Here is a 57,671-nt window from a genome sequence, read left to right on the forward strand (position 1 = left end):
GGCCGCCCGCCAATGCCCCCGCCCCTCCCCCCCAGGGAGAAAACAAAGGCCGCGTTTCTCCGCCAGGCGGGGGGACTCCGCCGCCCGGGCCAGCGCCGGCCGGGGCGCCGCCAACCGCCAGTACCTCGCCCGCGTCGACGGCGGAGTGGTGCGGTCGACGGTGAGCCCCGAGGGCTCGGTGGCCGTCGTGATCGGCGGGGGCAGCGGTCACTACCCCGCGTTCGCCGGCCTCGTCGGGGTGGGGCTCGCCGCGGCATCCGCTTGTGGCAATATCTTCGCCTCGCCCGCGGCCGCGCAGGTCTACCGGGTCGCCAAGGCCGCCCAGCGCGGCGGCGGAGTGTTGATGAGCTACGGCAATTACGCCGGCGACATCCTGCACTTCGGCCAGGCGCAGGATCGCCTCAACGCCGAGGGCATCGAGACGCGAACCGTGGTCGTCACTGACGACATCGCCAGCGCGCCCAAGAACGAGATCCACAAGCGCCGCGGCATCGCGGGTGACCTCACTGTGTTCAAGATCGCCGGGGCCTCCGCCGAACGTGGCGACAGCCTCGACGACGTCGAACGCCTCGCGATCAAGGCCAACGACCGCACCCGCTCGCTCGGCGTCGCCTTCGACAGCCCGACCCTGCCCGGTGCAGACGACCCGCTGTTCACTGTGCCGGAGGGCCAGTTCTCGCTCGGCCTCGGCATCCACGGCGAACCCGGCATCAGCGAGCACGACCACCCGACCGCCGAAGAGCTCGCGGGCGTGCTGATCAGCCACCTGCTCGACGACCGCCCAGAGGGCGCGGGCGACCGCGTCGTGGTGCTGGTCAACGGGCTCGGCACGGTCAAGTACGAAGAACTGTTCGTGCTGTACGGCCACATCGACCGCCTGCTCGGCGCCGAGGGCCTGACCATCGTCGAACCCGAGGTCGGCGAGCTCGTGACGAGCCTCAACATGGCGGGCCTCTCGGTCACCCTGTTCTGGGTCGACGACGAGCTCGAAGAGCTGTGGGCCGCCCCGGCAGACACCCCGGCGTTCCGCAAGGGCAACGCACCCCAACGCGAGCACATCAGCGAAGACGCGCTGCAGGACGCGGTGACCGTCGAGGTCGTCGAGTCGAGCGACGACGAGAAGGCGGCAGCGACGGTCGCGGCCGGCCTGCTCGACGTCATCCGCGCGACCGTCGAGGAGCACGAAGCGGAATTCGGCCGCATCGACGCCATCGCGGGCGACGGCGACCACGGAATCGGCATGCGACGCGGCATCGAAGCGGCGACGGATGCCGCGGCGAACGCCGTCAGCGAGGGCTACGGCTTCGAGCAGCTCATGGTCGTCTCCGCCGATGCCTGGTCGGAGAAGGCGGGCGGCACCTCGGGCGCACTGTGGGCGACCGCGCTCACCGCGTTCGCGACCACGCTGCCCGTCGACACGACGCCGGACACCGCGGCGGTCGCCAAGGCCAGCCGCGCGGCGCTCGACGCCATCCAGACCCTCGGCAAGGCGGAGGTCGGCGACAAGACGATGATCGACGCACTGGCACCCTTCGTGGAATCCCTCGAGGCGCAGGCCGCGGAGAACGTCGCCCTGCCGACCGCGCTGGCCGAGGCCGCGAGTGTGTCGCGCGCGGCGGCGGACGCGACATCCACCCTCAGGCCCAAGGTCGGGCGCGCCCGACCCCTGGCCGAGAAGAGCATCGGGCACCCGGACGCCGGGGCCATCTCGCTCTCACTGATCCTGACCGCACTATCTGAGGCCGTCCTCTCTGAGGCCGGACCGTCTGAGGAGAAGAACGCATGACCGAGAACACCCCCTGGCGCATCGTCATCGGAAACGACAGCGCAGGCGTCGAATACAAGGAGGCGCTGAAGGCCATGCTCGAGGCCGACCCGCGCGTCGCGAGCGTCGTCGACGTCGGCATCGGAACCGGCGACAGCACCGACTACCCGCACGTCGCCGTCGACGCCGCCCGCAAGGTCGCCGCGGGAGACGCCGACCGTGCGCTGCTCATCTGCGGCACCGGCCTCGGCGTCGCGATCAGCGCGAACAAGGTCAACGGCATTCGCGCCGTCACCGCCCACGACCCCTACTCGGTCGAGCGCTCCGTGCTGAGCAACAACGCGCAGGTGCTGTGCTTCGGCCAGCGCGTGATCGGCCTCGAGCTCGCCAAGAAGCTCGCCGCCGACTGGCTCGACTACCGCTTCGACGAGAGCTCCGCGTCGGCCCCCAAGGTCGCCGCCATCTCGGCGTACGAAGACTGACCAACAGGAAGAGGAATCATGACTGAGAGAAACATCGCCGTCGTCGGCTCCGGCTACATGGGCGGCGGCATCGCCCAGGTACTCGCCATCTCCGGCGCCACCGTGAAGCTCGCCGACATCTCCGAGGAGATCGCTAAGGGCAACCTGGAGCGCCTCATCGCCGAGGCTCGCCAGTTCGTCGCCGACGGGCTGTTTCCGTCGAACGCGGTCGAGCTCATCGAGAAGAACGTCTCGGCCGCGGCATCCATCGAGGAGGCCGTTGCCGACGCCGACTTCATCGAGGAGGCCGTGCCGGAGAAGATCGAGATCAAGCACGCGACTCTCGCCCGCATCAGCGCGGCGGCCCGCCCCGACGCGATCATCGGCAGCAACACGTCGACCATCCTGATCGGCAAGCTCGCCGAGGCCGTCACCAACCCGGAGCGCTTCCTCGGGGTGCACTTCAGCAACCCGGCCCCATTCATCCCGGGCGTCGAGTTGATCCCGCACGGGGGAACCAACCCCGACCTGATCGCGACCGTCGAGGAGATCGTCGCCGCGACCGGCAAGCAGACCGCCCGCATCAAGGACGCGACCGGGTTCGTGCTCAACCGCCTGCAGTACGCGCTGTTCCACGAGGCCACCCAGCTGGTCGAGGAGGGCGTCGCATCCGCCGACGACATCGACACCATCGTGCGCACCACGTTCGGCTTCCGCCTGCCGTTCTTCGGGCCGTTCGCGATCGCCGACATGGCCGGCCTCGACGTGTACGCGTTCTGCTACGCGTCACTGCAGACCGAGTTCCCCGAGCGCTTCGCCACCCCCAAGGTGCTGCAGGACCTGGTGGATGCGGGCAAGCTCGGCACCAAGACCGGCGCGGGCTTCCTCGACGTACCGGCCGACCGCACGGCCGAGCTCGTGGCGTACCGCAACAAGGCGTACGTGGCGATGGCGAAGCTGATCGACGAGCTGGGACCGGCACCGATCCACTGATCGTCAGCCCCGCTGCCGGCACCGCTGCAACGAGTAACGCCCCGAGCCACTGGCTCGGGGCGTTACTCGTCGTGCGGTGCGGAATGCGCGACCTACAGGAAGGCGTAGACCGCCCAGGCGATCGCGAAGGCCAGGAAGCCCACCGCGGTCGCGATGACGCTCCAGGTCTGCAGCGCCGTCTTCGTGTTCATGCCGAGGAACCGGCTGACCAGCCAGAAGCCGGAGTCGTTGACATGCGAGAGGCTGATCCCACCGGCACCGAGGGCGACGACGATCAGTGCCAGCTGCAGCGGGCTCTGGTTGCCGTCGGCCATCACGGCCGGGGCGATCAGGCTGGCCGCAGTGGTGGTGGCCACCGTCGCGGAACCCTGCGCCACCCGGATGACGGCGGCGAGCACGAATGCCGCGAGGATCAGCGGCATGCCCAGGTCGTTCAGGCTCTCGGCGAGTGCACCACCGATTCCCGTCGCGGTGAGTACGCCACCGAACATTCCACCGGCACCGGTGATGAGGATGATCGAGCAGATGGGTGCGAGCGCGTCATCCACGACTTCTTCCATCTTTCCCCCCACGTTGCCGCGGTTCGGGATGACGACGAGCAGGATGATCGCGAGCAGCGAGGTGATCAGCAGCGCGATCGGGGTGGCGCCCACCGTGGTGAGCACGCCGTAGAGGGCAGTGTCGTTCGCGATGGTGCCATTCGTGGCGAGGGCCGCGGCGCCGGTATTGAGGAAGATCAGCACGAGCGGCAGCAGCAGCAGCATGATGATGGTCCAGAAGTTGGGGAGCTTCTCGCCGCTGCGGTCGACCGGCTCGCCGAGGAGGTTGGGCACCTCGAAGTGCGGCTGGCGTCTGGCCAGCACGAGCGCGAGGCGGTATCCGGCGAGGTACCAGACCGGGATGGCGATGGCGACGGCAACCAGGATGACGAGGCCGACGTCGACACCGACGATGCCGCTGGCGGCCGTGGGGCCAGGGTGCGGCGGTACGAGACCGTGCATGGTGAGGAACGCACCGGTCGCGGGAAGGGCGTAGAGCAGCAGGCTGCCCTTCAGGCGGCGAGCCACCTGGTAGATGATCGGCAGCATCACGATGAAGCCGGCGTCGAGGAAGATCGGGAACGCGAACAGGAACGACGCGAGCGACAGCGCGAACGGCGCGCGCTTGTCGCCGAACCGCCGGATGAGGCTCTCGGCCAGCACCTGTGCGCCACCGGAGATCTCGATCACCCGGCCGAGCACGGCACCGAAACCGATCAGCAACGCGACGTTGCCGAGGGTAGTGCCGAACGGGCCCTGCAGCGTGGCGAGCAGGTCGTTGATACTGACACCCGCGACGAGCGCGGTCAGAATACTGATGATGACCAGCGCGTAGAACGGGTGCAGGCGCACCTTCATGATGAGGACGAGCAGCACCGCTATGGCGCCGGCGGCGATCGAGAGGAGTACCGGCGCGGATCGCGTCGTCTCCGCGACTTCGAGGGCAAGGATCATTGTTCACACAGTTTCGTTGAGATGGCTTCGTTGGCAACTTCTTCGTAGATCATATGTGATCCGTGGGACGGGCCCTGGAGTGCGGGAGAATGGTCACCCCACCACCGGAGGTTCCATGAGCGACGCGCACCCCCAGCACGAACAGCACCGACGCCCCCTCTACATCGGCGTCAGCACCAAGATGTACCTCGGCTACCAGGCCAGCCTGGACTGGATGACGCGCATCGCGGGTACCGTCGTCGATCGTCGTGACGACCTGGCGGCGCTCGACGTGGTGCCGTTCGTGATCCCGTCGTTCCCCGTTCTCGAGAGTGCCCGCCACATCCTGGCCCCCGCCGGGGTGCGCATCGGGGCGCAGGCCGTCAGCTGGGGCGAGGGCGCGCTGACCGGTGAGGTGAGCGCCGGCATCCTCGCCGAAATGGGGGTCGAACTCGCCGAGATCGGCCACGCCGAACGCCGTCGACACTTCGGGGAGACCGAGGAGGTCATCCGCGCGAAGACCGGGGTGAGCGTGGCTGCGGGGCTTCGCCCCCTGCTGTGCGTCGGCGAAGAGACACGGGGAGGGCCTGGCGCGGCCGTCGAGACCGTGGTCGGCCAGGTGGTGAACGCCGTCGGAGGGGATGCCCCGGCGCTCGCGGCATCCATCGTCGCCTACGAACCGGTCTGGGCGATCGGCGCCCCCGAGCCCGCGGACCCCGCCCATGTCAATGCCGTCATCGCCGGCGTGCGGCAGCGGCTGCTGGACCACGTCACGGGTAGCGCCGCAGCGTCGATCATCTACGGAGGTAGCGCGGGCCCCGGCCTCCTCGCGCACCTGCCAGAGGCCGACGGGCTGTTCCTCGGCCGGTTCGCACACGATCCGTCGAACTTCGGCGTCGTGCTGGACGAGGCCCTCGAACGCAGGCGCGGCACTCGGTAGCGTTGGCGCGTGCGCGCGTGGGTGTATGAGCGATACGGGTCGGTGGCGGGGCTGGAGCTCCGCGACGTGCCGATGCCATCGCCGGCCACCGGTGAGGTGCTTGTCGAGGTCGCCTGCACCTCGGTGAACCTCTCCGACTGGGAGGGGCTGAGGGGCACACCCGCATACGCGCGGCTCAGCGGCGGGCTGCGACGGCCCCGCCGCACCACGCTCGGCTCAGACATCGCGGGGGTCGTAGCGGCGGTCGGCGACGGGGTCACCGCATTCCGCGCCGGGGACGCCGTGTTCGGTGACAACCTGCCGCGGAACGGCGGGTTCGCCGAGTTCGTGGCGATGCCGCAGACCGCGCTGGCGCCGATGCCGCCCGCGCTGACGTTCGCCGTGGCATCCGCCATTCCGCAGGCGGGCGCCATCGCGACCCAGTCCGTCGCCCTCGCGACACCGGGAGACCGCGTGCTGATTATCGGTGCCGGGGGTGGGTCGGGCAGCCTGGCGGTGCAGCTGGCCGTCGCGACGGGCGTGCGGGTGACGGCGGTCGACAACGCGGGCAAGCTCGACCACCTGCGCAGCCTCGGCGCGCACGACGTGATCGACTACCGGCTGGTCGACCCGACCCGCACCGGCCCGTACGAGCTCATCATCGACATGGTGGCGTACCGGTCCGTTCTCGCCTACCGGCGGGCCCTCGCGCGGGGCGGGAGGTATGCGATGGTCGGTGGAACGGCGCGCGCCCTGGTGCGCATGCTCACGGTCGGTACCGTCGTCGGTGCGGCCTCCGGCGTGCGGCTCGGGCTGCTGGTGGTGCACGAGGGGCCCGCGCATTTCGTGCCCCTGGCGAACCGGGTCGCGGCGGGGGAGGTCGCGGTGCACATCGGGCGCGAGTTCGCGTTCGACGATGTGCCCGCGGCGCTGGCGTTCCACGGGGAGGGGCGGGCGAACGGCAAGGTGGTCGTGCGGGTTCGCGAGGCGTGACCGTGTAGACGCCGACCCTTTCGCCCGGCTGATCCCTGCGCCCGGCCGACCCTTACGACCCTTTCGCCCGCGCTGACCCCTGCGCCAGGCCGACCTTCACGAGCGGCTGACCGGCGACGTGATGAGGTCGGTGGCCGAGCCAAGCCCCGATGGGTCGGGCACCAGGGTCGAATGGCGGTCTGAGCGGGTGGGGGCGGCGCGGCCCGCGAGGGTGGTCAGCAGCTTCAGCTGCTCCTCGATCGGTGGGCGCCGGTCGGCGGGGGCGATCGAGAGCAGGTCGTCCAGCGCCGACCGCAGCCGCCGCACCACCTGCGGGCTGCCCGCGCCGGCGATGCGGATCTCGTCGAAGGCGAGCCGCACGTAGCCGTCCCACAGCATCGTGGGTGCGGTGAGGCGCAGCGTGCCGTCGGCGTCGTGGTGCTGACCGTCGTGCAGGGGGCGGTAGACGAGGTGGCGCAGGATGTCGTGCAGCCGGTCGATCGCCTGCACTGTGGTGGTGGGGTCGTCGAACGGGCCGCCGGCGAGCGACCGCTCGGCGATGTCGACGAGCATGCGCAGGCCGTAGGCGACGTCCTGGTTGAGGGTGCGCTCTGGACCGAGCGCGATGAGGCTGGTCACGGCCGCCGGGCGCAGCGACGCCGGGGCGTCGATGGCGCGAACGAGCGCCGCGCCGGTCGGCACGAAGTCGCCCACCGCCCACAGCAACTCGAAGCGGCAGTCGTGCGTGCGGGCGAGCGCGACGAGCCGGTCGTAGTCGACGGTGAAGATGACGCCGCTGTGTGGGGTGCGCAGCTCGCCGGCATCCAGGGCCTGCTCATTGCCCTTGTCCGGATAGATGCGGTCGACCGTCTTCATGGTGTCGTTCGCCACCCAGCCGGTGAGCGCGGCGACGCGCAGCGACTGCGCGATGTGGTTCAGGTACCAGATCAGCGTGCACACGCACGAGATCACGAGCACGATCGCGATGACGACCGCGAGGCCGGGCACGACGCCCGGGCTGCCGTCGACGCTCGTCTCGACCTTGCGGATGGCCAGCAACGCGAACGCGAACGTGGCGCCGAACAGGCCGATGGCCGCCTGGCTTGGCCGGTCCTGCAGGATCTGCCGCACGATGCGGGGCGAGAACGTGCCCATCGCGAGCTGCACCGCCACGACGAGCAGCGACAGCAGCAACCCGGTGAGGGTCAGCATCGAGAACGCGATGAGGTACAGGATCTGCATCGCGGCCGTCGCGTCACCGGTGATGGACTCCGGAATCATGCTGCCATCGTCGATGGTGGTCGCGACGAGCGACAGCACGACGCCCGCCGCGACGCACATGAGGGGCAGGAACCACAGGCTGGTCTTGAGGTAATGACCGATGCGGAAGCGTTTCATGGGTCAACCTTGCCTCACCCGGGCAGGGTACATCGGCGGTGCCGGCGAATGGATGCCGCGGCGACACGCCACGAGCGGGGCGGTGCGCCGCGGCATCCACCCGTCTACTGCGGCGGTCTACAGTGCGTCGACCGCGGCCAGCACCTCGGGTACCTCGGTGCGCGAGGTGTAGTCCACGTGCACGTCGATCCAGCGGATGACGCCGCCGGCATCGACCACGAGAACGGTCGGGTAGGGGATCGCAGGGGTGGCGTCGGCATTGCTGTCGGCGACCGCGAACCCGAGCTCGGTGTGCGCGGCACGCGCGTCGTCGCTCGGTGCCGTGACGATGCCGAGCTCGTTCGCCAGCGCGTTGCCCGGGTCGGACAGCACGGTGAAGCCGAGGTCGTCCTTGAGGGTCGCGGCTTCGGTGCCCTCCGGGGTCTGCGGGCTGATCGCGACGAGCGTCACTCCGCGGTCGGCGAGCGCCGGTGCGAGGTTCTCGTTGTAGTGCTTGAGGGTGAGGTTGCAGTAGGGGCACCACGCGCCCCGGTAGAACACGATTACCGCGGGGGTCGCGGCGAGCACGTCGGCGAGGGGCAGCTGCGATCCGTCGGCGGCGAGGAGGGTCGCGGCGGGAAGCGACTGGCCGGCGGTGGCGACGGCGGATGGCACGCCGACAGCCGCGAGGGCTGCTTGCTCCCTCTCGAACACCGCGGCCAGGGTGGGGCCGACGGCGTCGTTGAATCCGACGGTGAATTCGGTGACGCTCTCGCGGATGGTGCTGGGGCTCGTCGACATGGCCGGGTCCTCTCGTGGTGGCGGGGTCTGCCCGACAGTACGGGGCGCCGCTTGGAACGGGAGCCCAGCCCGTCACGGTTCGTCACACGGGCGATGTCGTCGCGGTCAGGTCACGCGCCGGGCGTCGCCAGGTCGCCGGAATGCATGTCGCCGGAATGGTCGAGCTCGATGACGGTGTCCACGTGGAGCCGGTCCAGGAACGCGTCATCGTGACTCACGACGATGATGGCGCCACGGTACGAATCGAGTGCTTCGGCGAGCTGTTCGACGCTCTGGATGTCGAGGTTGTTGGTCGGTTCGTCGAGCACGAGGAGCTGCGCGGGGGGATCGGCGAACAGCAGTCGAGCCAGGGCGACCCGAAAACGTTCCCCGCCCGAGAGGGTGCCGATGGGCCGGTCGACGCTGTCGCCGCGCAGCAGCAGGCGGGCGAGTCGGTTGCGGATCTCCCCGCGGGTGACGCCGGGTGCAACCTGGGCGACGCTGTCCAGGGCGCTCGCCGTGTCGTCGAGGCCGTCGAGTCGTTGCGGCAGGTATCCCACCCGGTCGGTGAGCAGCTCTCCCCACGTCCGGCCAGGGGTCGCCCGTGCGCCGGTGACGAGCTGTTCGATGAGCGTGGACTTGCCCGCCCCGTTCGGGCCGACGATGGCCACTCGTTCCGGTCCCTGCACGACGATCGAGCGTGCGGAGCCGTGGATTACGGCGATCCGCCGCCCGCGCGGCACGTCGGGGTTCGGCAGCTCGAGGTGGATGTGCTCGTCGTCGCGCACGCGCGCATCTGCGGCGTCGACCGCCGCCTGGGCAGCGCCCACCCGGTCGTCATGGGTCGAGCGCATCGACCCCGCCCGCACCTGCGCCTTGTTCGCGCGGGTGCCCGCCAGGATCTTCGGAATACCGCCCTCGCGCTGGGTCTTCTTGCCCGCTCTCTCGCGCCGCGCCGACTTCGTCTCCGCCTCGGCGCGCAATCTCTTCTCTGCGTTCAGCGCCTGCTGGGCCGTGCGCGCGCCCTGCGCGGCCGCTGCCTGCTCCCGTTGCTGGTACTCAGCCCACGCGGTGTAGTTGCCGCCGAACACCTCGATGCCCCCGGAGTGCAGTTCGGCCGTGGCATCCATGTGGTCCAACAGGTCGAGGTCGTGGCTCACCACGACGAGGGTGCCCGGCCACGCGTCGATGAGGCGCGCCAGTCGTGCCCTGGTCGGTCGGTCGAGGTTGTTGGTGGGCTCGTCGAGCAGGGTGATGGGGGTGCGGTGGATGCTGAGGCCGATGATCGCGATGAGCATCGCCTCCCCGCCCGAGACCTCCTTCACCCGCCGGTCGAGGTCGATGCCGGCGAACCCCATGTCGTGCAGCGTCTCGGTCGCCCTCGCCTCGATGTCCCAGTCGTCGCCGACGGTGTCGAAGTGGCGTTCGTCGACGTCTCCCGCCTCGATCGCGCGGAGGGCGCGCAGCGTCTCGTCGATGCCGAGCAATTCGGCGACGGTGGTCGTCGGGTCGAGGGCGAGGGTCTGCGGCAGGTACCCGACCTCGCCGGTGGTGACGACCTGCCCGGAGGTCGGCTCGAGCCTCCCCGCGATGATGCGGAGCAGGGTCGACTTGCCCGCGCCGTTGCGACCGACGAGGCCGGTGCGCCCGGTGGTGATGGTGCCGTCGATGCGCTCGAGGGCGCGCAAGCCGTCCGGCCATTCGAACGACAGGGCACGAAGCGTGATGGCGGATGGGGCCCTCGACATGGGTGGTGCTCCTCTCGCCTCGCCACGCTAGCAGCGGCCACATGCCCGGTCAGCGCTTGTTCGAGCCCGACCGCTTCTTTCGAGCACGGCCGCTGCGCGCTTCGCGCGTCGTCCTGGCCGGCATCACCCGGGCCGCCCGGGTGCCAGACCCGCGCCACCCGAACCACAGGGCGACCGCGGCGCCCGCGAGCGACGCGAGCGTCGGCACCCCGGTCATCGCGACCGCCGGGTGGTCGGCGTCGATGTCGACGGTGATCCAAACGAACAGGATGACGCCCGCCAGTGCCGCGCCAGGCGCCAGCCAGCGCAGCAGGTCGCGCAGCGGCCCGTGCCGCAGGATGACGGTGCGTGCCCGCCGCGCGGCGAGCACCGCGACGATCCCGAGCCCCGCCGACACGGTGCTGAACACGACGATGGCGACGGGCGGCCAGCCCGCCTGCAGCTGGGTCGAGCGCAGCGCGCCTTCGTCGGGGCCACTGAAGGTGCCGGCGGCGAAGTCAAGCATGACACCCACGTCATCCCGGGTGACCGACGACGGATAGGAACCGAATTCGGTCTGACCGATGTCGAGGGTGTGGGTGGTGACGCCTCCGACGGTTTCTTCGCCCTCGGTCATCGCCTCGGCGTCGTAGTCGTCGGCGATAGCACCGAACGGCACGACGGCATCCGGCCAGTCGCGCGCCTCTTCGGGCGTGGTGTCCTGTGTCAGCCACCCCGCCACGGTGGCCTCGGCGGCGAGCTCGTCCGACACCGTCAGTTCGACGCGCATCGGCTCGAGCAGGCCATCGTCGTTGCGGTAGTCCCACTCCCAGCCTTCGAGCAGAGCCGACCAGCGCACCCGGTCGACCACCTCCCCACCGGGCGCCCCAGCGCTGGCGACGGCGGCCGAGCCGATCGTGTATTCGATCAGCACCTCGTGCTCGCCGAGCACCGGCTGCGTCATGGTGGTGCGCATGACGAGCGTGTCACCCTGCTTCTCGGTCACGTAGTCGATGGGTTCGCCGTCGAGCAGGACCCGGTGGATGCCGACACCCAGGTCCTGCCCGTCGGCGGTCGCAGGCCACTGCCGAACGAGCTGCGGCGGCAGTGACCCGCCGTCGGCCATCACCACGTCGAGGTTCTCGGTCGCCGTGATCACCGCGCGCCCGTCGTCGCCTCGGCTGAGCTCCGCGCTCGCGGTGAACCCCACCACGGAGGTGTCGAGCGACCCGGCGACGTCGCTGCTGTACGCGACGTAGTCCACGTTCTCGTCGAGCGGGTTGTCGACGAGGCTGGTCACGGCGATCGCCCCGGCGACGAGCAGCAGGGCGAGCGCCCGTATCGCGAGCCTGGGCGCCGTGAGGTAGTCGGCGGTGTGCCAGCTGCGCCGGGGGATGCGACTGCCGAGCTCCACCTCGACGCGCCCGGCGATCGCCGCACCCGCCCGTCGCGCTGGCGCGAGAAGCACCGCGTACGGCAGGGCCGCCTCACCGAGGGTGCCGCGCTCCAGCATGGACGTGCGCTCCGCGTACGCCTCGATCCCGCGCAGGTGCTGCTTCACCAGAGCACCCTCCGGGGTGAGCGGGCGCGCGGTCAGCGCGAGGGCGAGCACGGCCACCGCGATGACGGTCGAGACGATCACGAACGCGGCCGGCCACCACACGATGGCGAGTGGCGCCTGGTACGACAGCTGCCGCACGAGCCCCCACTGCACGAGCGTCAGGGCGAGCGGCGCGGCGATGAACGCGTCGCGCACGAAGCCCTCGGGAACGCGCCGCAACCCGTCGCGAAACTGCTGCGCGCTCTCCGGCCCGGTCACGTAGAGGCGCCACGCGCGCGGCAGGTTGCCGAACCGACCGGTGCGCCGCGCCGCCTGCCCCACCCGCAGCAGCAGCAACGGCGCGATGGACCCGCCGTCGCGCCTCGCGGCGTCGGGAACGGCATCCAGCTCGCGGGCGAGTTCCAGCGCACGCGGCGATCGCAGGATGTGCGCGGCGAGACTCGGGCTGACCCCCCTCGGCGGTTCGTACTGCGCCACGAACCACGGCCGACCGCGGGCGTCGCTCCACGCCACGGCCCGAGCGGCCATCGCGAGTAGCAGGGTCGCGAGCAGAAAGGCGAGGGGCGCGAGCGGTCCGAAGCTCTGTACCAGAAACACCGGCGACGGCGGCGGCATCACGATGGTGCCCGGTTCGAGCGCCACCGTGAACACGGCGCTGGCGTTCGGTGGAATGTTCTGGTCGTTCTCGAATGCATACACCGCGCGCCCGGCCGGACTGTCGTCCTCCACGTTCAGCCACACGCCGCCGCCGATGAGCGTCCAGGCCAGCGACCCGCGCGGCTGCCGCACGAGCTGCTCGTTCAGCGCGTCCGGCAGGTCGACCGTGATGTCGAGGCCCGCGACGCCGTGCGGCCACTCCACCCCGAACACGTCCCACTCGAGCACCTGCACCGGGGCACCGGTCGCCCTGTCCTCGGTGTCGTACGCGAGGTGGTCGAGCGTATAGCGGATCACGAAGTCGTGGTCGCCGCGCAACCGCTCGCCGGTGTCGAGATCGAGGGTGATGCGCGTCGCCGCAGCATCCACCGCCACCTCGATGGGGTCGCCGTTCAGCGTCGCCGAAATGGCCGACGGGTCGAGGTCGTGGCCCTGGTACTCGGTGGCGATGACGCGTTGGATGCCACTTTCGTCGACGTCATCGCCGAAGAACGCGGTGATGCGCTCTTCGACTGCGGTGCTGAGCGTCCCGTCGTCGGCCACGCCGACCGTGTAGTCCGCCGCGAACTCGCGGGCGATCCAAGTGTCGGTCGCGGTGGAGGCCGACGAGGTGATGTCGTCGAGGGTGAGCGGAGGGTTGATGACCGGGCCGACGAGCAGCACGACGCCGATGATCGCGACGGCGCCCCAGAACCCGCGAATGCCGCCCCGGAGGCCGTTGCCGCCGTGCGACCGAAGCCACCCCTCGAGCCCGAGCACCCAGCCGGAGAGCAGCACCCAGAGAAAGGTATGCCGGGGAGGGTCGTCGTCGATGCGGTCGGCGGGCTCGATTCGATCTGCGGGGTCTCGGTTCGGGTCGCCCGTACCGCGGTGTTCGCGTGCGCCGCCTCCGATCGCCGAACCGGCACGATCGTCGCGCGGTTCGTCGGGGCTCACCCTGCCGAGTCTAGGAGCGCACTCTCGTACCGACGGGGGGCACCGCACCCCCGGTTCGCGGGGGTGCGACACCGGTGTCTGGAACGGTGTCGATTGCGGCATTCCCCGATCGTCATACCGGTGACAGGATCGAGAGACGATCCGAAAGGATGACGACAATGCGCTATTCACTGCTCCTCTTCTACCCCGAGCTGACCGCTGAGCAGCTCGGTCCCGAGGGCATCGCCGAGGGAATCCGGGCGTTCGAGGATTACGCCAGGGCCCTCGACGAGGCCGGGGTTCTGCAGTCCGCCGAGGTCATGCAGCACTCCGACGCCACCACGACCGTGCACCTCGTGAGCGGCGAACTCGTCGTGCAGGATGGCCCGTTCGCCGACACCAGGGAACAGCTCGGCGGAACCTTCATCATCGACGTTGCCGACCTCGACGAAGCCATCGCCTGGGCTGCCAAATCCCCGTCGGCGACCTGGGGTCCCGTCGAGGTTCGCCCCACGGCGACCCGATATGCGGATGGCGCATGGCAGGGCACCCCGCCGGTCACGGTCTGACGCCGCACGACCCGGCCCCCGACCACGCGTTCGTCGCCGCCGAGCACACGGCGCGTGCGTCGTACGGGCGGCTGCTCGCCCTGCTGGCAGCATCGACCCGCGACCTGGCGCTCGCTGAAGACGCGCTCGGCGACGCCTTCGAGCGGGCCCTGCGCACCTGGCCGGTCGACGGCGTGCCCGGCAACCCGGAGGGATGGCTCATGACGGTCGCCCGCAATCGCATCCGCGACCTGCTCGGATCAGCGGCCGCCCGCACGTCGACGCCCCTCGACGTCGACGTGCGGGCGGCACTGGTCGAACACGACGCCGAGGCCATCCCCGACAAGCGGCTCGAACTGCTCTTCGCCTGCGCCCACCCGGCGATCGACCCCGCAGTGCGCACCCCGCTGATGCTGCAGGTCGTGCTCGGCTTCGACGCGACCCGCGTGGCCGCGGCCTTCGCGATCGACCCGCGCACCATGTCGCAGCGACTGGTGCGCGCGAAACGGCGCATCCGCGTCACCGGTATTCCGTTCGCCATCCCTACCAGGGCCGACATGGCAGCGCGCCTTCCCGGCGTGCTCGAAGCCATCTACGGCGCCTACTCGCTCGACTGGCTGGACCAGAACGAGAGGGTATGGGAGTCCATCGCCGACGAGGCCCGCTGGCTCGCGGTGCTGACCGCGACCCTGCTCGAGACCGAGCCGGAGGCGTGGGGGCTCGCCGCGTTGCTGACCTTCGCGCAGTCGCGCGCACCCGCCCGGGTGGGCTCGCCGTGGCCGCCGCTCGACCAACAGGACACCGCCCAGTGGGACCGCGCCCTGATCGCCGAGGGCGAGGCGCTGCTTCGGAGGGCGCACTCGTTCGGCGACCCGCTCGGTCGCTTCCAGCTCGAGGCCGCGATCCAGGCGGTGCACTGCGACCGGGCGCGAGGGGGAACGCTGGACCGCGACGTCCTGATCCGCCTCTACCGCGGGCTCGTCGCCATCGCGCCGACGGTCGGTGCGCGCAAGGCACTGGACGCCCTGACCGCACCGGGGGAGCCCTGACCCTCCTGGCCGGAGGTGACGGTATCGCGGGATCACGGGCTGCACGGGCCGGCGCTCGCAGCACCAGGGCGGCCCAGGTGTCGGCATATGCCCGTAGCACTGGGCACCACGGCGCCCGTACCGTGTGCGCATCGATGGGCCGACCCCCTCGGTCCGCCAGCCGCCGGTCGTGCCGCGCACGCCCGAACGCTCCCCACTCTTCCCGAAGGGACGCACCATGCAGAGCAATCCCGATTCAACGCCCGACACCATCGTTCTCGTCCACGGACTCTGGATGACCCCGCGCAGCTGGCGCGGGTGGAAGGAACGCTTCGAAGCCCGCGGGTACACGGTCCTCACCCCCGGTTACCCCGGATTCGAGATCGAAGTCGAGGGGCTCCGCGAGAACCCCACCCTGATCGCTAATCTCACCGTGCCGCAGACCGTCGGGCACCTGGCCGGAATCATCTCGGCCCTTCCGGCACCGCCCATCATCATCGGGCACTCCTTCGGTGGCACCCTCACCCAGCTGTTGCTCGCCCGCGGGCTCGGGGCCGCCGGCGTGGTCATCGACTCGGCGCCGACCGAGGGCGTGCGGGTCACTCCGCTGTCTCAGGTGCGGTCGCTCTTTCCCGCGCTCAAGAACCCCGCCAACCGGCACAGGGCTGTCGGCTTCACCCCCGAGGAGTTCCACTACGCCTTCGCGAACACGCTTTCCCGCGATGAGTCCGACGCGGTCTGGCAGGAGTTCGCCATTCCCGCGCCGGGCAACTGGGTGTGGGCATACGGACTGATCGCGAACTTCACGCCGGGCAAGCAGGAGACCTGGGTCGACTACGCGAAGGACCGCGCCCCGCTGCTCTTCATCGGCGGTGAAGAGGACCACATCATGCCGCCATCGGTCAACAAGTCGAACGCCCGGCACTACGACAAGTCGCCCGCCCTGACCGGGTACCACGAGTTTCGCGGTCGGTCGCACTGGATCTGCGCAGAACCCGGCTGGGAGGAGGTCGCCGACTACGCCCTCGACTGGGCGATGGAGCACGCCGAGCCGACGTGGGTCTCCGCCGACTGAGGCAGTACCGGTCGGGCCGCATCACCCGGTCCGGCCGCCAGAACGACACGGCTACTCCGGCTACTGCGGCTAGCCCGGCTAGTCCGGCCGCCGAGGCGGCGCGTAGTGATCCTCACCACGTGCCGCCTTATCCACGACGTCGCGAATGCGTGCTGCCCGCACCGCCGGGGTCTTGATACCGTTCAGTCGAAAGTAGACGCGAAACCGGTCGACCTTCGTCATCGCGTCGTGGAACGCCGCCGCCGCGGGATTCGCGTCGAGGGCCGCCCGCAGGTCGGCCGGCGCCTCCGCCCCCTTCTGTCGGTACGCGGCATCCCATCGTCCATCGGCTTTCGCGCGCTCGACCTCGGCCAGGCCCGACTCGCGCATCATTCCCGCAGCGGTCAGCCTGGCGACGTGCTCCCGGTTGACCTGCGACCACGGGCTGTTCTTTCGCCGCGGCGAGAATGCCTGCAACGTGTAGTCATCATCGAGCCGCGCCGACTGGCCGTCGATCCACCCGAAGCACAGGGCGACGTCCAGGGCCTCCGACCAGGTGATCCCGGGCGCCGACGACGATTTCTTGCGCAATTTCAGACGGATGCCGGCATCCGGCGGGTCGTTCTCGAGAAACCGTGTCCACTCCTCGATCGACAACTCCAGAATCGGCTTGTCTTCAAAGCTGGCCATGCGCTCTCCTCACTCACCTTCGTGCAATCTGCGCCATCCCCTTATATCCGTACCGCACCCGGCGTACATTGCCCCAATGTCGAGTGCAAAATCCGGTGATCAGGTCGCCAAGCCGAACAGCGAACTCAAGCGGTCCATCACGGGTCGCCTCCTGTTCTTCTACGTGCTGGGTGACGTGCTCGGCTCCGGCATCTACGTGCTCATCGGCGCGGTGGCGGGGGAGGTCGGGGGAGCTTTCTGGCTCGCCTTCGCGATCGGCGTCTCGGTCGCCACGATCACCGGACTCGCCTACGCCGAGCTGGTAACCAAGTACCCGCAGGCCGCGGGTGCAGCCCTGTACGTGAACAAGGCGTTCAAGCGGCCGATGCTCACGTTCCTTATCACTATCTGCATGCTGTCGGCGAGCTTCGCCGCGACAGCATCGCTCGCGAACGGCTTCGCCCGCTACTTCGGGTCGGTGTTCACCGCATCGCCGGTGCTGATCGTCACGTTGGTCTTCGTGGTCGCGCTCAGCGTGATCAACTTCATCGGCATCACCGAATCCGTCGTACTCAACATGGTCATGACCTTCATCGAGGTGTCCGGCCTCATCATCGTGGTAGTCATCGGAATCATCCACGTCACGCAGGGCAATGCCGACCCCGGCGTTCTCGTGCAGTTCGACACCGGCGAGACGATCCCGATCTTCGCGGTCGTGGCGGGTGTCGCGCTCGCCTTCTTCGCCATGACCGGTTTCGAGAATGCGGCCAACGTGGCAGAAGAGACCATCGACCCGGCTCGCACCTTCCCGCGCGCCCTGATCGGGGGAATGATCGCGGCCGGTGTCATCTATGTGCTGGTCGCCATGTCCGCCGCGCTGGTCGTTCCCGTCGACACGCTCGCCGGGTCGGACGCCGCCCTGCTCGAGGTCATCCGCGCTGGCGTGCTCCCCATCTCTGTCGCGGTGATGGTCGTCATCTTCGCGGTCATCGCCATGGTCGCCATCACCAACACCACGCTCGTCGCCGTGGTCACCCAGTCTCGAATCCTCTACGGCATGGCCCGCGAAGACGTCGTGCCGAGCATGTTCGGACGTATCCACCACACGCGCCGCAGCCCGTGGGTCGCCCTGCTATTCGCGGCAGTCGTCGTCACGGCACTCCTCATTGTCGGCTCCATCCTCAACGACGCCATCGGCATCGACGTGGTGACGACGCTCGCCAGCGTGACCGTCGTATTCCTGCTCTTCATCTACGCCCTCGTGATCGTCTCGGCACTCAAGCTGCGCGGCCACGACGAGCACGACGACAGCTACCGGGCCAACACCCCATTGCTGTACGTCGGGCTGCTCGGCAACGCGGTGCTGCTGGTCTACGTGATCGTCGACGACCCCAGCTCGCTGATCTGGGTGGCCGGCCTGCTCGCCCTCGGCTTTCTGCTCTACCTGTCCAAGCGACTGTTCAGCTCGAAGAAGGGCACCCCCACCGGGGCTACCGACGCCGCCGTGCCGACGAAACAGGAGAACTGACTATGCGCGTCATCCTCGCCACCGACGGATCCCGACAATCCCTCGCGGCTGCCCGCCAGTTGATGGCCTTCGCCGACGCGACCAAGGTAACCGAGGTCGTTGTGGTAGCCGTGATCAGCCCCCGAGCCTCGGTGCCATTCGCGAACGAGCTGGCCCCCACGAAGGCGAAAGGCGCGGCGGCCATCGACCTGAGCTTTCGCGAGGAAGCGCAGGCCGCGGTCAACGCAGTCGCGGCCGAATTCGACGGCTGGGGGCCAAAGGTCGTCAAGAAGGTGCGCAGCGGCTCGCCCGCCGCTGAGATCGTCAAGGCGGCAGAGCAGATGGAGGCCGACCTGGTGGTCGTGGCGAGCGGCAACCGCGGTCTCAGCAACACCATCCTGCTCGGCGGAACCGCCCAGCGTATCCAGCACTCCGCCCCCTGCCCGGTGCTCGTCACCCGCCCCACCCCGCGTTCCGTCGCGGCGGATCGCAGGCGTCGGTAAAGGCATCGACAGCCAGTGGGGGAGTGAGCCACGAGTACACCGGTGAACGTGCCGACCCCCCGCAAACGCTCAGCCCAGAGGCATACCCTGAGGTAACAGCCAGTAACGAAAGCAGGCGCTGATCGTGTCCCGAAACTCCCTCAAGTGGCTCCCCGCCATCGTCGTTCCCGCCGTCGTCATCACCGGAATCGTTGCCCTTCCTCTGCAGGCCGGTGCGGCCGTCGACCTTCCAGACAAGTCAGCCAAGGACGTGCTGCTGATGGTGGCCGACAGTGATGTCACCGCCTTCTCCGGCGAGGTCGAGAAGACGGCAAACCTCGGACTCCCCAGCATGGACGTCAGCGCGGGCCTCTCGCCCGGCATGGTCGACCAGATGTCGGAGCAGGTACCGGAGGGCATGGAGGACTTCGTGCCCGGCGCCGCAGCGACCGGCGCCATGGCCGCCGCCCTCGAACTGTTCAGCGGATCGCACACCGCCCGCGTCTACGTCGACGGCCCCGACAAGGTGCGCGTGCAGGTGCAGGATTCCCTCGCCGAGCGCAACATCGTGAGCAACGGCACCGACGCCTGGCTCTACGACTCCGAGTCCAACACCGCGACCCACGCCGAGATCCCTGCCGAGCTCACAGCCGACATCGAAGAGAAGATCGCCGCGGCGCAGGTGCTCGCACCCGCCGACCTGTCGACCCCGTCGCAGATCGCCGACCGCTTCCTCAGCGAGATCGACCCCAGCACCACGGTCAGCGTCGGCACCGACGGTGTCGTCGCGGGACGCAGCGCCTACGAACTCATCCTCACGCCGAAGACCACCGAGACACTGGTCGAGTCCGTGTCCATCGCGGTCGACTCTGAGACCGGTCTTCCGCTCGGCGTCACCGTGCGGGCCGTCGGGCAGGAAGACCCCGCGTTCCGGGCTGCATTCACCGAGATCGACCTCTCGGCACCGGCATCCACCCTGTTCGACTTCACGCCGCCCGCCGGCGCGACCGTCGACGAGCTCGCCGTGCCCGAGATGACCGACGGACAGAAGCCCGAGCTCACCCCCGAGCAGCAGGCCGAGGTCGACGCCCTGCGCGCCGCCCCGCCCGTCGTGACCGGTGAGGCGTGGAGCACCGTCGTCGAACTGCCTGCCGACACCATCCCCGCCGAGCTGCGCGAGAACGAACTGCTCGCCGAGCTCACCACCGAGGTCGACGGCGGCCGCGTGCTGTCCACGTCGCTCGTGAACGTGCTCCTCGCCACCGACGGCCGGGTCTTCGCCGGATCCGTGCCCGTGGCGCAGTTGCAAGCCGCAGCGTCCGCTCAGTGAGCCCCGACGCCCCGGCCCTCGACCTCGCGATCGAGAGCCGGGGCCTCACCAAGCGCTTCGGCACCCAGGTCGCCGTCGCCGGTATCGACCTCGCCGTACCGCGGGGGTCGGTGTTCGGTTTTCTCGGACCCAACGGGTCGGGAAAGACCACCAGCATCCGGATGCTGCTGGGTCTGACCCAGCCCAGCGGTGGCGAGGTCTCCGTGCTCGGAGATCGCATGCCCGAGCGACTCCGCGAGGTGCTGCCCCGCGTCGGGGCCCTCGTCGAAGGGCCCGCGTTCTACCCGTTCCTCTCGGGCACCGCCAACCTGAACCGGCTCGACACCGCTGACCCGCATTCGTCGCGGCGCACCCGCACCGACCGCGTGGCATCAGCCCTCGACCGGGTCGGACTCAGCCACGCCGCGGGCAAGAAGGTGGGCGCGTACTCGCTCGGCATGAAGCAACGCCTCGGGCTCGCTAACGCGCTGTTGCAGCCGCGCGAGCTGCTGGTGCTCGACGAACCCACCAACGGGCTCGACCCGCAGGGCACCCGCGAGGTGCGCAGCCTGATCCGATCGTTCGCGTCGGAAGGCACCACCATCTTCGTCTCCAGCCACCTGCTCGCCGAGATCGAGCAGATGTGCACCCACGCGGCCGTCATGAGCGCCGGCAGCATCGTGGCCCAGGGAACCCTCGACCAGTTGCGCCAGGTCGGCGAGACCCGGGTGCGGGTGCAGACCCCCGACGCCGACGCGGCCCGCCATGTTCTGACCGGCCTCGGAATGATGCCGACCGTGGAGACTCATGCCGACGCCGACCCGTGGGTGACCGCTCCGGTCGGCGCGACCCCGCTCAAGGCGGAGGACATCGTGCTGTCGCTCGTCGGCGCTAACGTGCGCGTGCGCGGCTACGCCATCGAACAGCCCAGCCTCGAAGAACGCTTCGTCGCCCTGACAGGAGAGGGATTCGATGTCGTCCAATGAAGCGACCTTCGGTTCGAACACTGCACCCACCACGGAGACCGGAGAGGGATCCGATGTCGTCCAGTGACGTGACCCCCAGCACCACTACGGCCACGGCCGACGCGCCCCGTTCGCGCGTGCCGCTGGGCCTTGACCTGGTGGGCTCGGAGCTGTCGGTGCTCTTCCGCCGCCGCCGCACCTGGGCGATGCTCGTGGCGGTCGCCCTCATCCCCATCCTGCTCGCCATCGCCGTGCGACTGTCGTCGGACACCCTTGCTCCGGGGGAGGGCCCGCCCTTCCTCGACCGGGTGACCCAGAACGGGCTCTTCGTCGGATTCACGGCCATGATCGTCGGCATCCCGCTGTTCCTGCCGCTCACCATCGGCGTCGTCGCCGGTGACACCATCGCTGGAGAAGCCGGGCAGGGCACGCTGCGCTACCTGCTCACCGCTCCCGCCGGCCGGGTGCGGCTGCTGCTCGTCAAGTACATTGGCGCCGCCGCGTTCTGCGTCGCGGCGGCGTTCACCCTGATGATCGTCGGCATCCTGATCGGAGCGCTGCTGTTCCCGGTCGGCCCGGTCACGCTGCTCTCGGGCGACGTGATCAGCGTGCCGGAGTCGCTGCTGCGGTCGCTGCTGGTCGCCAGCTACGTCACCGTGTCGCTCCTCGGCCTATCGGCCATCGGCCTGTTCATCTCGACGCTCACCGACGTGCCGGTCGGCGCGATGGCCGCGACCATCGTGGTGTCGGTGGTCGCGCAGATCCTCGACGTGCTCCCGCAACTGTCGTGGCTGCACCCGTGGCTGTTCAGCCACTACTGGCTCGGCTTCGCCGACCTGCTGCGGCAGCCGCTCGACCTGGGCTCGTTCGCCGACAACATCCTCGTGCAGCTCTGCTACATCGCGGTGTTCGGGGCCCTCGCATATAGCCGGTTCTCGACGAAGGACATCCTCTCGTAGCACCAGCCGGCACCGGCCGGGGGCCGCGTCACCAGCGTGTTCCTGGCAGTGTCACATCGCGTCGCCGATGTAGGAGTACTTGACGAAGACCTCCGATGCGATGCCCGACTCCTCGAGCACGCCCTGCACGGCGGTGAGCATGTAGCGGGAATCCCACCCCATGTACAGGAAGTGCTCGTCGTCGAGGGTGTCCCAGTGGCCGTTCCACGCCTGCGCCCCGAAGATGGGCCCGCCGCGACGCGCGCTGAGGGCGACCACGTGCTCGCGGGAATCCGCCCACAGCCGCTTGAAGATGCGGTTGAAGAGGTACTTGACGTCGTAGACCTCCCAGTGCTCGCCCCGGTACTCGACGTACTCGAACTCACGCTGCCAGCCGCGCGGCCACCCGCGACGGCGCTGCGCGTCGAGGATCGGGGTGAGCCCGTCGTCGTCGATGCCGGCCGCGGTCGGGCGCGACCAGATGCGCACGAAGTCCGCGGTGAGCCGGGCGGTACGCTCGGCGATGGCCGCGGTGCCCCAGGCCGGGGTGCCGGCGATCTCGCGGGTCGACGCGACGTCGCTCGCGGGGTAGATGCGGTCGCGCTTCTCGGGGTAGCCGGCGTCGATGGCACGTTCGCCCAGGGTGTCTTCGAGCAGGGCGAGGTTGCCGAGGGATGCCGCGAGCGCACGGTGGCTGTTCTGCTCGTCTTCGCTGTACTCGGCCCATTCGCGCACGCCGTCACCGCTCCACGAATCGGCCGGAGCGAGCGGGAACACGTGGTCGACGGCGTAGTCGCTCGTGCTCCCGACGCCGGCGATGCGGCCGAGGACGTAGGCGGCATGCGGGAGTGCGCTGTACTTCAATTCGACGCGCACGCGGGCGTCGGAGGGCGTGATGCGTGCGATCGCGGCATCCAAGGCTCCTGCGCTCTCGGAGCGCGCGCGGCACAGCCGGGCGACCAGGCGGTCATTACCCAGCCCCACGACGGTACGGCGCAGCAGCAGCGACTGCACGCCCTCGAGGGTGCGGATGAGGGCAGCGCGGTCGATGTCGCCGGTGAGATAGTCGCGGTACTCCCGCATGACGAGCGGATACATGCCACGTCCGACGGTGTTGACGTAGCCGAGCTGGCGGCCGACCTCGGCGTCGTCGGCGTGCTGTGGCTCGAGCAGGGTGCGGTACACCGCGGAGTAGGCGGTCCACTCGGCGGCGAGCTCGCGCAGCGTGCCGATGTCGAGGCGCGGGAATTGCTGGCGGAACGCGTCGTACACGCCGCGTCCGTCGCCCGCGTCGATCTCGCGCCCGGTGGTCATCACCAGGTAGTGCCGCCAGAATGCCGCGATCGAGTCACCGGTGTTCTGCTCGATGGGCAGCCAGTACGTCGATTCGATCTCGGTCTGCTCTGCGTGGGTGAGGCCCATCAGCACGTAGTTGTGGATGAGCTCGTGGTCGCGCAGCGGCTCGCCCGTCGAGTTGAGGCTCTCGAAGATCTGCTGCGCGTTCGCTCCGGCACGCAGCGTGATGGCGACGTGCTCGAGGCGCTGCAGGCCCGACCACATGCGGGGCACCTCCTCTGGGGGAACCTGGCTGCGGAAGAACGCGTAATTGGCATCGAACCGGGAGTCGCGATCCTCGTCGCCCGACCCGCGGCGACCGAGCACGACGCTCTCGAAGACGTCGGCCCACGCGCGGTGCGGGCGCAGCTTGGTTCCGCCGCTGCCGTTCACCAGAACGGCTTCGAGTTCGGCGGCGAGGGCGGTGTCGCGGGTCTCGGCCGGTTGCTGGAGCACGGTGTGGTGCAGCGCGGCGATGAGCAGCATGAGGGTGGTGATGCGCTGCTGGCCGTCGATGAGCACCAGCTCGGTGGCGTCGACGGAGGCGCCAGCCTGCCCGTCGTGTGCCGGGTGCCGGTTGGTGCTCGACAGGATCGAGCCGATGAAGTGCGTGTGGGTGTCGCGTGCGTCGGAGACCGCGCGGATGTCGGCGAGCAGCTGTTCGCACCCGCCGATGTCCCAGCGGTACTGCCGCTGGTAGACGGGAACCACGATGGTGGTGCGCGGGGCCGAGAGCCAGCCGATGGTGTTGACCGCGGTCGCGTCGATGTTCGTGGCTGTGGCCATGGCCTGGTTCGCCCTTCGGGAGAGTGTCGACGGCACTCGTGGTGCCCGGGCCGGTGGCCCTCGAGTCGAAGTGGCGACAGTGGATGCCCCGAGCGCTGCGCCGCGGCATCCACTGTATCCGCACTGGCGACAGGCCCCGGCTGTTCACCCGCCGCGGCGCGCCTCCAAGATAGGGTTACCTAAGTTGGGCCTGTTAAAACGTGCTGGCCCCTGAACAAAAGGACATGGTTCACATCATGGGATACATCAAATCTGCCGCCCTCGAAGAGACCGGCTACGTCGTACTCGACCGCTACAACCAGGAGCTCGACCCCCAGGAATGGATGGATATCGAGTACGTCGACTGGAAGTCGTCGGGCGAGACCCGCTTCGCGCCGCTCGCGAGCGCCTTCGGCGAGATCGAGGTGAACGGTTTCTGGAACCACAAGCCGCCGCGCACCGACAAGGACGGCGTCTGGATCGACTCCCAGGTGGAGAAGGCCCCGAACCTCACCCGCCGCGCCCAGGAGCCCGGCGCCAACGTCGGCCGCTGCCGCGTGATCGAGCTGCTGCCGAACTCGTATGCTGACTGCCTGTACAACCTGCACCAGGACGACAACAACCGCCTCAACCCCGACGGCACCGGCTGGGTCGTTCGCGGCTTCTTCAACCTCACCAACGACGAGACCAGCTTCTTCGTGCTGCGCGAGAACCGCACCGACCCGAGCGTCGAATACCGCATCGCCCTGCCGGCCGGCGCACAGCTGATCATCGACACCCAGCGCCTCTGGCACGCGGCCACGCACCTCGGAACCGACCCGCGCTACTGCCTCATCACCTCGTGGGAGTCCGGCCCCGAGCTCGACGCCTACATCGCCGAGCACAACGGGGTCAACCGCGTGCCGAACGTCGAGGTCGACCAGGAGGTCCTCGACGCCGGCCAGGTGGAGCAGAGCCGCCGCATCGCCGCCCGCGCCGCGTACTACGCGGCCAAGGGACAGGCCGAGAAGACCGCGATGAGCGAGGCGTAGGCACCCGCCTCACTGCTCCGCCCGCTGCGCCCGCAGTACCCGCGTTACCGCGACCGCCCTTCCCGCTTCGGGGAGGGCGGTTCGCGTTGCGGGCCCGCTTGTAGGCTGGGCGCGCCGGCACGAGACGAGGAACATGCCATGAGGAACAACCCGGGGTTCGCGCTCGATGACGTCGAGGCGATCAGGCAACTCGTGCGCGAGAATCCCTGGGTCACGTTCGTGAGCTTCGTCGAGGGGCGCGGGCTCGTGGCATCCCACTATCCGGTGATCCTCGACGAGACTGCGCGTCCTGCAGATGCGGGGGCCGGCGATGCGGGGGCCGGCGAGATCGTGCTGCTCACCCACTTCGGGCGTCCCGACGAGGTGCTGCACGGCCTCGGCAGCGGCGAGATCATGGCCATCGTGCAGGGCCCGCATGGGTACATCTCGCCCGGATGGTACGAGAGCACGCCCGCGGTACCGACCTGGAACTTCGTGGTCGCGCACCTGCACGGGGTTCCCGAGATCCTCGACCACGCCGAGAACCTCACCGTGCTGGAGACACTCGTCGAGCGTTTCGAGCGCGATCTGCCCGAGCCCTTTCTCATGCGCAAGACGCTGGAGAACGGCGAATGGGCGGACCGCATCGCGCATGGCACCGTCGGATTTCGGCTGCGGGTCACGCGGTTCGAGGCGAAGAACAAGATGAGCCAGAACAAGCCGGCCGAGGTCGTCGACCGCGTCGTCGACGCGCTCACCAGGCCCGGCCCGTACCGCAACGACGCGCTCGCCCGCCGCATGGTCGACGTGCGAGACGCCGCGCGCGAGACACGACGTTAACGGCCAGGAGAACCCGCGCGGCTAGGGTGGCCGCATGGAGTACACCTCATGATCGAAGTCCGCGGGCTGAGCAAGCACTACGGATCCACCACCGCCGTCGACGATGTGACGTTCACCGTCAAGCCGGGCATGGTCACCGGCTTCCTCGGGCCGAACGGCGCAGGCAAGTCGACCACGATGCGCATGATCGTCGGCCTCGACCGGCCGTCCGCCGGAAGCGCGACGGTGAACGGCCGCCCGTACGCCGAGCACCGCGCCCCACTACGCGAGGTGGGCGTACTGCTCGACGCGAAGGCCGTGCACACCGGTCGCAGCGCCCGGAACCACCTGCGCGCCCTCGCCGCGACGCACGGCATCGCGAAGGCCAGGGTCGACGAGGTCATCGCCCTGACCGGGCTCGAGTCCGTCGCCCGCAAGCGTGTCGGCGGCTTCTCGCTCGGTATGGGGCAGCGCCTCGGAATCGCGGCGGCGCTGCTCGGCGACCCCGCCACCCTCATCCTCGACGAACCCGTGAACGGACTCGACCCCGAGGGCGTCATCTGGGTTCGTACCCTCGCCCGCCACCTCGCCTCGGAGGGACGCACGGTCTTCCTGTCATCGCACCTGATGTCGGAGATGGCGCAAACCGCCGACCACATCATCGTGCTCGGCCGCGGAAAGGTCGTCGCCGACGCCCCGGTGCACCAGATCCTCGAAATGGCGAAGGGCACGGCCGTGCGCGTGCGCGCACCCCGCTCCGAAGCGCTGGCGGAGCTGCTGCGCGGCGACGGCGTCGACGTGACGGCAGACGATGGCGGGAGGTTGCGGGTCACGGGAATCACCGCACCGCGCATCGGCGAGCTCGCGGCATCCACCGGCCTCGTCCTGCACGAACTCACCCCGCTGGAGGGATCACTCGAAGACGCGTACCTCGCGCTGACCCAGGGCGAGGTCGAGTACCACGCGGGCGCGCTTCCCCCATCGCCCGACGGATCCTTCCCGACCGCACCGTCCGCCACGATGACCGCGCCGACCTCGGCCACGGGAGGCACCCGATGACAACCACCACCACCGCACCCACCGGCCCCGCTACCGCCGAACGCTCCGGCCTGTCCTTCGGGGGAGTGCTGCGCTCCGAGGCGATCAAGCTCACCACCCTGCGCTCCACCGTCTGGTGCTTTGCCATCATCGTGCTCGTCACGGTCGGGCTGGCATTCTTGCTCGCCGCTACCTTCTTCACTCCGGCGCCCCTCCCCGACGACGGGGTGCAGGCGGTGTGGGTGCAGGTGGGAACGCTCGGCATCACGTTCAGCCAGCTCGTCGTCGCCGTTCTCGGTGCCCTCGTCATCACGGGTGAATATAGCACTGGCATGATCCGCTCGACGCTCACCGCGGTACCGCGTCGCATTCCCGCCCTCGCCGCGAAGGCCATCGTCATCGGCGTGGCGACCTTCGTCGTCGGGCTGGTCTCGGTGCTCGCCGCCGCGTTCCTCCCCGCCGGCATTCTGGCCGGCAACGGGGCGGAGCCCGATTTCGCGGACCCCGCTGCATACGCGGCATTCGCGGGCGGCGCGCTGTACCTCGCGCTGATCGCCGTGCTGTCGCTCTCGATCGGCACCATCGTGCGCAACAGCGCGGGGGGAATTGCCGCATCGCTCGGCCTGCTGCTGGTCGTGCCGGGTGTGCTCTCGCTCATCGCCGCGATCACGAGCACCGAGTGGCTGCAGAACCTCAGCCAGTTCCTCCCGAGCGCCCTCGGCAACGTGCTGTACGCCTACCCGCAGGACACCGGCCCCGTGCCCGACGGTATCGTCGCGCTCGAGCCGTGGCAGGCAGCGCTCTGGCTGTTCGCCTGGGTGGCCGTCGCTTTCGCCACGGCCGCGGTGCTCATCAAGCGTCGCGACGCGTAACGTCCGCTTCTGCCGTAACGCACAGACCCCGGCTGCACTGGAGGAATCCAGTGCAGCCGGGGTCTGTGGTGTTAGGACGTCAGCGCGTCAGGGCGTCGACAACGATCTGGTCAGGCGAAGGTCGACGCGTCGATCACGAAGCGGTAGCGCACGTCAGACGACAGCACGCGCTCGTAGGCGTCGTTGATGCCGTCGGCGTTCACCAGCTCGATCTCGGGCGCGATTCCGTGCTCGGCGCAGAAGTCGAGCATCTCCTGCGTCTCGCCGATGCTGCCGATACCCGAGCCCGCGAACGAGCGACGTCCGCCGATGAGCGAGAACGCCTGCACGGGCAGCGGCTCGGAGGGTGCGCCGACGTTGACCAACGTGCCGTTCAGGGCGAGCAGCGACAGGTGCGCGTTCATGTCGATCTCGGCGCTCACGGTGTTGATGATGAGGTCGAACTCGTTGGCGAGGGTCTCGAAGGTGGCCTCGTCGCCGGTCGCGTAGTAGTGGTCGGCGCCGAGGCGCAGTCCGTCCTCCTTCTTGCTCAGCGTGCGCGAGAGCACGGTGACCTCGGCACCCATGGCGTGGGCGATCTTGACGGCCATGTGGCCGAGGCCGCCCATACCGACGACGGCGACCTTGGAACCGGGGCCGGCCTTCCAGTGGTGGAGCGGCGAGTAGGTGGTGATGCCGGCGCACAGCAGGGGAGCAGCGGCCTCGTACGGGATGCTCTCCGGAACCTTGAGCACGAAGTCCTCGACGACGACGACGTGGGTGGAGTATCCGCCCTGGGTGATGGTGCCGTCGCGGTCGACCGACGCGTAGGTGCCGGTGTTGCCCTTGAGGCAGTAGTTCTCGTCGCCGGAGAGGCAGTTGACGCACTCACGGCAGGAGTTGACCATGCAGCCGACGCCGACGCGGTCGCCGACGTTGTGCAAGGTGACGTCGGATCCGACCTCGGTGACGACACCGACGATCTCGTGGCCGACGGTGAGCGGGTAGGCGACCGGTCCCCAGTCGCCGCGCACGGTGTGGATGTCGGAGTGGCAGATGCCGGCGTAGGCGATCTCGATGAGCACGTCCTTCGCGCCGACATCGCGGCGCTCGATGGTCGTGGGAACGAGGGGTTCGGTGGCGGACGGTGCCGCGTATGCGTTGACGGTAAGCATGGTTCTCCTATTGCTCCGCTGAGCGGGGGTAATGGGTTGTGGCCGCAACTGACCACCCGCAGAACGGGGGTGATCGGGGGAGTGGGCCAAGCGCCACGGTATCAGGCGAAAAAAGGCGGCAGGTTTGTGCCGGGGGCCTTGCCCCATCGTCGTGACGGGAGTAGCAAGGACGCAAAACCAGACAAGGGAGCCATTATGACTGTCGTGAGCACCGTGAAAGACCCGAACGCACTGACCCTCACCTTCGTCACCGAATTCGACGCCGCAGTCGACCAGGTGTGGCAGTTGTGGAAGGACCCGCGCCAGCTCGAGCGGTGGTGGGGCCCGCCGACCTATCCCGCCACCTTCGACTCGCACGACTTCACGGTCGGTGGAAGGTCCCTGTACTACATGACGTCGCCCGAGGGCGAGAAGATGTGGGGCTGGTGGGAGACCACGGCGATCGAGGAGCTATTGCGGTACGAGTTCGACGACGGTTTCGCCAACGACGACGGCAGTAAGAACACCGACATCGATTCCACCCACGGAGTCGTGACCCTCGAGGCAGTCGGTGACAAGACCAGGATGACCATCGTCTCCTTCTTCACGAGCCAGAAGCAGCTCGACGAGATGGTCGAGATGGGCATGGAAGAGGGAATGCGCGAAGCCCTCGGCCAGATCGACTCAATCCTGACGAGCGTGTCTGCCTGACAATCCGCGCGCGGTCCGGCGATCAGTCGGCCGGGCCGTGCGCGACTCGCTTGGGGGGTACGACCGTGCTGTCGGCCGGGGGACAGATGACGTACGGTCGGAACAACGACCTGGGGGGCTCGCCATCACTACGACACTGCGCTCGCGCACGTCCGGCCGCGCGAAACCGCCGCCGTCCGGGGCGCCCGCGGCCTCGCAGCGCATCCGCGAGCAGGCCGTCGAACGCTTCGGAACGGTTCACGACCCGTCGCCCATCGTCAAGCAGGCGCCGACGACCCTGCTGTTCGGTGCCGCCATCGCCCTGTGCCTCGTGTTCGCCGACGTCGAAGTGCGTCACCCGTCGTGGTTCATGATCGGATGCGTCGCCCTCGTCGCCGCGACGGTCGCCGCCGTCATCCTCAGCACGCGATCCTCGTGGTGGCACTTCGGCTGGGTAGTGGGCATCGTCGACTTCGTCTCGCTGGGCTTCCTGCGGCTGGGAACCGATTCCACGAACTCCCCGCTGGTCTACCTCGCCGTACTGCCCGTGCTCTTCTTTGCGGGGGAACGGGGCCGCCACAACGTGCTGATCGCGGGCGTCGGCACGCTGGTCGCCCTGGTCGGCCCGATCCTCGTCGACCCGCACGGCGACAGCGACGTGCAGTTGTGGGCCGGGCTGTTCGCCACCCTGGTGCTGATCTGTGTCGCCGCCATCTTCAACGAGGTGACCAACGCTTTCCGCGTGCAGACCGTCGAGACGCGGGAGCTCGCGGAGTTTCGCGACGAGTTGCTGCAGGAGAGCATGGTGCAGATCACCATGCTCGAAGAGAGCAACGCGCAGCGCCACGCCGCCGAGGAGCGGCTGCGTGGCCTGTGGTCGGCCGTCACCGAGCAGGCAGCCATTGGAACCACCCTCGACGGGCTCATCGACAGCTGGAATCCCGGCGCGGAGAAGATGCTCGGCGTCACCGCCGCGCAGGCCGAGGGCATCCGGCACATCACGTCGCTGCACGTGACCCGCGAGCTCGACGAACGGGTGAACGAGCTCGGCCCCGACTCCCGGTCTAACGGAATGCCGCCGCGGTTCCGGGCACTCGTGCACGCCGCGAAGGACGGCGTCGCCGACGTGCGCGACTGGACCTGGGTGCGCGGCGACGACGAGGAATTCCCCGTGCAGGTCAGCGTCACCCCGCGGCTGAGCGATGACGGCGACATCGTCGGCTACCTCTTCGTGGCCAACGACATGACCGAGGCACGGGAGGTCGCCAAGCTCAAGGACAACTTCGTCGGCCTGATCTCGCACGAGCTGCGCACCCCGCTCAGCTCGATCGTCGGTTACCTCGAACTCATTCGCGACGAGGAGGTCTCCGACCTCACCGAGGACCAGCTGCAGTACCTCGGCATCGCGGAACGCAACGCCCACCGGCTGCTGCGGCTCGTCGGTGACCTGCTGTTCACCGCACAGGTCGAGTCGGGGGCGTTCACCCTCGAGGTGGCGCCCCTGGACGTGGCATCCATCGTCGCTGCCTCGGTCGAGTCCGCGCAGCCCGCCGTCGCCAGGGCGGGTATCACCCTGGTCGCCGAGGGCATTAGCGTCGGCGTGACCGTCGACGGGGATCCGGTGCGACTCGGGCAGGCCGTCGACAACCTGGTGTCGAACGCCATCAAGTTCACGCCAGCGGGTGGGTCGGTGACGGTCTCGCTCGCCCGGGAGGGCCGGCGCGCGGTGATCTCGGTGAGCGACACCGGGTTCGGTATCGCGGCCGAGGAGCTCGACAAGCTGTTCTCCCGGTTCTTCCGCGCCAGCACGGCGACCCGCAACGCGGTGCCGGGGGTCGGACTCGGGCTGACCATCACCAAGGCCATCGTGGTCGCGCACCGCGGCGACCTGACCGTCTCGAGCGTCGAGGGATCCGGCACGACCTTCGGCATCTCGCTTCCCCTCGCCCGCCGCGGCCGCAAGGCCGGCCCGGTCGGCTGACCGGTCACCGCGGCACGGCAGGATGGGGGCATGCACCCCGTCGCCGCCCTCAACGAGATCGCTTTCTGGCTCGAGCGCGAGCTCGCCCCGACCTTCAAGGTCAAGGCGTTCCGCTCGGCGGCCGAGATCGTCGGTTCACTGTCGACCGACGAGATCGCCGCCCGGGCCGCCGACGGGCGGCTCACGAAGACCAAGGGGATCGGTGCTCGCACCTTCGAGGTGATCAGCCAGGCAGTGGATGGCGCGGTACCCGACTACCTCGAGAACCTGCGCACCACGGGCGCGAAACCCCTCGCCGACGGGGGTACCGACCTGCTGGCGCAGCTGCGGGGCGACCTGCACAGCCACAGCGAGTGGTCGGACGGCGGGTCGACGATCGAGCAGATGGTCGCCGCGGCCCGCTCACTCGGCCGTGAATACCTCGCCCTCACCGACCACTCGCCGTCGCTGAAGGTCGCGAGCGGGCTCACCGCAGAACGACTCGCGGAGCAGCTCGACGTGATCGACGGCCTGGCCACCGGGGGTGCGGGCTCCAGCGACGGCGACGGCGACACCGGCGAAGGCGACGCCAGCGACGGCGACGCTGGCGCGGCAGGCGACTTCCGGCTCCTCACCGGAATCGAGGTCGACATCCTCGAGGACGGAACCCTCGACCAGACGCGCGAGATGCTCGACCGCCTCGACATCGTGGTGGCGAGCGTGCACTCCAAGCTGCGGGCCGATTCGGCCACCATGACCGAGCGCATGCTGGGCGGTATCCGCGATCCGCACACCACGGTGCTCGGGCACTGCACGGGGCGGCTGCTCTCCGGGTCGCGCGGCACCCGCCCGCCCTCCGACTTCGACGCCGAAGCCGTGTTCGCCGCCTGCGCCGAGCACGACGTCGCCGTCGAGATCAACAGCCGTCCGGAGCGCCAGGACCCGCCGGACGACCTCATCACGCTCGCCCTCGACGCCGGGTGCCTGTTCAGTATCGACACCGACGCGCACGCGCCTGGACAGCTCGACTTCCTCGCCTACGGCGCCGAGCGTGCCGACCGGGCCGGGGTGCCCGTCGACCGCATCATCACGTCCTGGCCGGTGGAGCGCCTGCTCGAATGGGCCGGCCGCCGCCGGTGACGCCTGCCGCGAGGCAGTGATTCCCGGGGTGCGGTCCTGACACCTCCCGCGCGGTCGTGGTGCCCGCCGCAATGCACGGCGCCGCTCAATCGAGTCGCAGCTCGAAGTACTCGCTGTGCGGGTCGTCGGTGTAGTCGGCAAACGGCGGGCACCGCACGAAACCGGCCCGCGCATACAACCGCCGCGCCCGGGCGAAGTACTCCTCCGCCCCGGTCTCCAGGCTGAGCAGCTGGATGCCGCGGCGCCGCGCATCGGCGATGAGCGCGTCGAGCAGCGCGGTGGCCACGCCCCGGCCCCGCGCGGCCGGCGTCGTGCGCATCGACTTGAGCTCGGCCCACCGCGGGTCGATCTCGCGCAGCGCACCGCAGGCCAGCAGGTCGCCGTTCTCGCGCACCGACCAGAACGCGATGTCGGCGCCGAGCAGCGCGGCGTGGTCAAGGGCGTGCACGCTCTCGGCGGGCGACGTGGCGAACATGTCGGCCAGGTGCTCGTCGAGCAGCTGGTGGATGTCGGCCCGCCGGGGGTCGTCCCTCGCGATGACGAGCGCGGCAGCATCCATCACCACAGTGTGCCCGACCGGAAGTGCCGCGTACCCGACCGGTGCATGACCGGACGCTGCCTGCCGGACCGCTGCTTCGGGCGTCACCGCGCGGGCACTTCGGCCGCCTCTAGTGAACGCTGCTCGGCCGCGAGCTGCTCGGTCTGCCTTTCGGATGCGGTGATCTCGCGCTCCGAGCGGCGGTGCACGACGCCGACGATGGCGTAGGTGCCGAAGCCGATGACCCCCGAGACCAGCGTCGCCCAGCCGTCGAACCCGGCGCCGACGATCGAGTTCTCGATGTAGAGGATGTCGTTCGGCACCCCGTAGAGGGTCGGGGTCAGGGCGAGCAGCGTCATGCGCACGACGAAGCCGACGCCGGCGGCCGCAAGGGCCGCCGAGACGCCCGGGCGCCGCCAGAACACACCGAGGATGAACGGGGCGGCGAGGCACGCCAGCATCAGGTCGAACGCGAGGGTCAGCAGGATGCCGGTCTGGCTCACCCGCATGGCGAGGAACACGGCGGTGATGACGATCGGCACCATGGCGATGCGGGTCCAGCGCAGCAGCGGGTCGGCGCCGGTGGTGACCGAGCGACGCACGTTGAAGATGTTGCGCACTGCGATGGCCGAGGTGGCGAGGATCGCACCGGACGCGGTGGAGAACGACGCGGCGACGATCCCCGACAGCACCAGGATGGCGAGTAGCGGTGGGGCGTACTCGTCGAGCAGGGTGAACAGGATGGGGCCGTCGTCGACGGTGATGCCGAGGACGGCGGAGGCGGTCAGCGCGACGAGGGCGAAGATCGTGCCGATGCCGGCGGTCGCTGCGGCGCCGATGAAGCACGCCTGCTGGGCCACCTTGGGCGACTTGGCTCCGAAGATGCGCTGCATGAAGTCGATTGCGACGATGTCTCCGATGCCGAGCGCGATGAGTGTCGCCCAGTTGATCGGGGCGCCCTGCGCGGAGTCGGTGAGCTGTCCGAGGTCGAACGGCCCCATGCCCTCGGGGATGACGATGCCGTAGGAGAGCGCCACCCACGCCAGCAGCGCGATCGAGGCGACGACCGTGATCGCGGTCTGGATGGCGGCGGTGTAGGCGTCGGAGAAGAGTCCACCGCCGATCGTGTACGCGAGCACCAGCGCGACGGCGAGAACGACGCCCCAGGTGTATGGAATGTTCGCGAACCGCTCGAGCAAAAAGCCGCAGGCGACCAGGTTGCCGGCGAGGAGGGTGATGAAGGCCAGGATCATGATCACCGACGCGACGACCTCGGTGGGCCGGTTGTAGCGGATGCGAAAGAAGTCCGCGAGGGTGAGCAGCTTCATGGCGTTCATCGGCTTGGCGAGAAAGAGGCCGGTCAGCAGCAGGCAGAGGGCGAGGCCCAGCGCGAGCGATGCCCCCGACCAGAACCCGAACTGCGAGGTGAGGTCGGTGTTGCCGACGGTGGCGTTGGAATCGACGGCGGCGGCGGTGAGCGACACGGCGACCAGGGGCACCCCGAGTTGTCGGCCGGCGACGAGAAAGTTGGCGCTGTCGCCGTCGACCTTGCGGGCGACGACGATGCCCACGATGAGGACCGCGAGGACGGTGATACCCACTCCGATGATGATCATGACTGCTCCCAGATAGGCCGTGACGGGGGGAAAGCGAGCGCGACCGGGTTTCTGTCGATCGATAAGTACCTTTATGCGCCTCGCACGTTGTCGGCCGCTTTCGGGCATGAGTCGATCGTGTTAAATGGCGCGCCGAACCGCCCGGGCAGGCGGGGTAACCCGGCAGCGGGCGCGCCGAACGGCCCGGCACCCGGCAGCTGAACGGGTTACCGGTACGGAGCGCGCGGGATCAGCGGCGGGACTCCGACCACGCCAGCGAGTTCTTCGCCTGCTCGGCGGTGAGGGGGGTGACGCCGCCGCAGTTCGTGCAGCGGTTGTGGTACTTCGTCGATAGCGGAATGAGGGGGATGAAGAACAGGCTGATGCGGTTCGAGCGCTTCATCACGTTCTGCGGCACGTTCTGGCCGCAGAAGTGGCAGATGAACGCGACGACGTTGATGAGGGATTCGCTGATCGAGTTGCCGAAGATCAAAAACATGGGGAGGCCTCTCGGGCTGCGAAATAGTGCGGAAGGGGAAGGAGTGCGGAAGTTAGAGCTGGAGTGCGGCACCAGGAGGGTGCCGCTGGTCACTTCTCGGCCAGCGAGCCGGCGTGGTCGGGGACGTGCTTGTGCAGTTCCTTGGCCGGTCGTTCGTAGTCGCTAGATTTCGGCCGCGCGGGGATCTGGATCTCGTCGGGATCGCGGTGCTCGTACGGCACCTGCGACAGCAGGTGATTGATCGCGTTGAGCCGCGACGAGCGCTTGTCGTCGCTCTCGATGGTCCACCACGGGGCGTCGACGGTGTCGGTCGCCTCGAACATGGCGTCCTTGGCCCGCGAGTAGTCCTCCCAACGGCTGATCGACAGCACGTCGGTGTCGGAGAGCTTCCATCGACGCATCGGGTCGCCGAGCCGTGAATGGAAGCGCTGCTCCTGCACGTCGTCGGATACCGAGAACCAGTACTTGATGAGGATGATGCCGTCGTCGACGAGCATCTTCTCGAACAGCGGCGCCTGCTGCAGGAACAGCTGGTACTGCTCGGCGGTGCAGTACTCCATGACGCGTTCCACGCCCGCGCGGTTGTACCAGGAGCGGTCCATGAGCACGATCTCGCCCTTTGTGGGGAGGTGCTCGACGTAGCGCTGGAAGTACCACTGCCCCTTCTCCCGCTCGCTCGGCGTCGGCAGAGCGACGACCCGCGCCGATCGGGGGTTCAGGTACTGCATGATGCGTTTGATCGCGCCGCCCTTGCCCGCGGCGTCCCTGCCCTCGAAGATGACGACCAGCCGCGCGCCAGTGTCGACCACCCAGCGCTGCATGGTCACCAGTTCGACCTGCAGTCGCTCGAGCTCTGACTCGTAGGGCTTCTTCGGTACGCGCTTGGGGGGTGCCTGCAATTTCGGGTCCTGCTCCGCTGGGCCCTGCGTGCCGCTCTTCTTTCCCTTGGTCTTCGACATTGCCAAACCTTACGCCCGCCCTAGCACATCCAGCCATTCGGCGTGCGATGGGCAGCACCCCGTAGCGGCTTGCCTCCGGGCGCCTTCACACTGGATTCCTGCTGGCCGCAGCTGTGCCCGGCATTTCGACTCACGATTCCACCATCCACTCACCGAGGACACCCCATGCCCGACCAGCCTATGAAGATCGCCGCCGTCATCTACAACCCGATCAAGGTCGACCTCGATGCCCTGCGCGAGGCCATCACGACCGAGGCGGATGCCGCGGGCTGGGGCGAGACGCGCTGGTACCCCACCTCGGTCGAGGACGAGGGACAGGGCGCGACCGGCGAGGCACTGGCCGACAAGGTCGACCTCGTGATCGCCGCGGGCGGGGACGGCACCGTGCGTGCCGTCGCCGAGGCCGTGCGCGGCTCCGGCGTTCCCGTCGCGCTGCTGCCATCGGGAACCGGCAACCTGCTCGCCCGCAACCTCAAGCTCACCCTCGACAACATGCCGACCTCCGTGAAGGTCGCCTTCACCGGTGTCGACCGCGACATCGACCTCGGCGTGATCGACATCGAGCGCGAAGACAAGAGCCGCGACCGCCACGTCTATGTCGTCATGGCGGGCATGGGCCTCGACGCGAAGATGATCGAGAACACCGACGACGACCTCAAGGCGAAGGCGGGCTGGGTCGCCTACGTCAAGGCGATCGCCGCGTCGCTGCGCGACAGAAACGAACTGCACCTGCGCTTCCAGCTCGATGGGGGCCCCCGCCGCCGCGCGACGGCGCACACGGTCATCCTCGGTAATTGTGGATCATTGCCCGCCAACGTGCTGCTGATGCCCGACGCCGTGATCGACGACGGACTGTTCGACCTGATGCTGATGCGCCCGGGCGGCGTGCTCGGCTGGATCCGGGTGTGGACCAAGATCGCCTGGACCAATGGCGTGCTGCGCCGCACCAAGACCGGTGCCGCCATCGCCGGGGAACGCCGCAACGACGGCGACCTGCACTACGAGACCGGCAAGAAGTTCGTCGCCCGCCTGTCGCGCCCCGAGGTCATCGAACTCGACGGCGACACCTTCGGCACGGCGACCGCGTTCAACTCCTTCATCGACCCCGGCGCCCTGACCGTGCGCATCCCCGCCGACGCGTAACCCGTCACCTGCGGCATTCACCCGGAACGGGGCGTGGGCTACCGTGCCGCGAGCAGTGCCGTCGAGTGCAGGCGGGCGGCCGCGATGGCGGTGGATGCCACGTCGATCACTTTCAGCGCCGCATCCGCGATCGACGGCGCGGTGAGCTCGTCGATCGTCTCCGGTTCGCGGCGACGTTGCAGGATGACGCTCTCGACGAGTCCGAGCACGAGGATGCTCGCAGCCCTGCCCTCGGTCGCAGGCACCCCGCAGGCCACCACGAGGGTCTCGTAGGCCGCCTCGAGCTCGGCCCGCAGCGCATGGAACGGCGCGAACCGCTCGTCGGCGAGCTCGGGGATCAGGTACAGCGATCCGATGTTCGTTTCGCCGCCGGAGAGCAGCCGGGCATCGGCGACGCACAGCGCCCACAGCCGCGATTCGGCCGGTTCCGGGCCGTCGAGCAGGCGACGGGCGACGTCGAGCGACGGCCGCACGGTGCCGAGCAGCAGCTCGAGGAGGATCTCGTGCTTCCCGCTGAAGTAGTGGTAGACGCTGGCCTGCCGAATGCCCGCGGTGGCCGCGAGGGAGTGGGTGCTCGTGCTGCCGTAGCCCACGGTGCAGAACAGGTGGGCGGCCGCGTGCAGGATGTCGTTTCGCGTGCCCAGTCCGGTGGGGGAGGGTCCGGCCGCACGGGGTCGTCCGCTGGTGCGCGCCATGATGCAGCCACGGTATCACCCGGCCTTCCCGTCGGTAACACGGCCGAAACGTGGGGTACACCTGCCCGTCACGGCCATCGGTTTCACTGGTTTCTATCGAAGAACAGAAATGTGGTGCGACGATGACCGGCGACAGTACGAACGACAGCACAGACCAGATCATGGATGCCTCGGCCCCCGAACCCGCGGCATCCGCGACGTCGACGACCGCCGGTGCGCGGGAGCATGCCCGGGCGCAGGGAAGCACTCGCGTCGCCGCGCAGCCCACCCTGCCGGCGTCTTCGGCTGCCGCACCCGACGGTGTGGACCCCTCACGCATGGTGTGGGCGGAACGGGTCGCCGGTGGCAACTACACCCACAAGGTGCTCGCGCGCGGCACCGTGCTGCGCCTCACCGACGTCACCGGCGACGCGTGCGCGTCGATCCTGCTGTACAACGCCGACCAGGCCTTCGAGCGGCTCAACGTCGCCGACACCGTGAAGGTGCAGTGGCAGGTGTACAGCGGGCCGGGGCAGCTGCTGCTCTCCGACCAGGCCCGCGTGCTCGCGAGCATCGAGGACGACACCTCGGGGCACCACGACAGCATCTTCGGCACCTCCGCGCTGCTGCGCAACGTCGAGCGCTACGGCGACGGGTCCCCGCAGGGGCCGTCTCCCGCGGGCCGCGAGCTGCTGAAGCTCGCCGGCGCGAAGCACGGACTGCTGCCGCGCGACATCGCGCCGAGCGTCTCGTTCTTTCAGGGCGTGCGAATTCGCGATGACGGCAGCCCCGAGTACCTCGGCTCTGCCGGTGCCGGGGCATCGGTGACCATTCGCACCGAGCTGCCCGTGATCGTGCTGATCGCGAATGCGGCGCATCCACTCGACCCCCGCGAGGAGTACCACTGCGGCGAGCTCGACGTCGTCGCCTGGAGAGACGCGCCGACCACGCCCGACGACCCACTGTGGAGCTCGACCCCCGAGGGCGAGCGCGCGTTCCTGAATACTGCCGACTACCTCACCGCGAGGGGCCTGTCATGAGCTCGAACACCGCCACACCCACCGACTTCGGCCCCGAGCTGCGCCGCGAGATGGTCGCCGACCGGGCTCCGTGGTCGACTACCCTGCTCGCCGGGCAGGTGCTCACCATCGTCGACGTCGACGGCAATCAGGCCGTCGACTTCCTCGCCTACGACGCCGCCGATACCGGGATCGCCTACAGCGCGCAGGCCACCCTGCAGGGGCAGGATTCCGTCTACCTCACCACCGGGTCGGTGCTGCGCAGCTCGGAGTACGAGCCTCTGCTCACCATCGTCGCGACCGACGTCGACCGGCACGACACCCTGGGCGGCGCATGCTCGAAGGAGTCGAACACGCTGCGCTACGGGTTCCACACCTGGTCGCAGCACGGCTGCGCCGACAATTTCCTCAATGAGCTCTCGCGCTACGGCATGGGCAAGCGCGACCAGGTGTCGAACGTCAACTGGTTCATGAACGTGCCGGTCGACCCCGACGGCGCGCTCGGCATCGTCGACGGCATCTCGTCGCCCGGCCTGAGCGTCAGCATCCGCGCCGAACGCGACACCCTCGTCGTCGTATCGAACTGCCCGCAGGTGAACAACCCGTGCAACGGCTTCAACCCGACGCGCGCCGAGATGATCATCCACGCCGGCACGGGTAGCGCCTCGTGACCGCAGACGGCACCATTGCCGGCACCGGCACCCCGGTCGGCGCGACCCCGTTCGACACCCTGCTCATCGCGAACCGCGGCGAGATCGCGGTGCGCATCATCCGCACCGCCCGCGCCATGGGCATCCGCACGATCGCCGTGTTCTCCGAGGCCGACCGTGGCGCCGCCCACGTCGAACTCGCCGACCAGGCCGTGTTCATCGGCCCGGCACCCGCGAGCGAGAGCTACCTGCGCGGCGACGCGATCATCGCCGCCGCCCTCGAGACCGGCGCAGGCGCCATCCACCCCGGATACGGATTCCTCTCCGAAAACGCCGACTTCGCGCGCGCCTGCGAGAGCGCCGGCATCGTCTTCGTCGGCCCGACACCCGAGCACCTCGACGTGTTCGGATCGAAGCACACCGCCCGGCAGGCCGCCGAGGCCGCCGGGGTGCCGCTCCTGGCGGGCACCGGGCTCCTCGACACCCTCGACGACGCGCTCGCCGCCGCCGACATCATCGAATACCCCGTCATGCTCAAGGCCACCGCGGGCGGAGGTGGCATCGGCATGCAGGCCTGCCACGACCCCACCGAGCTGACCGCCGCGTGGGACAACGTGCGCCGCGTCGCCGGCGCGAGCTTCTCCTCTTCCGGCGTGTTCCTCGAGCGCCTCGTCGTGAACGCCCGCCACGTCGAGGTGCAGGTGTTCGGCAACGGCCGGGGTGTCGTCGCCACCATCGGCGACCGCGACTGCTCCCTCCAGCGCCGCAACCAGAAGGTCATCGAAGAGACCCCGTCGCCCGACCTGCCCGACGCCGTGCGCCAGCAGATCACCGACGCCGCCCGCGCCCTGTGCGAATCGGTCGACTACCGCTCCGCCGGCACCGTCGAGTACATCTACGACCCGATCCGCCAGGAGGCCGCCTTCCTCGAGGTGAATACACGCCTGCAGGTCGAGCACCCGGTGACCGAGGCCATCTTCGGCATCGACCTCGTCGAATGGATGCTGCGCCTCGCGCAGGGCGATACCGATGTCACCGCATCTCCCCTCCATGCCGCTGGCGCCGCGGTCGAAGCGCGCCTCTACGCCGAGAACACCGACCTCGGTAACCTGCCGAGCTCCGGCACCATCACCAACCTCGTGTTCGACGACGCGGCCAGGGTCGACACCTGGCTGGAGGTCGGCACCGAGGTCAGCACGAACTACGACCCGTTGCTCGGCAAGATCATCGTGCACGCCGCCGACCGCGACGCCGCCTGGGCCGCCCTCCGCTCCGCCCTCGACGGCACCCGCGTCGACGGCATCGCCACCAACCTCGGCATGCTGCGCTGCATCGCGGCAGAGCCGGAGGTGCTCGAGGCACGGCACTCGACCAGCACGCTCGAGCGCGTCGTCGACACCACCCCGCGCATCGAGGTGGTCAAGCCCGGCATGCTCACCACCGTGCAGGACTGGCCGGGCCGGGTCGGCTACTGGCCGGTCGGCATTCCGCCGTCGGGCCCGATGGACTCGCTGTCGCTGCGCCTCGGCAACCGCGCGCTCGGCAACGCGGAGGGCGCCCCCGGGCTCGAAACCACCATGACCGGGCCGACGCTGCGGTTCCACACGGCTACCACGGTCATGGTCACGGGCGCGCCGGTCGCGGTGACGCTCGACGACCAGCCAGTGGAGCAGTGGCATCCACTCGCCGTTCCGGCCGGGGGAGTGCTCGCCATCGGCACCGCGACCACCGGCATGCGCTCGTACCTGCTAGTCGCCGGCGGACTCGACGTGCCCGACGTGCTCGGGTCGGCCAGCACCTTCGACCTCGGGGAGATCGGCGGAGCCGCCGGACGGGCGATCCGCACCGGGGACATCCTCGCGGTGCATGCCGCACCCGAGAGTGCGGCTGGGGCCCGTGCCGTGTCTGGAGCCGAGCGCCCGGTGTTCGAGTCCGCCTGGCGCCTCGCGGCCCTCGAGGGCCCGCACGCTGCACCGGACTTCTTCACGCCCGCCGACATGGAGACCTTCTACGCGACCGAGTGGGAGGTGCACTTCAACTCCGCACGCACGGGCGTGCGCCTGGTGGGGCCGCGCCCGCAGTGGGCCCGCACCGACGGGGGCGAGGCGGGGCTGCATCCATCGAACATCCACGACACGCCATACGCGGTCGGCGCCGTCGACTACACCGGCGACCTGCCCATCCTGCTCGGTCCCGACGGCCCCAGCCTCGGCGGGTTCACCTGCCCGGCGACCGTCGCGACCGGGCACCTGTGGAAGCTCGGGCAGCTGCGGCCAGGCGACACCGTGCGCTTCGTGCCTGTCGGCGCGGAGCAGGCGGTGACACTGCTCGGCGACCCGCTGGCGGCCGCCGAACCCGACCGTGCCGCGGTGGTCGACGGCGGCGTGCTGCACTCGGTGCCCGCGACCGACCGCTCGCCGTCGTTCGTGCTGCGCCGCAGCGGCGACGCGAACCTACTCGCCGAGTACGGCGAGATGGTTCTCGAGCTCGCGTCCCGCATGCGGGTGCACGCGCTCATGGAGGCCGTGCAGCAGCGCATCGACGGCGGGGAGCTCGCCGGCGTCGTAGAGCTGACGCCCGGCATCCGTTCCCTGCAACTGCACCTCGACCCGGCGGTCACCAGCGTCGCCGAGCTCGCCGCCGCGGTGCGCGACCTCGAGTCCGAGCTGCCCGCGACCGCCGACCTTCGCGTGCCAAGCCGCACCGTGCACCTGCCGCTGTCGTGGGACGACCCGTCGACCCGCGAGGCGATCCGCCGCTACATGAACGGCGTGCGCGACGACGCCCCGTGGACGCCGTGGAACATCGAGTTCATCCGCCGCATCAACGGCCTCGACAGCGTCGACGACGTGTATCGCACCGTGTTCGACGCCCAGTACCTCGTGCTCGGGCTCGGCGACGTGTACCTCGGGGCGCCGGTTGCGACCCCGCTCGACCCGCGGCACCGGCTCGTCACCACCAAGTACAACCCGGCCCGCACCTGGACGCCGCAGAACGCGGTCGGTATCGGCGGCGCCTACCTGTGCATCTACGGCATGGAGGGGCCGGGCGGCTACCAGTTCGTCGGCCGCACCGTGCAGGTCTGGTCGACGCTGCGCCAGCGCGGACCGTTCGAGAACGGCGTGCCGTGGCTGCTGCGGTTCTTCGACCGCATCACCTGGTACCCCGTCGACCCCGACGAGCTGCTCGCGATGCGCGCCGACATGGCCGCCGGCCGGTTGCCGATCCGCATCGAGGACGGCGACTTCGGCATGGCCGACTACGAGGCGTTCCTCGCCGAGAACGACGAGTCGATCGCGGCCTTCCGCGCGACGCAGGCGACCGCGTTCGCCGCGGAACGGCAGGCGTGGGAGGAGTCGGGCGAGTTCGAGCGCGCCGATGCCGAACCGCCTGCGATCGCGACATCGGCGGTCGTTGTGCCCGACGGCTGCGAGGGCGTCGAGGCGCAGTTCGCGGCGAACGTGTTCCGCATCGACGTGGCCGTTGGGGACGTGGTCGCCGAGGGGCAGACACTCGTCGCCGTCGAGGCCATGAAGATGGAGGCATCCGTCGTCGCCACCGCCAGCGGAACCGTCGTCGACGTCGTCACCACCCTCGGGGCGCAGGTCGGCCCCGGCACCGTGCTCGTGATTATCGAACTGGAGAAGGCGGCATGACCGACACTGATTCGCTCACATTCGAGGTGCCCGTGGATGCCGCGGCGCACGTCGCCAGCAGGTACGCCCGGTTCGCGGCCGTCGACCGCGCCGAAGCGTTCATCACGCTGCGGCCCGAGGCTGATGTCGCGCTCGAGCTGAACGCCGTGCTCGCGCGACGCCGTGCAGGGGAGCCGCTGCCGCTCGCCGGGCTGCTCTTCGCCGTGAAGGGCAACATCGATATCGCCGGGATCGACACCACCGCGGGGTGCCCGGCCTTCGCCTACAGTCCGGCCGCCGATGCGACCGTCGTCGCCCGCCTGCGCGCGGCCGGCGCCGTGGTGCTCGGCAGCACCAACCTCGACCAGTTCGCCACCGGACTCGTCGGCACCCGCAGCCCATACGGCGCCATGCGACACGCGACCGACCCGACCCGCATCTCGGGCGGCTCGAGCAGCGGATCGGCCGTCGCGGTCGCCACCGGGTTCGCCGACTTCGCACTCGGCACCGATACCGCGGGCTCTGGGCGTGTGCCCGCCGCATTCCACGGCCTGGTCGGGCTGAAGCCGACCAAGGGCTGGGTGCCCGCCACCGGCGTGGTGCCCGCCTGCCGCACGCAAGACGTGGTGTCGGTCATGTCGGCGTCGCTGGACATGGCGTCGCTGGTCGTGGGCATCATGGCCGGGGTCGACGCGGGGGACCCGCTGTCACGGGCTGCGCCCGCCGGGGACGCTCCCGGAGTCGGTGGCGGTTGTGGCTCCAGGCCCGCGCGCATCGGGGTTCCGCTGCCCGGGCAGCTCGGTGAGCTCGCCCCCGGCTGGGCCGCCGCGTTCGACGCGGCCGTCGAGCGGCACCGGCGGGCCGGGCACGAGATCGTCGAGGTCGACGTGCAGCCGTTCCTCGACACCGCGCGCATGCTCTACGAGGGCGCATTCGTCGCGGAGCGTTACGCGGCCGTCGGTGAGTTCATCGACGCGCATCCCGGCGAGGTCGACCCGACCGTCCAGGCGATCATCGGCGGGGCCAGGGAGATTCCCGCGCACCGTCTGTACCGCGATCTCGAGCGGCTCGAAGGATACGTACTCGTCGCGGCCGGGGTCTTCAGCGGGGTCGACGCGTTGCTGCTGCCGACGACGGTGCAGCATCCGACCCTCGCCGCCGTCGCAGCCGACCCGCTCGGCGTCAACGGAACGCTCGGCCGGTTCACCAACTTCGCGAACCTGCTCGACCTCGCCGCGCTGGCCATTCCCGCCGGAATCGTCGACGGGCTGCCATTCGGCGTGCAGCTCGTCGGGCCGGCGTTTTCCGATGGCCGGCTCGCCGACCTCGCGCGCGACGTGCTGGAGGTGTCGGCGTGAGTGCGGGAGAAGCAGGCGCTGGAGGAGTAGGCGGGGGAGAGGCAGGCGCTGGCGTGTCGGGCGGCTACGCCGACGTGCTGCTCGCGGTCGCGGGCGCGCACCTCAGCGGGCAGCCGCTCAACCCGCAGCTGACCGACCGCGGCGGTGTGCTCGTCGAGGCGACGACGCTCGCGCCCCGGTACACCTTGTACGCGCTCGACACGGTGCCGCCGAAGCCCGGGGTGGTGCGGGTCGAGACCGGCGGGAGCGCACTCGCGGTCGAGGTATGGCGAATGGAAGCTGCGTCGTTCGGTGACTTCGTGGCGCACCTTCCGCAGCCGATGGCGATAGGCCAGGTCGAACTGGCCGATGGCGCGATGGTGCGGGGATTCGTCGTGGAGCAGGTCGCGGTCCATGGCGCGACCGAGATCACCGAGTTCGGCGGGTGGCGGGACTACCTGCAGCGCGACCGGTGAGGCTGCGCAGCGTTATCGATGCGCGCTGCGGGGTGTCGCGTTCGGGGGTGCTCGCTGCGACCGCACAACGTGCGCCGCGCATCAGCGGCTGCGGATGCGTTCGATCAGGCGACGGTGCGGCGCGGCATCCGGCCAATGGATGGTGAGGGAGTGCACCCCGCGGCGGGCGCGCAGCACGGTACCCTCGAAACCCTCCGACAGGGGGCGTGACGAGATCTCCATGCGCAGTTTTGGATCGAAACGGATGCGGCGGTGCGGCCCGAGGTGCACAGCAAGGTCGACGTCGTCGTGCACGAGCAGATCGGAGCGGTGCACGTCGTCGCGCACGGCCAGCCAGTCCGAACGGCGGAATGCGCAATTGGATCCGAACAGCGGAACGTGCCCGAGTGCCGCGCTCATCGACACGAAATACGCGCCGAGGTAGAGCACCGGCCCGATGCGACGCAGGCTGCGCGGGCCGTCGTGAAAGACGGCGCCACCTGTGATGCCGGTGAGGTCGCGGTCGTCGGCGAAGGCAGACGAGATGCGGTCGGTCCAGCCGAGCGGGGCGACGCAGTCGGCGTCCAGGCGGGCGATGATGTCGCCGGTGGCATGGTCGTATCCGGTGGCGGCCGCCGCGGCGATCCCGGGGCGCGTCTCGGTGACGAGCGTCGCGTCGAAGCCGCGGGCGACGGCGGCGCTGTGGTCGGAGCTGCCGTTATCGACGACGATGATCTCGGTCGGCGGCGTCCACTGCGCGGCGAGCGAGGCGAGGCAGGCGGCGAGTTCGCGGTCGTCGTCCTTGACGGGGATGACCACCGAGATGGTCGGGTGCGCGGAGTGCGGCCGCGGGTCCGAGCGCCGTCGCGGGATGCTGCGGCGCGACGACGGTCTGGAATAGAGCACCTGACGATCGTAGGCGGTGGCGCGTGCGGTGGCCGTGCGGTGGGTTCGTGTGCGGGTCGCGGGCCCGAGCGCGGGTCAGTCGAGGTCGTCGCTGTCGTCGCGCCAGGGGGCGAGGTCCACCTCGTTGCCCTCGGGGTCGGCCAGTGTCCACCAGTCGGGGGCGAACGCGTCGTTGGCGATGCGCCCACCCGCTGCGAGCGCGGCGGCCAACCGGGCCTCGACCTGGTCGCGCGGCACGTACAGGTCGAGGTGGATGGTGTTGCGCTCGGGGCGCGCGGCGTCGATCTGCTGGATCCAGACGTTCGGTCCGACGTCGAGCGGATCGCGCAGGTCTGCGTCGTACACCGAGCCGTAGCCGAGAACGGCGTTCCAGAACGCGCGGACCGCATCGACGTCCACGGCGTCGATCGCCACCTGGAGGCTCTGCACCTGCGACGGGTCGGCGACGATGTCGAGCTCGCGCGCCGCCGCCGAGATCACGCGGGCCAGCACCGCGTCGCGCTCGCTCAGGTCGCCGACATCACGACTGACGAGGCGCACTGCGATGAGGGTCGGCCGCAGATCGACATCGGGATGGTGGTCGAGTGTGTCGGCAACCTGGGCGATGGCTCCGACGAAGGCCGCGCCGGCACTGAAGGACCCGGTGACGAACACCGCGCGGGCGCCATCGCCGACCACCCGCCAGTCCCCGGTTCCGTCGGCGTCCCTGAATTGCTTCGGCGTCATCGCATCGCTCATGGTCCAGTTCTACGCCTCGAGCGCCGGCGCGCATAGGGCTTTCATCATTCAGGAGCCAGGGACGAAGACGGGCGTGGATGCTGCGGCTCCGGCGCGCGCGATGGCGCCGTGCGCAGCATCCACCCCTATGCCTGGCCAGAGTTCCTGAATGATGAGAGCAACCGGCAATTGGTTCCTGAATGATGAAAGCCAGCCGCGACCGGTTCCTGAATGATGAGAGCCGGCAGCCACCGGTTCCTGAATGATGAAAGCGGGTACCCGCGGGGCGGGGGCGGCCGGGCTGCGGCCGGGGCCGCGTGGGGCGGCGTGCGGGCGGTGTCGGTGCCGTGTCGTAGCGTGCATCCGGGAGGTGTGCGGTGCCGGAGAACGTGCAGGCGTGGTGGGCGCGGCGGCAGCGTTCCAAGAACACCGACACCCCGTATCCAGTGGGGCGATACCGCACCGACTGGGAGCGCTACCCGGTGCTGGTGCGGCAGTTCCATCCCGACCTGAACCACGGCATCACCCTCACGCAGATCCCGCCCGCCGCCGATGTCTATCTGCACTGGCAGTGCGACGCCGGCCACCACTTCGTCGCGACGCCGGGGGAGCAGCGCCAGCGTCCCGACGGTTCCCGCCGCCGGTCGACGTGGTGCCCGGAATGCGCGGCAGGGGCGGTGCGTCGCCGGTCGACCCCGGCGCCCAGGGATGCCACGGTGCCGCGCCGCCCACAGCCGCTCGCCTGCGGGCACCCGGTCGCCATGGCCCGGCGACCGCGCGGGGGCGGTGCCCCGACCTGCCGCGTCTGTACCAACGCACGCGGCGGAACCGCCACCCTCAAGCCCGGCACCGCGTTCGTCAGCCCCAGCGCTCCGGTGCCCGCATCGCGCGCCGAAGCCGACCTGCGCGAGCGACTGCGCGCCCGGCTCGCCGTCGACCTCGCGCCCAACGCCGTGCGGGTCGCGCAGCCGTTCTTCGCGCACCTCGAGGTCTGGCCCGACTTCGTGATCGGCGAACTCGCCGTCGCGATCGAATACGACACCACCGGACGCGACGGCCTCGAGCACGTCGGCCAGCGCGAAGACATCGACAAGCGCAAAGACAGGCTGCTGCGGCAGGTCGGCTGGGAGGTCATCCGCATCCGCTGCGGCAAACTGCAGCCGATCGGACCGTGGGACATCACGGCGTCCGGCGTCTCCGGTGCGCTCGTCGACCGCGTCGTCGACCGGCTGGGTGACGTGCGCGGGCACCTGTTCGTTTCGGCGTACCTGAACTGACCGCTGGCGCGCGTCGACGAGAGAGGGGTGGATGCCGCGGCAAACGGTCCCCCGGAGTCACGCTGTGCGACGCACGTCGCGGTGAGCAGCACAGCGTGACGGCCCGGCGGCTAGGACGCCGAGCTGGGCCGTCGACGCGGGTGACGTCTCGGGCCTCCGCGATTCGGGTTCGCGGTCGATGCCAGCCCAAGGGTATGACCCGGCATCTCAAGGGGTTCGACACCCCCGTCCCAACGGATTGGTGTTGTGGTGAACTTTTCTCGTACACACCGGTCAGGAGCGCGTGGAGCCCTGGATGCTGACCAGCGGAGTCACCGTCGACAACTCCTCGAGCAACCCGATGTCGACGAGGCGCACCTCGCCGGCCACCCCCGATGCGGGCGCGAGCAGCAGCCCGGCCTTGAGCGCCCCGAACGTGACCGTCACGTCGGCGGGGAGCACCAACGGGTCGGCGACGCTGCCATCGTCGGGGTCGATGCCGCTGGGCAGGTCGACGGCGACCACGGTCGGGCCTTCGGGTGCGACGACGACGGGAAGCACTGCCGCCACCACGTCACGGGCCGTTCCGCGCAGCGCCGGCCTGGCCCCCGACCCGGTTCCGAGGATGCCGTCGACCACCAGGTCGGAGGTCGCCGCGAGCCCGCGCATGGCTTCCGCGTCGACGGGATCCCCCGGCGCCTCGATCCGGGCACCCGCAGCGAGGGCGGCGGCGAGTCCCTCCTCGTGCATGCGCCCGCCCGTCGGCACGATGACCACGCTGATGCCCTCCGCGGCCAGCGCCTCACCGGCGAAGAGCGCATCGCCCCCGTTGTTGCCTGTGCCGACGAGCAGCAGCACCTGCGGTGCGGAGCCGGCGACGGGAGCGACACTGACGACCGTCTCTGCGGCCAGGCTGTCTGGCATCGACTCGGTCTCCGCCCCGGCGCTCCGACCCGGGACCCCGGAGTCCAGCAGTCGCCCGATCTCCTCGGCCAGGCCAGCCGCCGCCCGCTGCATGAGCGGTTCGCCCGCAGCGAGGAAGGGGGCCTCGGCCTCCCGCACCTGTGCTGCTGAATATCCGTCGACCATGGTGTCCACTATGGCCCCCGCACCGCGGAGGCGGAACCCTGCCGAGCCCTCCCGCCCTCCCGCCCTGCCGCCTGACACCGGGGCCTGGTCGGTTCAGTCGCCCGCGATGCCGTTCTCGTAGATCCTCAGACTCATGCGGGTCAGGCGCAGCAGCGGCAGCTCGAGCCCGAAGCCGCGCCCGCGTTCAAACAGGTCGCCGATCACCTGCTCGGCCTCGACCGGCTTGCCATCGAGCAGGTCGCGGTACATCGACGAGGTGAATGGCGACCCCGCCGCGGTCAGGGTGCCCATCGACCGCTCCACGAAGTCGGCGCGGGGCGCGAAACCGTGCGCGGCGGCGACGCTGGCGCACTCGTCGAACAGTTCGCGCGCGACATCCGTTCCCCCCGGCACCGCCGCGACCGCACCGACGCTGCCACGCAGCAGGGTGCCGATCGCCCCGAGCGTCGCGAGGAACACCCATTTCTCCCACATGTCCTGCTCGATGCGCGGCGACAGGGCCGCGCCGAACCCCGTGAGGGGCTCACCCCCGTCGCCGGTGAACTGCGCGTCGATCGCCCGGATGCGGCCGGTATCCGCACCACCGAATTCGCCGTAGGTGACGCTCGCCGCGCCCATCAGCTGGTGGATGCCGCCGTCTGCATCGACCTGCGCCGCGACGACGCACAGTCCGCCGACGATGCGCTGCCGCCCGAACCGCTCGGCGAGCACGTCGAGGTGCCGCATGCCGTTGAGGAGGGGAAGCACGACGGTGTTCGGGCCGATGGCGGGCGCCGCGTCATCCATCGCCGCCTCGAGCCCGTAGGCCTTGACCGCCATCACCACGAGATCGAAGGGCGTATCGAGCCGGTCGGCCGTGACGGTGCCGACCGGCAGGGTCACGTCGCCGTGGGCGCTGCGTACCACCAGCCCGGTCTCGGCAAGCAGGGCCGCGCGCGCTGGGCGCACCAGAAAGGTGACGTCGCGACCGGCCTGGGCGAGCCTGGCTCCGAAGTACCCGCCGACCGCCCCGGCGCCGATGACCAGAATTCTCATGATCCCGATCGTACGGGGATGCCCGCCGCGCACTGGTGTGCGCCCGGTAGCTGCGGTCCAGCCCGCTCGCCGTGCGCTTGCGAGCACCCCTCGATTGGGGCGCGGCCGACGCATGCACTTCAATGGGACGTGGCCGTCGACAGATAAAGAGGAACCCGTGCTCGAGAACACCACCCAGGACGACGACCGCGCGAGCGACCGCCCGCAGAAGCGCGTGATTCCCGCCGACATCTCGAGGTCATGGCTGCTCGTCGCGGCGACCCGCCCCGAACAGTTCGACGCCAAGCGCGCATCGCGTGCCGACCAGATGGTGCTCGACATCGAGGACGCCGTCGACCCCAAGCTCAAGCCGCAGGCCCGCAGCGACGTCGTGGACTGGCTCACCGGAACCGGCACCGCGTGGGTGCGCATCAACGACCGCACCACGCCGTTCTGGTCCGACGACGTCGACGCCCTCAAGGGCCTGCCAGGCCTCACCGGCGTGATGCTGGCCAAGACCGAGTCGCCGGAGCAGGTGACCGAGACGTTCGACCGGCTCGGTGGAACCACCCCGGTGCTCGCGCTCATCGAATCGGCACTCGGCATCGAAGACGCGCCGTCGATCGCGCGCGCCAGGGGAGCGTTCCGGCTCGCCTTCGGATCCGGCGACTACCGCCGCGACACCGGAACCAGCGCCGACGACCTCGCCATGTCGTACCCGCGGTCACGCCTCGTGATCGCCAGCCGCATCGGCGGACTGCCCGGCCCCATCGACGGGCCGACCGTGAGCAGCAGCCACCCCGTGCTGCGCGAGCAGTCGGCGATGTCGGTTGCCCTCGGGCTCACCGGCAAGCTCTGCCTCGACGTCGAGCAGCTCTCGGTGATCAACGAGGTCATCAGCCCGACCCCGTCGGACGCGACCTGGGCGAGGGACTTTCTCGACAGCTTCGAGGCGCGCGGCCGCGTCATCCACGACGGCAGCGACCTGCCGAGGCTGGGTCGTGCACAACGCATCGACTCGCTCGCGCGGGCGTTCGGCATCCGGCCGCTGTAGCGCGCGCCCCCGGGCGGGCGACCGTCGCGAGGTGCGCGCCCCCGAGCGGGGTCTGACGACGGAGAGCACCACTGCCATAGTGTGGAGAGGAAAACCACTCACTTCTGCCCGAAAGGCACTCATGTTGGAATTCCCCCTCGCCGTCGTCGGCATCGCCGTGCTGCTCCTGGTGGTGCTCATCGTGCTCTTTGTGCTGGTGCGGGGCATCAAGGTGGCGAAACCGGATGAGGCGATCATCGTCACCTCCCGCCAGCGGGTGACCAAGGCCGGTGACATCGAGACCGAGAACGCCGGGCAGCGAGTGGTCTTCGGATCCCGGGTGTTCGTCAAGCCGATCGTCGAGGCGCACTTCAAGCTCAGCCTGCGTTCGCGCCAGCTGAACGTGCAGGCCACCGCCCAGACCCGCGACGCGATCACCATCAAGGTGAACGCGGTCGCCGTCGTCAAGGTCGGCGGCTCCGAGTCGATGGTGCGCGCCGCCGCCCAGCGGTTCCTCAACCAGCAGGACCAGATCGAGACCTCGACCGAAGAGGTGCTGAGCGGTTCGGTGCGGTCCATCGTCGGACAGCTCACCGTGACCGAGATCATCACGAACCGGTCGGCCCTCCAGGGCCAGGTGCTCGAGGCCGTGCGCGAGTCGCTCGACGTGCAGGGACTCCAGATCGATACGCTCCAGATCAAGGAGATCGACGACGACCACGGCTACATCCGCGACCTCGGTCGTGGTGAAGCCGCCCGCGTCAAGCAGGTCGCCGAGGTCGCGGAATCCGTCTCCCGCCAGGCATCCGAAGAAGCGCGCATCAGCGCGGAGCAGGCCGTCGCCGAGCAGCAGCGCAAGCTCGACCTGCGCAACGCCGAGATCCAGAAGGAGACCGACCGCGCGCGGGCCGAGGCCGCGGCATCCAAGCCCCTCGCCGACGCCATTGCGCAGCAGGAAGTCATCTCGCAGCAGGAGATCACCGCGGGAAAGCGCGTCGGACTGCGCAAGCAGGAGCTCGACGCCGACATCCGCGCCGTCGCCGACGCCGAGGCGTACTCGGTCGAGAAGGGTGCGCAGGCATCGGCATCGGCCAGCGTCGCCGCGGCGAACGCCGACCGCGACCGTCGTATCGCCGCGGCCGAGGCACTGCGCACCGAGGGCGAGGCCGAGGCCAACACCATCCGCGTGAAGGGTGCTGCCGAGGCCGAGGCGACCCGCGCCAAGGCCGACGCCCTCGACGAGCGCGCCGACGATTTGCTGCGCCAGCAGATCATCGCGCAGCTGCCCGACATCGTGCGCGCCGCGGCCGAGCCGCTCGCCGCGATCGCGAACATGACGGTCATCTCGACCGACGGCGGGGGAGCCGAGAAGGTCGGCCAGAGCGTTGCCGCGCAGCTCGCGACCTCGACCCAGATCGTCAAGGACCTCGTCGGCATCGACATCGCCGAGATCGTCACCGGACGGGCGACCGGGGACGCCGCGGGCAAGGCGATCGCGAACAGCGCACCCGCTGCCTCCGACCCGGCGATCTGACCCGCGTCACCCGGTAGTCACCGGTAGTCACCGGTAGTACGAGAACGGCGGCACCCGCGAGGGTGCCGCCGTTCTGTCGTGAGGGCGTGGGGACCCGGGCCGTGGGGTGCTGGCCGTGCGGGGGCGTGGGGCCAGGGCCGCGGGGTGCTGTCAATATTCAGGACGTCGGATGCCGCGGTGGCACGGTTCGAGCGCGAAACGGCCCTTGAGCGCAGCATCCACCCGCCTTTGCATCGCGCAGCACCCGAAGCTCCTGAATTCTGAAAGCGTTCAGCCGCCCGTTCCTGAATTCTGAAAGAGATCAGCCGCCCGTTCCTGAATTCTGAAAGAGATCAGCCGCGCGTTCCTGAATTCTGAAGGGCCCGCCGCGTCCGACCCGGCGATCCGGACCGCGTCACCCGGCAGTAGCGCGGCAACGCGAGAACGGCGGCACCCGAGGGTGCCGCCGTCCGGTCGTGCGGGCGTTGGTTCGCCCTCGGGGTTACTTCTGGTGCGCGGCCTCGCGTCGGCGTCCGATCACGAGTGCTGCGGCTCCGAGTGCCAGCACTCCGCTGCCGAGCGCGAGCAGCAGGTCGGAGGTCTCCGTACCCGTCGCGGCGAGCTCGTTGGCCGGTGCTGCACCGGGCGCGGGAGCGACCGGAACCGTCGGGGCAGGGGCGACCGGAACCGTCGGCGCGGGAGCAGCCGGCTCCACCGGGGCTGCGACACCATTGACCGCGGACGTGTCGTTCGCGAGCGATGCCGTGGCGTACGCGATGGCGTTCGACATGATGTCGAGCGCCTCCGTGTTGATGTTCGAGATGTCATCACCGGCCGTGTGGTAGTTCTGGTCGTGCTGCTCGCCCACGACACCGCCGAACAGTGCGGCCTCATCGGCGGTCTTGATGTCGTCGGCTCCGGTGAACAGGCCCGATGCAGGAATATCATTCGCGATGAATGCGTCGTAGTCGCTTCGGCCATCGAACGCGGTGTCGATCCAGGGCTGCTCGACCGAGTCGAAGTAGTCGGTGAAGACGTCCTCGGTCGCGGTCGATCCCTCGGGAACGACGACGGGAGCCTCATAGGTCGACTGGTCGGCGTCGTAGACGCTGATCACATAGTTGGGTGACGCCACCATGTCGAAGTTGAGGTAGGTCGCGATCTGATCGATCTCCTCGGGGTCGTTGGCCAGCAGGTCATCGACGTAGTGCGCCGACCCGAGGAGTCCGATCTCCTCCGCTGCCCACCAGGCGAAGCGCACCTGGTTGTTGAGCTCGCCCTGTTCCGCCAGTTGTACTGCCGTCTCGAGGATGGCGGCGGAACCGCTGCCGTTATCGTTGATGCCCGCGCCTTCCGGCACGCCGTCGAGGTGAGCGCCGAGCATGACGGTGTTGTCGTCGCGTCCGGTGGTCGTCTCGGCGATCACGTTGAACGTGGGGATGGTCTCGACCTCCTCCTCGATACGGAGGGTAGCCTCCGGCGCGTTCACGAGGTCTGCGATGATCGCGGCTCCCGCGGCCTGCGTGATCCCGATCGTGGGAACGTACGCGGGGCCGATGTCGCCGAGCGTTCCGTTCAGCTCCGCTGGCTCATTGTTGTAGATGACGGCGCCGATGGCCCCGGCGGCTCCGGCGGCGATGGACTTCTCGCCGAAGCTGCAGGTGCCGCGGCTGACGACCGCGATCTTGCCGACGGCGTCGGCCCCGGCCCACGCGGCGGCGTCGCAGCCGAGCGGGTCGGTCGGTGCCACGAGTTCGGCGGTGATCGGGGTGGGACCGGTGACTGGCGTGTTCGACATCGGGATTCCGACGATGCCGTCCTGTCCCGTGACGGTGAAGTCGAAGTCGACGTCGCGAATGACGACGTCGAACGCCTGGCGGGAGGTCGTGTACCCCGCTTCGGCGAGCACCGACTCGATGTACGCGGCGCTGGCCTCGTACCCGGGGGTGCCCACTGCGCGGTTTCCGCCATTCGCGTCGGCGATGTCCTGGAAGGCCTCGAGGTGCTGCGTGATGCCTTCGACGGTCACCGCCTCGGCGAGGGTGTCGGGATCGGCGGCGGCTGCGCTCCCCGCAACCGCCGTTCCGAGGAAGATCGTGGCGACACCGAAGGTGCCGAGGATTGTGCGCCGTTGCTTCATGTATGCAGACCAATGTTCGAGTGGTGTTTGCTCAAAGCTAAGCTGCGCGCCCCCATCGGGGGTAGTACGAAACATGACCGTAACGCGATAATATCGTGTGCGTTTGCATGAGAATGCCCCGCGACCGGGATTCATCCCCGATTGTGCGCATGCGGCGCTCAGGTTTCTCGCCCCCGGGGCGAGAAGAATGTGGCCGCACAGCACCAGCCGCAGCCCAGAACACCGCCGCAGCGCGAGGAGACATCATGGGAACCCATACATCGCTGGACGACATCCGCCGCGCCCCATCGATCCTGCACGGCATCCACCTCGCCGACGAGCTAGCCGTCGCCGCCAGTCGCGACGGCGGCACCCGCGCCGTTCGCCTGCTCGCCGATGCCGCCCGCGATGGCAGCGACACCGTGGCATCCATCGCCGCGGTCCACGCCCTGGCACAGGTCTTCGACGAGAATGCGGATGCCGCGCTCACCGACCTGCTCGAACACGACGCGGCCTACGTGCGCGAGCACGCGGCCTGGGCGTTCGGCAGTCGCCTGCCACGGTTCGACGCGATCGCCGGCCTCGCATCCATGACGGCGAAAGGCGGGTTCGCGGGCATGCTCGCCGGGCGCACGCTCGAGCGGTGGGGTCGTTCGGCTCCCGACCACGTCGCGCTCAGCCTGGAGGGCATGCTCGCCGCGGCCACCGACCCGGCCGTGCGCGAACGCCTCGTTGAGATCACCGGGCTCATCCCGGCGCGCATCGCCACCCGCGTCATCCGCCGCATCGCCCTCGACCCCGCAGAACACGACGACACGCGGGCGGCCGCGATCGCGAGCATCGGCGACAGGGAACCGGATGACGCCGCGATCGCCATCGCGACCCAGCTCGCCTCCGCATCCGGCCCGCTCGCTGCCGTCGCTCGCCTCGCCCTGCTCGACCTCACGGTGCAGCCGTCGCCGACCGCGCGCTGGACCAGCGGCCTCACGGTCGCCCAGCTCTTCCTGCACGCCGACATCGACCGGGAGCTGTCGCAGGTGGGTGCCGGGGACAACGGCGGCATCGCGACCCTGCTACTGCGGCTCGGCGACGCGCTCGTCGACGCCGGCGGCCCGCACGACCGTGTCGGCCGGGTGCTGACCATGTCGCGGGGCGACCACGAGGCCGCCCTGGAGGCACTGCCCGCGGTCGGCTCCACCGCGGCCGGCCACATCCTCTCCACCGTGCCGTTCCTCGGCGCCGCGCCGTCGATGGCCGACGCCTGGACCCGCCGCGTCGCCGCCCAGCGCGGCATCCGACGGGTGCTGCGCTACGCCGGCCGGGTCGACGCCATCCACCTGCGCATGGCCGACGTCGGCAGCCTCGCGGCGAGCGCCGTCGCCAGCGAACTCGGGATCCCCACCGTGTTCACGGTCGCCCCCGACCCGCACGCGCTGATCCGCACGCTCGACGGAGCCGGAACGCTCACGCGGGAGAACTTCGGGCCCACCGACGAGACGGAGCACTTCTGGTTCCGGGTGCGCCTCGTGCAGCGGCTCGCCGCCGACTCCGGCCACAGCGTGCTCTTTCCCCGCCCCGACCTGCGCGAGACCATGCGCGACCTGGTCGGCATCGACATCACCGCACACCCGGAACGCCACTCGGTCGTCCCGGAGGGCATCGACCTCACGGTGATCGAGAAGTCGCGCGTCGACGCCATGACCGCGGTCGTCGACCCGACCGCCACTGACGGCTCATGCTCCGCCTTCGCCAGCCTCGACACCGCCATGGGCGCACTGCCCGAGCACCGCCGGCACCTGCCGATCGCGATCACGGTCGGGCGCATGCACACCGTCAAGGGCATGGCCGCCCTGGTCGAGGCGTGGCACGGCGACCCGCAGCTGCGCGAGCGGTGCAACCTGCTCATCGTCGGCGGCGACCTCGAGAACCCGAACACGAGCGAACGCGACCAGCTCGACCGCATCGCGCTCATCGTCGACCCCGCCGACGCCGCGGCGGCCGGGCTCGTCCTCGCCGGGCACCGCGGCAACGACACGGTCGGGCGCTGGCTGGCCGCCACCCGGTACGGCCGCCCCGGCGTCGCCGCACCGCACGGCGTCTACGTGTGCGCAAGCGTGAAGGAGGAGTTCGGCATCGCCGTGCTCGAGGCGATGGCGACGGGACTCACCGTCGTCGCGCCCATCGAGGGCGGGCCCTCCGGGTACGTCGACGACGGCGTGACCGGCTACCTGGTCGACACCACCGACCGCGCGGCACTCGCCACCGGCATCGGCAGGGCGCTCGACCTCGCGGCGGGCGCGGGCGGGTTCGACGCCGCCGAGGCGGCGTCGGCGATGGTGGCACGGCGCTTCGCCATCCAGACAATGGCCGACACGCTGGCCGGCATCTACGGTGAGGTGGCCCAGTCCGCACCGTTCGCCGGGCTGCCCACGACGGCCGGTTCGCCTGCCGCGGCATCCACTTCGTCATCATGGGCGCTGAGCGACTCATGACCCTGCTGATCATCGGCCCCGACTACGCATCGCACCTCTATCCGCTGGCCACCCTCGGCGCCCCGTGGCGCGAGCGTGGGGAGCGCGTCGTGGTGGCGAGCGGTCCCGCCACCGCCGGCATCGTCGAAGAGTTCGGCTTCGAGCGTATCGACCTGCGGCTCGGCCGC

Annotated in this window: 49 protein-coding genes (1 of these 49 running past the window's edge); 31 read left to right on the plus strand and 18 right to left on the minus strand. The window is 69.7% G+C overall.

What is annotated here, in order from left to right:
* The 3 genes from G5S38_RS05350 to G5S38_RS05360 all read left to right on the plus strand — a co-directional run.
* A partial coding sequence (locus G5S38_RS05350; RefSeq protein WP_165065460.1) for a dihydroxyacetone kinase family protein occupies positions 1–1,786 on the plus strand: 1,786 nt, incomplete at its 5' end.
* Positions 1,783–2,247, plus strand: a complete 465-nt coding sequence (locus G5S38_RS05355; protein ID WP_165065463.1) for a ribose-5-phosphate isomerase — start codon at positions 1,783–1,785, stop codon at positions 2,245–2,247. The genes G5S38_RS05350 and G5S38_RS05355, both read left to right, overlap by 4 nt.
* 18 nt (positions 2,248–2,265) lie before the next feature.
* Entirely contained in the window at positions 2,266–3,219 is a 954-nt protein-coding gene (locus G5S38_RS05360; protein WP_165065466.1) for a 3-hydroxyacyl-CoA dehydrogenase family protein, read from the plus strand.
* Positions 3,220–3,311: 92 nt separating this feature from the next.
* Here G5S38_RS05360 and G5S38_RS05365 read toward each other — a convergent pair whose 3' ends face one another.
* Positions 3,312–4,712, minus strand: coding sequence for a GntP family permease (locus tag G5S38_RS05365; RefSeq protein ID WP_165065469.1), 1,401 nt, complete (start codon positions 4,710–4,712; stop codon positions 3,312–3,314).
* A 115-nt stretch (positions 4,713–4,827) separates the two neighbouring features.
* On the opposite strand from G5S38_RS05365, the gene G5S38_RS05370 reads away from it, so the two are divergent.
* Positions 4,828–5,631: a triose-phosphate isomerase family protein gene (locus G5S38_RS05370; protein WP_165065474.1), complete on the plus strand. Its 804-nt coding sequence runs from the start codon at positions 4,828–4,830 to the stop codon at positions 5,629–5,631.
* A gap of 9 nt (positions 5,632–5,640) precedes the next feature.
* Positions 5,641–6,603 carry an NAD(P)-dependent alcohol dehydrogenase gene (locus G5S38_RS05375; RefSeq protein ID WP_165065477.1) on the plus strand — a complete coding sequence of 321 codons (963 nt, stop codon included), beginning with the start codon at positions 5,641–5,643 and terminating at the stop codon, positions 6,601–6,603.
* A 96-nt stretch (positions 6,604–6,699) separates the two neighbouring features.
* Here the strand turns inward: G5S38_RS05375 and G5S38_RS05380 are convergent, their stop codons facing one another.
* The 4 genes from G5S38_RS05380 to G5S38_RS05395 all read right to left on the minus strand — a co-directional run bounded on the left by G5S38_RS05380 (position 6,700) and on the right by G5S38_RS05395 (position 13,620).
* On the minus strand, positions 6,700–7,980 hold the full coding sequence (locus G5S38_RS05380) for a DUF2254 domain-containing protein (protein ID WP_165065480.1): 1,281 nt from the start codon (positions 7,978–7,980) through the stop codon (positions 6,700–6,702).
* Between the two features lie 117 nt (positions 7,981–8,097).
* Positions 8,098–8,760, minus strand: coding sequence for a peroxiredoxin-like family protein (locus tag G5S38_RS05385; protein ID WP_165065483.1), 663 nt, complete (start codon positions 8,758–8,760; stop codon positions 8,098–8,100).
* 110 nt (positions 8,761–8,870) lie between these two features.
* On the minus strand, positions 8,871–10,487 hold the full coding sequence (locus G5S38_RS05390) for an ABC-F family ATP-binding cassette domain-containing protein (RefSeq protein ID WP_165065486.1): 1,617 nt from the start codon (positions 10,485–10,487) through the stop codon (positions 8,871–8,873).
* A gap of 49 nt (positions 10,488–10,536) precedes the next feature.
* Complete coding sequence (locus tag G5S38_RS05395; RefSeq protein ID WP_165065489.1) at positions 10,537–13,620, minus strand: DUF2207 domain-containing protein; 3,084 nt, start codon at positions 13,618–13,620, stop codon at positions 10,537–10,539.
* A gap of 158 nt (positions 13,621–13,778) precedes the next feature.
* Here G5S38_RS05395 and G5S38_RS05400 point away from each other — a divergent pair, with 158 nt between their 5' ends.
* From G5S38_RS05400 to G5S38_RS05410, 3 genes are all read left to right on the plus strand, one after another.
* On the plus strand, positions 13,779–14,168 hold the full coding sequence (locus tag G5S38_RS05400) for a YciI family protein (protein WP_165065492.1): 390 nt from the start codon (positions 13,779–13,781) through the stop codon (positions 14,166–14,168).
* Entirely contained in the window at positions 14,138–15,196 is a 1,059-nt protein-coding gene (locus G5S38_RS05405) for an RNA polymerase sigma factor (RefSeq protein ID WP_165065495.1), read from the plus strand. Before G5S38_RS05400 ends, G5S38_RS05405 begins: the two co-directional genes overlap by 31 nt.
* 217 nt (positions 15,197–15,413) lie before the next feature.
* On the plus strand, positions 15,414–16,250 hold the full coding sequence (locus G5S38_RS05410; RefSeq protein WP_165065498.1) for an alpha/beta hydrolase: 837 nt from the start codon (positions 15,414–15,416) through the stop codon (positions 16,248–16,250).
* 78 nt (positions 16,251–16,328) lie between these two features.
* On the opposite strand, the gene G5S38_RS05415 is transcribed toward G5S38_RS05410, so the two are convergent.
* Complete coding sequence (locus tag G5S38_RS05415) at positions 16,329–16,919, minus strand: YdeI/OmpD-associated family protein (protein WP_165065501.1); 591 nt, start codon at positions 16,917–16,919, stop codon at positions 16,329–16,331.
* A 76-nt stretch (positions 16,920–16,995) separates the two neighbouring features.
* On the opposite strand from G5S38_RS05415, the gene G5S38_RS05420 reads away from it, so the two are divergent.
* The 5 genes from G5S38_RS05420 to G5S38_RS05440 all read left to right on the plus strand — a co-directional run bounded on the left by G5S38_RS05420 (position 16,996) and on the right by G5S38_RS05440 (position 22,120).
* On the plus strand, positions 16,996–18,426 hold the full coding sequence (locus G5S38_RS05420) for an APC family permease (RefSeq protein WP_165065504.1): 1,431 nt from the start codon (positions 16,996–16,998) through the stop codon (positions 18,424–18,426).
* 2 nt (positions 18,427–18,428) lie between these two features.
* Positions 18,429–18,908, plus strand: a complete 480-nt coding sequence (locus G5S38_RS05425) for a universal stress protein (protein WP_165065507.1) — start codon at positions 18,429–18,431, stop codon at positions 18,906–18,908.
* 124 nt (positions 18,909–19,032) lie between these two features.
* Positions 19,033–20,217, plus strand: a complete 1,185-nt coding sequence (locus G5S38_RS05430) for a LolA family protein (RefSeq protein ID WP_165065510.1) — start codon at positions 19,033–19,035, stop codon at positions 20,215–20,217.
* Complete coding sequence (locus G5S38_RS05435) at positions 20,214–21,182, plus strand: ABC transporter ATP-binding protein (RefSeq protein WP_165065513.1); 969 nt, start codon at positions 20,214–20,216, stop codon at positions 21,180–21,182. The genes G5S38_RS05430 and G5S38_RS05435 overlap by 4 nt, the downstream gene beginning before the upstream one ends.
* 53 nt (positions 21,183–21,235) lie before the next feature.
* Positions 21,236–22,120, plus strand: coding sequence for an ABC transporter permease (locus G5S38_RS05440; protein WP_201276592.1), 885 nt, complete (start codon positions 21,236–21,238; stop codon positions 22,118–22,120).
* A gap of 51 nt (positions 22,121–22,171) precedes the next feature.
* On the opposite strand, the gene G5S38_RS05445 is transcribed toward G5S38_RS05440, so the two are convergent.
* Positions 22,172–24,220: a DUF262 domain-containing protein gene (locus tag G5S38_RS05445; RefSeq protein WP_165065521.1), complete on the minus strand. Its 2,049-nt coding sequence runs from the start codon at positions 24,218–24,220 to the stop codon at positions 22,172–22,174.
* 236 nt (positions 24,221–24,456) lie between these two features.
* Here G5S38_RS05445 and G5S38_RS05450 point away from each other — a divergent pair, with 236 nt between their 5' ends.
* The 4 genes from G5S38_RS05450 to G5S38_RS05465 all read left to right on the plus strand — a co-directional run bounded on the left by G5S38_RS05450 (position 24,457) and on the right by G5S38_RS05465 (position 27,938).
* On the plus strand, positions 24,457–25,230 hold the full coding sequence (locus G5S38_RS05450; protein ID WP_165065524.1) for a hypothetical protein: 774 nt from the start codon (positions 24,457–24,459) through the stop codon (positions 25,228–25,230).
* A gap of 138 nt (positions 25,231–25,368) precedes the next feature.
* Entirely contained in the window at positions 25,369–26,049 is a 681-nt protein-coding gene (locus G5S38_RS05455) for an FMN-binding negative transcriptional regulator (RefSeq protein WP_165065527.1), read from the plus strand.
* A 48-nt stretch (positions 26,050–26,097) separates the two neighbouring features.
* Positions 26,098–27,087: an ABC transporter ATP-binding protein gene (locus G5S38_RS05460; protein WP_165065530.1), complete on the plus strand. Its 990-nt coding sequence runs from the start codon at positions 26,098–26,100 to the stop codon at positions 27,085–27,087.
* Entirely contained in the window at positions 27,084–27,938 is an 855-nt protein-coding gene (locus G5S38_RS05465) for an ABC transporter permease subunit (RefSeq protein ID WP_165065535.1), read from the plus strand. The genes G5S38_RS05460 and G5S38_RS05465 overlap by 4 nt, the downstream gene beginning before the upstream one ends.
* A 110-nt stretch (positions 27,939–28,048) precedes the next feature.
* Here the strand turns inward: G5S38_RS05465 and G5S38_RS05470 are convergent, their stop codons facing one another.
* Positions 28,049–29,092: an NAD(P)-dependent alcohol dehydrogenase gene (locus G5S38_RS05470; RefSeq protein ID WP_165065538.1), complete on the minus strand. Its 1,044-nt coding sequence runs from the start codon at positions 29,090–29,092 to the stop codon at positions 28,049–28,051.
* A gap of 195 nt (positions 29,093–29,287) precedes the next feature.
* Here G5S38_RS05470 and G5S38_RS05475 point away from each other — a divergent pair, with 195 nt between their 5' ends.
* From G5S38_RS05475 to G5S38_RS05485, 3 genes are read left to right on the plus strand one after another with little or no spacing between them, the layout of a single operon-like run.
* Positions 29,288–29,782 carry an SRPBCC family protein gene (locus tag G5S38_RS05475; protein ID WP_165065541.1) on the plus strand — a complete coding sequence of 165 codons (495 nt, stop codon included), beginning with the start codon at positions 29,288–29,290 and terminating at the stop codon, positions 29,780–29,782.
* A 37-nt stretch (positions 29,783–29,819) separates the two neighbouring features.
* Complete coding sequence (locus G5S38_RS05480) at positions 29,820–31,742, plus strand: PAS domain-containing sensor histidine kinase (protein WP_235928917.1); 1,923 nt, start codon at positions 29,820–29,822, stop codon at positions 31,740–31,742.
* A gap of 30 nt (positions 31,743–31,772) precedes the next feature.
* A complete protein-coding gene (locus G5S38_RS05485; protein WP_165065544.1) occupies positions 31,773–32,861 on the plus strand; it encodes a PHP domain-containing protein in 1,089 nt (362 codons plus the stop codon).
* Between the two features lie 85 nt (positions 32,862–32,946).
* Here G5S38_RS05485 and G5S38_RS05490 read toward each other — a convergent pair whose 3' ends face one another.
* From G5S38_RS05490 to ppk2, 4 genes are all read right to left on the minus strand, one after another.
* Complete coding sequence (locus tag G5S38_RS05490; RefSeq protein WP_165065547.1) at positions 32,947–33,420, minus strand: GNAT family N-acetyltransferase; 474 nt, start codon at positions 33,418–33,420, stop codon at positions 32,947–32,949.
* Positions 33,421–33,503: 83 nt separating this feature from the next.
* Complete coding sequence (locus tag G5S38_RS05495) at positions 33,504–35,015, minus strand: sodium:solute symporter family transporter (protein WP_165065550.1); 1,512 nt, start codon at positions 35,013–35,015, stop codon at positions 33,504–33,506.
* A 229-nt stretch (positions 35,016–35,244) separates the two neighbouring features.
* Entirely contained in the window at positions 35,245–35,493 is a 249-nt protein-coding gene (locus G5S38_RS05500; RefSeq protein WP_165065553.1) for a zinc-ribbon domain-containing protein, read from the minus strand.
* Between the two features lie 89 nt (positions 35,494–35,582).
* Entirely contained in the window at positions 35,583–36,452 is an 870-nt protein-coding gene (gene ppk2, locus G5S38_RS05505) for a polyphosphate kinase 2 (RefSeq protein WP_165065556.1), read from the minus strand.
* 165 nt (positions 36,453–36,617) lie between these two features.
* Between ppk2 and G5S38_RS05510 the strand changes: the two genes are divergently transcribed.
* Positions 36,618–37,595: a diacylglycerol/lipid kinase family protein gene (locus tag G5S38_RS05510; RefSeq protein ID WP_165065559.1), complete on the plus strand. Its 978-nt coding sequence runs from the start codon at positions 36,618–36,620 to the stop codon at positions 37,593–37,595.
* A gap of 38 nt (positions 37,596–37,633) precedes the next feature.
* On the opposite strand, the gene G5S38_RS05515 is transcribed toward G5S38_RS05510, so the two are convergent.
* A complete protein-coding gene (locus G5S38_RS05515; RefSeq protein ID WP_165065562.1) occupies positions 37,634–38,290 on the minus strand; it encodes a TetR/AcrR family transcriptional regulator in 657 nt (218 codons plus the stop codon).
* A 122-nt stretch (positions 38,291–38,412) separates the two neighbouring features.
* Between G5S38_RS05515 and G5S38_RS05520 the strand changes: the two genes are divergently transcribed.
* The 5 genes from G5S38_RS05520 to G5S38_RS05540 are packed head-to-tail and all read left to right on the plus strand — an operon-like array spanning position 38,413 to position 45,386.
* Positions 38,413–39,309 (plus strand): urea amidolyase associated protein UAAP1, encoded by an 897-nt coding sequence (locus tag G5S38_RS05520; protein WP_235928918.1) that lies wholly within the window; start codon positions 38,413–38,415, stop codon positions 39,307–39,309.
* On the plus strand, positions 39,306–39,959 hold the full coding sequence (locus G5S38_RS05525) for an urea amidolyase associated protein UAAP2 (RefSeq protein ID WP_165065565.1): 654 nt from the start codon (positions 39,306–39,308) through the stop codon (positions 39,957–39,959). Before G5S38_RS05520 ends, G5S38_RS05525 begins: the two co-directional genes overlap by 4 nt.
* Positions 39,956–43,594 carry an urea carboxylase gene (gene uca / locus G5S38_RS05530; protein WP_235928919.1) on the plus strand — a complete coding sequence of 1,213 codons (3,639 nt, stop codon included), beginning with the start codon at positions 39,956–39,958 and terminating at the stop codon, positions 43,592–43,594. Before G5S38_RS05525 ends, uca begins: the two co-directional genes overlap by 4 nt.
* Positions 43,591–44,931, plus strand: a complete 1,341-nt coding sequence (gene atzF, locus G5S38_RS05535) for an allophanate hydrolase (protein ID WP_165065568.1) — start codon at positions 43,591–43,593, stop codon at positions 44,929–44,931. The genes uca and atzF overlap by 4 nt, the downstream gene beginning before the upstream one ends.
* On the plus strand, positions 44,928–45,386 hold the full coding sequence (locus tag G5S38_RS05540) for an allophanate hydrolase-related protein (protein ID WP_165065571.1): 459 nt from the start codon (positions 44,928–44,930) through the stop codon (positions 45,384–45,386). The genes atzF and G5S38_RS05540 overlap by 4 nt, the downstream gene beginning before the upstream one ends.
* Positions 45,387–45,467: 81 nt before the next feature.
* Here the strand turns inward: G5S38_RS05540 and G5S38_RS05545 are convergent, their stop codons facing one another.
* Positions 45,468–46,271 carry a glycosyltransferase family 2 protein gene (locus G5S38_RS05545; RefSeq protein WP_235928920.1) on the minus strand — a complete coding sequence of 268 codons (804 nt, stop codon included), beginning with the start codon at positions 46,269–46,271 and terminating at the stop codon, positions 45,468–45,470.
* A gap of 75 nt (positions 46,272–46,346) precedes the next feature.
* A complete protein-coding gene (locus tag G5S38_RS05550; RefSeq protein WP_165065573.1) occupies positions 46,347–47,009 on the minus strand; it encodes a VOC family protein in 663 nt (220 codons plus the stop codon).
* A gap of 356 nt (positions 47,010–47,365) precedes the next feature.
* On the opposite strand from G5S38_RS05550, the gene G5S38_RS05555 reads away from it, so the two are divergent.
* On the plus strand, positions 47,366–48,265 hold the full coding sequence (locus G5S38_RS05555; RefSeq protein WP_165065576.1) for a zinc-ribbon domain-containing protein: 900 nt from the start codon (positions 47,366–47,368) through the stop codon (positions 48,263–48,265).
* Positions 48,266–48,538: 273 nt separating this feature from the next.
* Here the strand turns inward: G5S38_RS05555 and G5S38_RS05560 are convergent, their stop codons facing one another.
* Together G5S38_RS05560 and G5S38_RS05565 are read right to left on the minus strand one after the other, a co-directional pair.
* Positions 48,539–49,333, minus strand: coding sequence for an NAD(P)H-hydrate epimerase (locus tag G5S38_RS05560; protein WP_165065579.1), 795 nt, complete (start codon positions 49,331–49,333; stop codon positions 48,539–48,541).
* Positions 49,334–49,426: 93 nt separating this feature from the next.
* Positions 49,427–50,368, minus strand: a complete 942-nt coding sequence (locus tag G5S38_RS05565; protein WP_165065582.1) for a ketopantoate reductase family protein — start codon at positions 50,366–50,368, stop codon at positions 49,427–49,429.
* 157 nt (positions 50,369–50,525) lie between these two features.
* Here G5S38_RS05565 and G5S38_RS05570 point away from each other — a divergent pair, with 157 nt between their 5' ends.
* Positions 50,526–51,401, plus strand: a complete 876-nt coding sequence (locus tag G5S38_RS05570) for an HpcH/HpaI aldolase/citrate lyase family protein (RefSeq protein WP_235928921.1) — start codon at positions 50,526–50,528, stop codon at positions 51,399–51,401.
* A 121-nt stretch (positions 51,402–51,522) separates the two neighbouring features.
* Complete coding sequence (locus G5S38_RS05575) at positions 51,523–52,914, plus strand: SPFH domain-containing protein (RefSeq protein WP_165065588.1); 1,392 nt, start codon at positions 51,523–51,525, stop codon at positions 52,912–52,914.
* A 481-nt stretch (positions 52,915–53,395) separates the two neighbouring features.
* On the opposite strand, the gene G5S38_RS05580 is transcribed toward G5S38_RS05575, so the two are convergent.
* Positions 53,396–55,033: a M20/M25/M40 family metallo-hydrolase gene (locus G5S38_RS05580; protein ID WP_201276593.1), complete on the minus strand. Its 1,638-nt coding sequence runs from the start codon at positions 55,031–55,033 to the stop codon at positions 53,396–53,398.
* A 245-nt stretch (positions 55,034–55,278) separates the two neighbouring features.
* On the opposite strand from G5S38_RS05580, the gene G5S38_RS05585 reads away from it, so the two are divergent.
* Positions 55,279–57,504 carry a glycosyltransferase gene (locus G5S38_RS05585; protein WP_165065591.1) on the plus strand — a complete coding sequence of 742 codons (2,226 nt, stop codon included), beginning with the start codon at positions 55,279–55,281 and terminating at the stop codon, positions 57,502–57,504.
* Positions 57,501–57,671: the 5' end (the start) of a nucleotide disphospho-sugar-binding domain-containing protein gene (locus tag G5S38_RS05590; RefSeq protein ID WP_165065621.1), read on the plus strand. The gene runs 1,161 nt beyond the window's last position; only the first 171 of its 1,332 coding nucleotides appear in the window; it begins with the start codon at positions 57,501–57,503; the stop codon falls past the right edge of the window. The genes G5S38_RS05585 and G5S38_RS05590 overlap by 4 nt, the downstream gene beginning before the upstream one ends.

This window comes from Marisediminicola senii, from assembly GCF_011057645.1.
Taxonomy (GTDB): Bacteria; Actinomycetota; Actinomycetes; order Actinomycetales; family Microbacteriaceae; genus Marisediminicola; species Marisediminicola senii.

Bases quoted from the DNA above. Each gene is read 5' to 3' on its own strand.
- G5S38_RS05525 (WP_165065565.1), top strand. From the start codon at position 39,306: ATGAGCTCGAACACCGCCACACCCACCGACTTCGGCCCCGAGCTGCGC.
- G5S38_RS05405 (WP_165065495.1), top strand. From the start codon at position 14,138: ATGGCAGGGCACCCCGCCGGTCACGGTCTGACGCCGCACGACCCGGCC.
- G5S38_RS05420 (WP_165065504.1), top strand. From the start codon at position 16,996: ATGTCGAGTGCAAAATCCGGTGATCAGGTCGCCAAGCCGAACAGCGAA.
- G5S38_RS05370 (WP_165065474.1), top strand. From the start codon at position 4,828: ATGAGCGACGCGCACCCCCAGCACGAACAGCACCGACGCCCCCTCTAC.
- G5S38_RS05400 (WP_165065492.1), top strand. From the start codon at position 13,779: ATGCGCTATTCACTGCTCCTCTTCTACCCCGAGCTGACCGCTGAGCAG.
- G5S38_RS05390 (WP_165065486.1), bottom strand. From the start codon at position 10,487: ATGTCGAGGGCCCCATCCGCCATCACGCTTCGTGCCCTGTCGTTCGAA.
- G5S38_RS05510 (WP_165065559.1), top strand. From the start codon at position 36,618: ATGCCCGACCAGCCTATGAAGATCGCCGCCGTCATCTACAACCCGATC.
- G5S38_RS05495 (WP_165065550.1), bottom strand. From the start codon at position 35,015: ATGATCATCATCGGAGTGGGTATCACCGTCCTCGCGGTCCTCATCGTG.
- G5S38_RS05490 (WP_165065547.1), bottom strand. From the start codon at position 33,420: ATGGATGCTGCCGCGCTCGTCATCGCGAGGGACGACCCCCGGCGGGCC.
- G5S38_RS05415 (WP_165065501.1), bottom strand. From the start codon at position 16,919: ATGGCCAGCTTTGAAGACAAGCCGATTCTGGAGTTGTCGATCGAGGAG.
- G5S38_RS05410 (WP_165065498.1), top strand. From the start codon at position 15,414: ATGCAGAGCAATCCCGATTCAACGCCCGACACCATCGTTCTCGTCCAC.
- G5S38_RS05450 (WP_165065524.1), top strand. From the start codon at position 24,457: ATGGGATACATCAAATCTGCCGCCCTCGAAGAGACCGGCTACGTCGTA.
- G5S38_RS05560 (WP_165065579.1), bottom strand. From the start codon at position 49,333: ATGGTCGACGGATATTCAGCAGCACAGGTGCGGGAGGCCGAGGCCCCC.
- G5S38_RS05585 (WP_165065591.1), top strand. From the start codon at position 55,279: ATGGGAACCCATACATCGCTGGACGACATCCGCCGCGCCCCATCGATC.
- G5S38_RS05355 (WP_165065463.1), top strand. From the start codon at position 1,783: ATGACCGAGAACACCCCCTGGCGCATCGTCATCGGAAACGACAGCGCA.
- G5S38_RS05425 (WP_165065507.1), top strand. From the start codon at position 18,429: ATGCGCGTCATCCTCGCCACCGACGGATCCCGACAATCCCTCGCGGCT.
- G5S38_RS05500 (WP_165065553.1), bottom strand. From the start codon at position 35,493: ATGTTTTTGATCTTCGGCAACTCGATCAGCGAATCCCTCATCAACGTC.
- G5S38_RS05380 (WP_165065480.1), bottom strand. From the start codon at position 7,980: ATGAAACGCTTCCGCATCGGTCATTACCTCAAGACCAGCCTGTGGTTC.
- G5S38_RS05575 (WP_165065588.1), top strand. From the start codon at position 51,523: ATGTTGGAATTCCCCCTCGCCGTCGTCGGCATCGCCGTGCTGCTCCTG.
- ppk2 (WP_165065556.1), bottom strand. From the start codon at position 36,452: ATGTCGAAGACCAAGGGAAAGAAGAGCGGCACGCAGGGCCCAGCGGAG.
- G5S38_RS05565 (WP_165065582.1), bottom strand. From the start codon at position 50,368: ATGAGAATTCTGGTCATCGGCGCCGGGGCGGTCGGCGGGTACTTCGGA.
- G5S38_RS05580 (WP_201276593.1), bottom strand. From the start codon at position 55,033: ATGAAGCAACGGCGCACAATCCTCGGCACCTTCGGTGTCGCCACGATC.
- G5S38_RS05470 (WP_165065538.1), bottom strand. From the start codon at position 29,092: ATGCTTACCGTCAACGCATACGCGGCACCGTCCGCCACCGAACCCCTC.
- G5S38_RS05520 (WP_235928918.1), top strand. From the start codon at position 38,413: ATGACCGGCGACAGTACGAACGACAGCACAGACCAGATCATGGATGCC.
- G5S38_RS05360 (WP_165065466.1), top strand. From the start codon at position 2,266: ATGACTGAGAGAAACATCGCCGTCGTCGGCTCCGGCTACATGGGCGGC.
- G5S38_RS05455 (WP_165065527.1), top strand. From the start codon at position 25,369: ATGAGGAACAACCCGGGGTTCGCGCTCGATGACGTCGAGGCGATCAGG.
- G5S38_RS05445 (WP_165065521.1), bottom strand. From the start codon at position 24,220: ATGGCCACAGCCACGAACATCGACGCGACCGCGGTCAACACCATCGGC.
- G5S38_RS05515 (WP_165065562.1), bottom strand. From the start codon at position 38,290: ATGGCGCGCACCAGCGGACGACCCCGTGCGGCCGGACCCTCCCCCACC.
- G5S38_RS05460 (WP_165065530.1), top strand. From the start codon at position 26,098: ATGATCGAAGTCCGCGGGCTGAGCAAGCACTACGGATCCACCACCGCC.
- G5S38_RS05440 (WP_201276592.1), top strand. From the start codon at position 21,236: ATGTCGTCCAGTGACGTGACCCCCAGCACCACTACGGCCACGGCCGAC.
- G5S38_RS05365 (WP_165065469.1), bottom strand. From the start codon at position 4,712: ATGATCCTTGCCCTCGAAGTCGCGGAGACGACGCGATCCGCGCCGGTA.
- G5S38_RS05550 (WP_165065573.1), bottom strand. From the start codon at position 47,009: ATGAGCGATGCGATGACGCCGAAGCAATTCAGGGACGCCGACGGAACC.
- atzF (WP_165065568.1), top strand. From the start codon at position 43,591: ATGACCGACACTGATTCGCTCACATTCGAGGTGCCCGTGGATGCCGCG.
- G5S38_RS05385 (WP_165065483.1), bottom strand. From the start codon at position 8,760: ATGTCGACGAGCCCCAGCACCATCCGCGAGAGCGTCACCGAATTCACC.
- G5S38_RS05475 (WP_165065541.1), top strand. From the start codon at position 29,288: ATGACTGTCGTGAGCACCGTGAAAGACCCGAACGCACTGACCCTCACC.
- G5S38_RS05465 (WP_165065535.1), top strand. From the start codon at position 27,084: ATGACAACCACCACCACCGCACCCACCGGCCCCGCTACCGCCGAACGC.
- G5S38_RS05485 (WP_165065544.1), top strand. From the start codon at position 31,773: ATGCACCCCGTCGCCGCCCTCAACGAGATCGCTTTCTGGCTCGAGCGC.